Genomic DNA, 57671 nt, shown 5'->3' with positions numbered 1-57671 from the left:
CTGAAATTTGGCCCGGATTTGCAGGAGGATATTGATAAATGGGTGCAGTGGGTGGGGGATGAAGCCGAGAAAAGATTAACTGAATTTTTCCCATCTTTACCGGGGGAAACTGTGCAGAATTATTTGTGGGCGCATACGGTGGTTTGTCCGAGTTGTCAGTCGGTTGTGCCTTTGAGCCCGAATTGGTGGTTAGATAGATCGCCTGGTGGTGCAAAAAAAGGTCAATGGTGTGCGGTGAAACCCATTCCCAATCGAGAACAGAAACGGGTTGATTTTGAGTTGGTGAAGGGGAAGAAAGGCAAGGATACGACGATTCAAACCGATGCGGGTGAGTACGATCCTAGTGATACAGCAACAATGGGTAGAGGTGTAGCTAAATGCCCCAATTGCGATCATGTTATTGACAATGAATTTACTTATGAGCAAAGTCGAACTATTGGAATGGGGCATCAAATCTATGCGGTTGCTTATCGACGTGGCGAAGGTAGCTTAGAGTTTAGATTACCTCAAGCAATAGATTTGAATATTTTGGAAAAAGTTCAAGACTTTTTAGATAAAAATTTAACTCATTGGGAAGATTTGGGAATTTTTCCCAATGTAAATATTCCTTACGGTCATCAGTTTGCAGAAAGAAGCTCTTTTCTGCGTCAAGGTATAGATAGATGGGATAAAGTTTTCAACCCTCGACAGCTTTTAACGCTTGTCACTTATGTAGAAATTATCAACGAAGCTAAGGCGCTGCTACAGGCTGAGTATGAATTGGAGAAAGTAGAGGCTATCGCAACTTATTTAGGATTAGTATTAGATAGATGCGTTGATAAACATTGTCGTTTAGCAAGATGGCATTCAAGCCGAACTAATGTTGAAGGCTGTTCCAGTCAACACGCCTTAAACTTAATGTGGAATTATCCAGAAACAACAGGAACATCACAACTATGGAAATGGTGTGCTGAAACGGCTGCATCGGATTATTCAGAACTTTGTAAATTATTCGGCACAAAACCCCACTCAACAGGCCTCCCAGGAATCGAACAATACGACCCTAAAACCATCAAAATTTATGCCGCATCCGCCGATAGCCTCTACCACATTCCCGACAAATCTGTCAATGCAATTATCACCGACCCGCCCTACTATGCCACCATCCAATATGCCGAACTTTCCGACTTTTTCTATGTCTGGATGAAGCGCACGTTAGGCGATATATTCCCCGATTTATTCTACTCAGAACTCACCGACAAAGATAGAGAAGCCGTGGCGAATCCGTCGCGCTTCCGCAACATGGGCGCATCCCCCGACGAACTCGCCAAACAAGATTACGAAGCAAAAATGGCCCTAGCTTTTAGCGAATATTACCGAGTTTTGCGCGATGACGGCGCGATGACAGTCCAATTCAACCACAAAGAATCCGGCGCGTGGGACGTACTCACAAAATCCCTTATCGATGCCGGTTTCGAGATTACCGCATCCTGGGCCGTCAGTACCGAAAACCCCCAAAACCTCCACCAAGCCAAGAAAAACTCAGTTTCCAGTACAGTCCTTTTAGTTTGCCGCAAGCGCGACACCAACGCCGCCCAAGCTTGGTGGGACGATTTGCGCCCGGAAGTCGCCAATCTCGTCGAACAGCGCGCCCCGGAATTTGAAGCCAACGACATCAAAGGAATCGACCTTTATTTAAGCGCCTTTGGCCCGGCTTTAAACGTGTTCAGCCGTTCCTATCCCATCCTCAACAGCAGCGGCGAAGAAGTGCGCCCGGAAGTTGCATTTGCTGAAGCCAGAAAAGCCATTGCAAACTATCGCTTCCGCAAACTCGTACAAACCGATACAGCGGGTTTTGACGCGCTGACTCAGTGGTATTTCCTGGCCTGGGATGCCTTCCGCGCCGTCGAATTCCCCTTCGATGAAGCGCGACAACTCGCCCTCGCCGTGGGCGGTTTCGATGTCGTTGATTTAGCCAAAAAATACAAATTGATTGACTCGGTTAGCGGCACTTGCAAGCTTTTGACTCCGAAACAGCGGCTGAAAAAAGGTGCTTTTTCGGTGAATCCGCAAGATTTTTCGCTGACATATTTAGTGGATGGATTGCACGCAATTATTGCGCTGTATCAGGAGGATGGAAATATTCAAATTGTGCGCGAGTTTATGAAGAAAGCTAATTTGACGGATAATGATAATTTCATGCGGGCGATTGAGGTGGCGCTGAAAGTTATTCCCCGGATTGGGGATGAGAAGAAGCGGATACCGGAGGAGAAGGCTTTGTTGGATTTGTGGTTGGTGATGGATGAGATTAAGGCGAAGGTTGTTTATCAACAATTGGATATTCCGTTTGAGGGACAATTGAGTTTGTTTTAAGAGGATTTACGCGCGGGTGGTCAGTTTTTTTGAGGACACGGCAGTTTTTTTGAGGACACGGCAGTTTTTTTGAGGACACGGCAGTTTTTTTGAGGACACGGCAGTTTTTTTGAGGACACGGCAGTGCCGTGTCCCTACAATTAATCGGGCGATTATTACGTTTATAATCGAGGAAGATTGATTTTTTTGCGGTAGGGAAACGGCACTGCCGTGTCCTCCGTTGCCGTGTTATAAATGGTTTTGAGGTAGGGAAACGGCACTGCCGTGTCCTCCGTTGCCGTGTTATAAATGGTTATAACAAATAACCAATAACAAATTACTAATAACAATTATGCCGGATGTTTATGTTATCGGAGGTTGCAACGGTTCGGGAAAGACAACTGCGGCGATGCAGTTGTTGCCGCATTTTCTCAATGTGTTTGAGTATGTCAATGCTGATGAAATAGCTGTTGGGCTTTCACCTTTCAATCCCGAATCTGTGGCGATGCAAGCGGGGCGATTGATGCTGCAACGGTTGGACTCGCTATCAAATGCCGGTGCTGATTTTGCTTTTTAGACAACTCTCGCTTCTCGCAATTATGTCCGGTTTTTGCGGAAGTGTAAACTAAAAGGTTATACTGTTAATTTAATTTATTTTTGGTTGCAAAGCCCGGAATTAGCGGTTTATCGGGTGCGGCGGCGGGTAGAAAGTGGGGGGCATAATATTCCTGAAGATGTGATTCGCCGCCGCTATGAAAGAGGGAGGAAAAATTTATTAGAATTGTATTTACCTTTAAGTGATATGTGGGTTAGTTACGATAATTCTAATCCGATTCCTGAATTGATTGCAGAATGCCCTTTAAATTCTAATCCGATAATTTATCAGTCCCAGATTTGGAATACAATTACTCAGGAGGATTAATCCGATGACTCAACAAAATCAAAAATTGTCCGATCGCATCGATGCTGGTGTTAAAAAGGCGATCGCACAGGCGATCGAGAAACACCGCAGACTCGGACAATCAATTAGTATTTGGCAAGATGGAAAAGTCGTGACACTTTCTGCTGAGGAGATTCCGCCACAACAAATACCAGAATAAGTTTCGAGAAAGAGATCCCCCCTAACCCCCCGGATAGTCGGGGGGGACAAGAGTTTAATTCCATTCAAAGTCCCCCGATCTAAGGGGGATTTAGGGGGATCGAATCTTGTGGCAAATAACAAATAACAAATAACCAATAACAAATAACCAATAACAAATAACCAATAACAAATAACCAATAACCAATAACCAATAACTAATAACATGAATTTAACAGATTATCCCTGGCGGATTAGCTATTCTAGCAACGAAAATAACCCGATCGCCGATTTCTACATTCCCGCCCTAGAATGTGCCCTACAGTACGATCGCAAATCCGGCTTTTTCAACAGCGCCATCCTCAGTAAAGTCGCGCAGGGATTGGGCGCAATGCTGCACAATTGCGGGCGGATGCGGTTAATCATGGGCTGTCAGTTTAGCCCGCAGGATTTGCAAGCTATCCAACAAGGTTACGCCCTCCGAGATGCTGTTACCATCCGCCTCGATACCGATTTGCAGCCGCCCAAAACCTTCGCGCAACTCAAACATTTTGAAATCCTCAGTTGGCTGATTCAAAACAGTTATCTCGATATTAAAATTGCCGTTCCCCTCAAGTCTGACGGTTTACCAGTAGATACTGAAAGTTTACTCGATCGCCAGCATATGTTTCACGAAAAAGTTGGCATTTTTACCGACAGCAAGGGCGCACAATTAGCTTTTAGCGGTTCCAATAACGAATCTCTCAGCGGTTGGGAAAGTAATGTTGAATCTTTCCACGTTTATTGTGCCTGGGAAGGCGGCAGAGATGCCGAACGAGTTTCTGAAGAGATTTTTCGGTTTGAACAGTTGTGGAACAATTTATCGCCAAACGTGCGCGTTTTTGAAGTGCCGGAAGCGGTGAAAAATAAGTTGCTAAGCTACGCGCCTAGTAGTAAGCCTGTGTGGAGTCGGGAAGAAAGTTCGGCAACGGATTTTGTAACGGATGTAGCGGATGAGGAGGGTTCGGCAGCGGATTTTGTAGCGGATTTAGCGGATGTAACGGATGTTGGGAGTCGGGATTTAGGGGGAGTTATTGGGGATTTTGAGTTATCTCAAGATTATGCTAAGTTTGAACCGCTTTTCAATTTGTATGCTTCACCAACTTGTCTCGATTATTGTTTGAAATCTATTCCGATTAAACCTTGGCCGCATCAGATTAAGATATTGCGTAGAGTTGCGGCAAATTTCCCGAAAAGTTTCTTAATTGCGGATGAAGTTGGTTTGGGAAAAACTATCGAAACTGGGTTGATTCTCCGTTACTTGCTGGTTAGCCAAAAAGTCAAACGTGTGTTAATTTTAGCACCCGCTAGCATTCAACCGCAATGGCATGAAGAGTTGCGGGAAAAATTTAATTTGCACTTTTGGAGTTATACGAAAGGTGAATTTATCCCCGCAGGTAATTCCCCAATAACCAATAACCAACAACCAATAACAAATCCTTGGAATTCCCAAAATCTGATTTTAGCATCATCTCATTTAGTCCGTCGGAGCGATCGGGCAAAACAACTGCTAGAGGCGCAACCGTGGGATTTAGTTGTACTCGACGAAGCGCATCACGCCCGCCGTCAAAGTCCGCAAAACCGCAAGGAAACGCCGAACCGGCTGTTACAGTTAATGCAGCAGTTAAAGGAAAAAAGCCGATCGCTTTTATTATTATCCGCCACGCCGATGCAGATTGATGCGATCGAGGTTTTCGATTTATTGCACCTTCTCGGCTTGCGCGGACATTGGTCTTATGGTGAGAATTTCTGCAATTATTTTAGCACATTGTCCGCAAAGCCCGATGGCGTCCCGCCCCGCAAGCTACGCCAAACCTTGAATTTTTGGCAGCAGATGTCTGTCGGTTACTTCCAGCAAGGGGGTTCGCCCTGTTTGCGATTGCAGGAATATTTACAGAAGGGCGATAAATTACTATATTATAAACTGAGAGATGTCTGGGAAAAAAATCAGCGAATCAACCTGAAACAAGTTATTGAAGACCAAGATTTCCTCGCCACTTCCCGTCAATATTTGACAGTGAATACTCCCCTGAAAGATTTGATGTTCCGCCACACCCGCGACACCTTGCGCCAATACTATCAGCGGGGATTGTTGGATCGGGATATTCCCCGCCGCGCCGTCAGAGACAATGCAATAACTTTAGAAAATAACCGCGAAGTGCCGCTTTATCTCGCCGTCAGCAATTACGTCCGCCATTTTTACAATTTAGCGCAAAAAGACAACCGCAAAGCGTTAGGATTTTTGATGACTCTTTACCGCAAACGGCTGACAAGTTCGTTTTATGCGATTCGCGAATCCTTACAGCGCCGCCTCGAAGGAATCAGCATTACTGAGGATGATTTCAGCGATTTAGATGATGCGGATGATGTAATTTTGGAAGGGATGGAATCTTATTTTGAACCGGCAGATCCTGAAGAGATTAAATATTTAGAAGATTTACTGTATCAATTTGAGAATACTGGCGAAGATAGCAAGCTTTCGCATTTTATCACAATCTTGCGTCAGGAATTGACTGAGAGGGAAAGTGCGATCGTCTTTACGCAATATACTGACACAATGGACTATCTCCGCAGCGCTTTACAACAATTATATGGTGCTCAGATTGCTTGCTATTCCGGGCGCGGCGGAGAATTGTATCAAAACGGTGAATGGCGAACTTTTCCCAAGGAACAAATCAAAGCCAAATTCCGAGAAGGAATTATCAAAATTTTACTTTGTACCGAGTCGGCTTCCGAAGGGCTAAACTTGCAAACCTGCGGTGTTTTAATCAACTACGATATGCCTTGGAATCCGATGCGCGTCGAACAGCGGATCGGCAGGCTCGATCGCATCGGGCAGATTTATGATACTGTCAGAATACACAATTTTTACTATGACGGGACGGTAGAGGCGAAGGTTTACAAGAAATTGCGCGATCGCATCGATGCTTTTCAAACCGTTGTCGGTAATTTGCAACCGATTCTCGCAACAGTTCCCACTTTCATCGAACAGGCTGTGATGAGTGCAGATCCCGAAGAAGAGGGTGTTTTGTTGGGAGAGTTCGATCGCATTTTAGACGCGCCGCCTCCCGGTCCCGCCCTCGATGAAATGGTCGCGATGGATGTAGAATCAGACTTGCAGGAAATCCGTCAACCTCTGCCGCCGACTTCTCTGTTTCCTGAAACCATCGAAAATTTGTTTGTCAATTCTGCGATTTTAAAGCAGATGGGCGCGACTTTTGCAGCAACTTTTGGAGAAACGGGCGATCGAACTTTTAAACTAACTTATAAAAATCGTATTTATGACATCGCATTTCACCCGGATGTGTTTGCCGAAAATCCGGCGTTTGAGTTAATGAGTTTTGGGAATCCGCTGTTTGAAGAATTGGTCGATCTAGCCCGACAATTTTAGGTTTGTTGTTGGGTTCTGACGCGCCAGAACCCAACGACAAACTTTAATTTTTGGATCGCAAAGGAGTCATGCAATTTGAGATTTTACAGCGTATTCCAGGTTGGTAGGGACACGGCAATGCCGTGTCCCTACCGAGGATATATATCTGGGGTGTGTTTCATAAACCGGGAATCTGCTGTAGGTTTGTATTTGAGCCTCTTAGCGCGAAGATTGCAACTGCAAACAAATTTCAACCTGTCGGGAAATCAACCAAAACGGCCGCTGACATAATCCAAAGTAGACTCTTCCTTCGGACTTTGGAAAATCACCTCAGTTTTGTCACACTCCACAAGATAGCCAAACCGCTTCCCATCGTCAGAAAGTTTAGCATTGAAAAAAGCAGTAAGGTCAGAAACCCGAGAAGCCTGCTGCATATTGTGAGTCACAATTACGATGGTATACTTCTCCTTGAGTTCCCGCATCAACTCCTCAACCTTAATCGTCGAAATCGGGTCAAGAGAAGCGCAAGGTTCATCCATCAATACTACATCAGGATTAATTGCGATCGCCCTAGCAATACACAAACGCTGCTGCTGACCGCCCGAAAGAGAAAAACCGCTTTGCTTTAACTTATCCTTAACCTCATCCCACAAATAAGCTTGTTGGAGCGACTTTTCCACCAGCTCATCCATATCTCCCTTATAATTATTCACCCTCGCACCGTAAGCAATATTGTCATAAATTGACTTCGGGAAAGGATTCGGCTTTTGAAACACCATCCCAATCTTGCGGCGCACCTCCACAGCATCAATATCAGGATCGTAAAGATTTTGACCTTGGTAATGAATTCTACCCTCTAAACGAAAACCGTTAACTAAATCGTTGAGGCGGTTAAAACATCGGAGAATTGTACTTTTGCCGCAGCCAGAAGGCCCGATCAAAGCAGTAATCCGATTTTTAGGAATTTCTAGCGAAACATTTTTCACCGCGTGAAAACCGCCGTAAAAAATATTGATATTTTCAGTCCGTAAAACAGTTTCCGTCTGCTTGTCCAAATCCATCATCATACAAATAACTATCCTCTTAATTTTTTCAGAACCAGCGAATCTTGTCAGTTGTTAGTTGTCAGTTGTTAGTTGTTAGTTGTTAGTTGTTAGTTGTTAGTTGTTAGTTGTCAGTTGTCAGTTGTCAGTTGTCAGTTGTTAGTTGTTAGTTGTCAGTTGTTATTAGCTAATACTTTCATACCAACTGCCAACTGCCAATGACTAATGACCAATGACTAATGACCAATGACTAATGACTAATAAACCTTTTGGCGAGTAGCCCAGCGAGACAGAATACTCGTCAGCAAAACCATCAACACCAAAATTAAAGATGCAGCCCAAGCCAACTCTTTCTGTGCCTTAAACGGAACCGTTGCAAAGTTATAAACCAAAACCGCAAGACTCGGAGTTGGCTTATCAAATCCTGTCGGCCAAAAAGGCGAATTCAGCGCCGTGAAAATCAAAGGAGCAGTTTCTCCAGCAGCGCGGGCAATTGCCAGCGTCACACCAGTTAAAATAGCCGGAATTGCCGCAGGCAAAACTACCTGCAACACTGTTTGATAATTAGAAGCACCCACACCCACCGACGCCCATCTAATATCTTGCGGGACGATTTGTAGGGCTTCGTCAGTAGTTCGCACAATTGTCGGTAACATCAACACAGCCAGCGCCGCGCCCCCTGCAATTGCCGAAAAACCTCCCATATTTACCACGAACAAACCGTAGGCAAATACCCCGGCAATAATCGAAGGAACGCCGCTGAGGACATTAGTAGCAAAGCGCACCCAGCGAGTGATTTTGCCGCTGCTGAACTCCGACAAATAAACGGCGGCCAACACGCCAAAAGGAACAGCAATTAGAGAAGCAATTCCTACGGTCATTAATGTACCGAGAATGGCATTGGCGATACCGCCTCCCGACAGTCCCGGTGCGGGCGGCAGCTTCGTAAACAAGTCTAAATTTAGGCGATTAAAACCTTGTACGGCTACGTAGGAAAGCACTGCAAACAAAGGCAGCAGAGTGACAGCCAGACAAGCTCCAGCCAGTACAGTCATCGCCATACCAAACAGCGCTTGCGGGCTGTTTTTAACCTTCTTCAAACTGCCTGTTTTCGATCCAAAAGGATTCTCATCGGAGACGCTCTTTGACATAAACTAAAACTATGTAGGAAATTGTGCCAAACTTCTAGTTGTACTTCGCTCTTACTTGAGAAACAATCCACTCTGCCAAAATATTGACAATCAGTGTCATAATAAACAGAATTAGCCCCGCGTACATCAGAGCGGCCACTTGCAATCCAGAAGCTTCGGCAAATTGATTTGCCATCAGAGAAGCAATAGTATTTGCAGGAGCTAGCACAGAAGCACTTAACTGATTGGAATTTCCAATTAACAGCGTTGCGGCCATCGTTTCTCCCATCGCCCTGCCGAGGCCTAGCATAATTCCGCCGACAATGCCGGAAAAAGCTGCTGGTACGAGGACTCTAAAGATTGTTGTCCAGCGAGTTGCTCCCAAACCCAGAGATGCTTGTCGCAATTCGGGGGGGAGGCTTGCTAAACAGTCGCGCGAGATAGCAGTAATAATGGGCAAAGTCATAATCCCCAAAATTACTCCGGCGGGTAACATTCCCGGCCCCACTGGCGCTGTGCTAAAAATTGGCAGCCATCCGAAGTTACCGTTGAGAAACTTTCCGATGTTGGTAATAATGGGGATCAATACAGCAATGCCCCACAAACCATAGACTACGCTGGGAATGGCGGCTAAAAGTTCTACTAAAAAAACTAAAGCTGTACGCACTGGCAGCGGCAAAAAGTCTTCGCTCAAAAAGATGGCAGTCCCTACTCCTAATGGTACTGCAATTAGGAGCGCGATCGCAGAACTGGCGATCGTCCCGTAAATCATCGGCAGCGCACCGTACTCTTCTTTAACCGGATTCCAATCACTGCTAAACAGAAAGCCCAAACCGTACTGTTGAATCGCTGGTAAAGCTCTGAAAGCAACGGTTAGCGCGATGACCAGCAAAATTACGCCAACTCCGATTCCCAAAATCCGAGTCAGCCAGATAAAGCCTTGGTCTAAGGATTTTTCTATCCGAGAGCGGGAACGCTTCTCTGATTGAGCGATGTTACTATCTGAAACCATATACAAAAATCCAAAAAAATAGTAAGGAAAAATTGCATTTTTGCCAAAAAACTAGAACCAACTGGAGAAATGCACAGGCGCTAGAAGGAATCAAAATACAGAGGCGGGACACCTGTTCCACAAGGAGGAAGAGAAGAGAAGAGAGGATGTTGATAAGTGATGCACTGATTATTATCTAAAAGAAGGGCCGGTTGATTAATTTCCTGACTTGTCCAAAAATATTTCCGCTCCAACCCACCTCTAGAGAAATATCTCTTTTCCTTCTTCCTTCTTCCCTCTTCCGTCTTCCTTCTTTTCACCCTGAGCGAAGCCGTTATAGCCTTCTTCCTTCTTCCTTCTTCCGACGGACTTACATCCGTTACATCCGTTACATCCGTTACATCCCGTACATTGCTCGTTGCCGAACTTCCGACTTCACGCTTGACTTCTTCCTTCAATAACTATTTACCAATCTCAATCTTGTAGTCGGGGCTGATGCCGTCGGCTGCCAAAGCAACTTTTTCTCTGACGTTTTGGGGTAGAGGAACGTAACCCAATTCTGCACTAACTTTTTGACCTTCGGTTAAGCCGTATTCCACCATTGCCTCGATAACTTTGGCTTTGTTGGGGTCTGCAACTTTTTTGGGAACGAGCATCCAAGTGTAGGTGACAATTGGATAGGATTGAGCACCTTCGGGGTCTTCGATAAATGCTCGCAGGTTTTCCGGCAGGGGCGCAGTTGCTAAAGCTTGAGAAGCTGAGTCGTCTGTAGGTACTACAAATGTGCCTGCTTTGTTTTGCAAAGATGCAAATTTGACGTTGTTGTTTTTGGCGTAGCCATATTCGATGTAGCCGATGCTGCCTGCTGTTTGCAGGAGTTGGCTGGTGACGCCTTCGTTGCCTTTTGCACCTACGCCTACGGGCCACTGTACTGTTTTGCCCTCGCCTACTGCTGTTTTCCAGTCGGGGCTGATGGCGCTGAGGTGTTTGGTGAAGATGGCGGTGGTGCCGCTACCGTCGGAACGGTGGACGACGGTGATGTTTTGGTCTGGCAATGTTACACCGGGATTGGCTGCTGCTATTTTGGGGTCGTTCCACTTGGTAATTTTACCGAGGAAGATTTCTGTGTAAACGTCTCTGGGCAGTTTGAGTTCGGTTACTTCTGGCAGGTTGTAGCCGATGACGATGCTGCCGGCTGTCATGGGTAGCAAAAGTACGCCTTTGTCTGCTGGAACTTTGGCGATTTCGTCGTCTTTCATGCCGGTGTCGCTGGCCCCAAAGTCTACTGTGCCTTTGGTAAATTGTTCGACTCCGGCGCCGCTGCCTACTGATTGATAGTTAATTTGTACTTTGGGGTGGATTTTGTTGAAGTCTTGAAACCAGCGCTGATATAGGGGGGCGGGGAAGGATGCGCCTGCTGCGGTTATGGCTACGTCTGAGGATAGGGTGAGTTTGTTGTTTGCGGCTGTGCCTGTGGCTGCAACGGGGGATGCTGCGGTGTCGCCGGGGCTGGGGCTGCTGCTGGTTGTGCTGCCGCCACAAGCTGCTAAGCTGAGGGCGATCGCCACAGCGGAAATTGCTGTTGTCGCACGATTTGGATTAATCAGGTTCAGACGAAAAATCATAGGTATACAAAATCTGCGATCGTTATACGGATGTCCGGCCATAGCATATCGCGCGAAAGTAAAGGTTAGGTTAAGAATCTTTACTTTCGATCGCAACTTAATATGAATTAACATTAATTTAATTCATTGATGAGCTTGGCAAGTGTAATTTTATAAGATGGGTGAAAGATCAATTGGTGGGGAAACAAGGGTGCGATCGCCCGATCGGGTTAGCAATCCCTGGTCTTGAGCTCAAAGCTTGCATTCGAGAGGATCGCGAAAAATTCCCACGATTAAAGTATCGCAACATCCAGGTTTGAGAACCAGAAAACCCTACAATGGTGGTTGTTTTGACAGTAGTGCTAGTATTGAGAACTTAAAAGTTGCGGGCACTCCAGCCTGCATCGGATCAATGCTGATGATATATAGCCGAGTCTCAAAAAGATGAGGTACTATCCGGCATCGGGTATTGGGCATAGGGCCTAAAAGCATAGGGCCTAAAAGCATAGGGCCTAAAAGCATCGGGCCTAAAAGCATCGGGCCTAAAAGCATACCTCACTTTTTAGAGAACCGATATAGCAACCGCCCTGACGGTTACGACGTTCTGGCATTGCACAAACATAAACAGTCGATTGTAACTTCCTCTTGACTTCTTCTTCCTTACCTTCCTTCTGCCGACGGACTTACATCCGTTACATCCGTTAAATCCGCTACAAAAGAAGCGGACGTACTTCCTTCTTCGTGATGACCAATGACCAATGACCAATGACCAATGACCAATGACCAATGACTAATGACTGATGACTAATGACTTCTTCCTTCAACATCTGCTATAATGCCTGCTCCTCTTGAATTAATCTGGGCTTTTATTGGTTTGCTCCTAACGATTGGAGGCAATTTTTTGCCTGCATCTGTGACAATGCCGATCGGGTTGTGGGACGATCGCGGACTGCAGGCGTACTCTTTAGGCGTGACTTATCAAATTGGAGCCGTGTTGCTAGTAGGCTGCATGGGCGGCAAAAATGCTGCTGCTCTCTCGCAAATTGCCTATTTGGTATTAGGATTAACTTTGTGGCCGATTTTCGACCGAGGCGGCGGCATCGGCTATCTTAAAGAAGCGAGTTTTGGGTATTTGCTGGGTTTTGTGCCTGGTGCTTGGGTGTGCGGCTGGGTCGCTTTTAAGGTGGCTTCGCGACTGGAATCTATGGCTTTTAGCTGTTTGTGCGGTTTATTTACAGTTCACGCGATCGGCTTAATTTATCTAATTTTTAGTTACTTGCTGATTCCTGGCAAAAAAGTACCTTTATTAAATGAAATTCTGACCTATTCGGTTTATCCCCTGCCGGGACAATTGGCGGTGGTTTGTGCGATCGCATTGCTATCATTTACTTTGCGCCGCTTGATGTTTTATTGATTAGTCATTAGTCATTAGTCATTAGTCATTAGTGATTGGATGTTATGGCCGAAAGTGGCCAGAGTACAAAGCCTCCCGATTTATCCGTGGTGTCAATTATTCAATCGATATTGGGTTATACTGTCATTGCACAACGGGAGAATCATCTCGCTGCGGCTGATAAATATCCGATGCCCTATATTTAATTCCCCAATCCATGCGTTTTAAAAGAAATCCCTTGTTCTGGGTTGCTGCTATTATCAGTTTAGTTTTAGACCACCTAAGCAAGTTTTGGGTAGTGCAAAATTTTGACTTGACAATTCCTCCGCAGACTCAGCCGCTGTTACCAGGGATATTTCACTTCACTTATGTTGTTAATACTGGTGCGGCTTTTAGTTTGTTTAGCAATGGCGGGGCGAGTTGGTTGCGCTGGCTGTCTTTGGGGGTGAGTGTGGGATTGATGGTGTTGGCTTGGTTCGGGCCGCGAATTAACCGCTGGGAACAAGCTGGCTACGGTTTGATTTTGGGGGGCGCGCTGGGTAACGGGATCGATCGATTTGTTTTGGGCCACGTTATAGATTTTCTGGATTTTCGGATAATTCGGTTCCCGGTGTTTAATCTGGCAGATGTGTTTATTAATGCTGGGATTATCTGTTTGCTGATTGCGACTTTTCACGGCCCACCGCCGCCGAAAAACCGAGACGCGAGTAATTCTATTTCAGAGTAACTTTGAAACACCAAGTTCGGAAACGGATTAGTAAAAGCGGATGTAACAGATGTAACTGCTAACTAATCCTAGGCTGCGCTGGTCGATTATTTTTTTTAAAATATTTATACTTTATCTGCATAAAATCTCGATCGGGCAACCGCTGAGTGAAGGCAGATGCAACGCAGATAATTTCCATTCAATAATTGAAATTGACTGAGTGCAATGCAAGTCTATTCAGAAATTATACACCATACAATAACTTTGAAAATAACTTAAAATAAGATAGTAACAAACCTATTGTTAAAGTTAAACTTGCCCATGACTCCTAACCCATTTGCCCAAGAACGGCTGCTGTTTGCCCCAGCAACCCCCGATGCTGATGCTATTCCGACTATTTTTGCATTTCCCAACGAGTACACCGTTGGCATCACCAGTCTCGGCTATCAGATAGTGTGGGCTACTTTGGCTGTGCGATCGGATATTGAAGTCAGCCGTTTATTTACTGATATCCGCGAACAACTTCCCCGAGATCCAGAATTACTGGGATTTTCGCTTTCTTGGGAACTTGACTATGTAAATATTCTCAATTTATTAGAATCTCTAGATATTCCGATTTGGGCATCTAAACGAACTGACAATCATCCGATAGTATTCGGTGGCGGCCCCGTTTTTACGGCGAATCCAGAACCTTTTGCAGATTTTTTTGATGTGATTTTGCTGGGAGATGGCGAACATCTCATTGACAATTTTATTGATGCTTGTAAAGAAGTCCGTACCGCCGACAGAAAAACTAAATTGCGCTATTTAGCCCAAGTTCCGGGAGTTTACGTCCCCAGTTTGTACGAAGTAACTTATCTGGATGCCACTGAGGGTATTAAATCGATTCAGCCTGTCGATTCGGGAATTCCCAGTATGGTTGAAAAACAGACGTACCGCGGCAATACTTTATCTGCTTCTACTGTGGTGACAGAAAAGGCTGCTTGGGAAAATATTTATATGGTGGAAGTGGTTCGGAGTTGTCCAGAAATGTGCCGTTTTTGTTTGGCAAGTTATCTGACTTTGCCGTTTAGAACTGCGAGTTTGGAGGATTCGTTAATTCCGGCGATCGATCGCGGTTTAGCTGTGACTAATCGTTTGGGTTTGTTGGGTGCTTCTGTGACTCAACACCCGGAATTTGAACAGTTGCTGGAACATTTGAATCATCCAAAATACGACGGCGTGCGGCTGAGTCTTTCTTCGGTACGCACGAATACGGTGACAGTTAGGTTGGCAGAAATCTTGACAAACAGAGATAGTAAATCTGTGACAATTGCGGTGGAAAGCGGGAGCGATCGCCTCCGCAAAATTGTTAATAAAAAACTCACTAACGATGAAATTATCCAAGCTGCAATCAATGCTAAAGCTGGCGGTTTAAAGGGTATTAAACTTTACGGTATGGCGGGAATTCCCGGCGAAGAAATGGAGGATTTGGAGGAGACGGTGGCGATGATGCGGGCGATTAAAAAAGCGGTTCCTGGTTTGCGGTTGACTTTTGGATGCAGCACTTTTGTCCCGAAATCTCACACTCCTTTTCAGTGGTTTGGAGTGAATAAAGATGCGGAGAAGAGGCTGAAGTTTTTAGATAAAGAATTGCGGAAGTTAGGTTTAGAATTTAGACCTGAAAGCTATAACTGGTCGGTGATTCAGGGTTTGTTGTCGAAGGGCGATCGGCGTTTGTCTAAGCTGTTAGAATTAGTGCGGCATTACGGCGATACTTTGGGCAGTTATCGGCGGGCTTTTAAGGAGTTGCGGGGACAGTTGCCGGAGATGGATTTTTATGTTTTTAAAGAGTGGGAATTGGACCAGGTTTTGCCTTGGAGTCATTTAAAAGGGCCGCTACCGGAGGCGACTTTGAAGAAGCATTTGGCTGAGGCGATGAGTCATTTTAGGACGAAGGATTTGCAGTTGACGAGTTAAGAAATAGCGGATGCGAAAGTGCGTTAGCGAAGCCCGCCCCTACGGGGGCTACGCCAACGAAGAGGATCGCATCTTTGCAAGTAAGTAGATTGAAAGCTAACTTAACAAGATAAAATAAGGAGCGACGTACTATAATACAATTATGCCAGAAGTCCAACCCAAGGAAATTCAGCGTTATGTCACCTCAGATGGCAGAGTACCTTTCGCTGAGTGGTTTGATTCCTTCAAAGATACAAACACTCAAGCCAAGATTCGATCTAGGCTAAATCGGGTTGTTACTGGTAATTTGGGAGACTATCGTTCAGTTGGAGAAGGAGTTTGCGAACTCAGAATAGAGTATGGCCCTGGTTTCCGAATCTATTTTGGGCAAGTTGGAACAACAATTGTGCTTCTCCTCTGCGGTGGAGATAAAAGCACTCAAAACCGAGATATCCTCCAAGCAAAAGAATACTGGACAGATTACAACAGGATTTAAAACAATGGCTAAAAGTATCCCAGATCATCCGTTTTTGATTGAATCTCTGAGACAAAACCCGGCATTGTCAGCCGCCTATATAACGGCGACTATAGAGGAAATCGACCCGGAACCTGAATTGCTGAAACTTGCTCTGGGCGATGTAGCAGAAGCTCTGGGTCAACCAAAAATGACTCCTGAACAATATGAATGGCACTTAAAAAGACTGGATGAATTGCTGTCGCAGCAAGGAAATGATGCGATTTATAATCTGGGAACTTGGCTGAATGCTTTGGGGTTGAAACTAACTGTTGCTGTTTGTACAGATACAGAGGATCATACTGCAAATGCTGAAATTAGATCCGAATTAACTGTTTAGCTCAATTCAACAAATGCCTAATTTTCGATATTCATCCCTAATTAATTCTGCCGTTGAAACTGTCTGGAACTTTCACGAAAGACCGGATATTCTGCAACTTTTGACTCCGCCTTGGCAACCGGTGAAAATTATTCGCCGCGAGGGGGGACTTGATGTGGGTGCGGTATCAGAATTTCGGCTGTTATTGGGGCCGATTCCGGTAAAATGGGTGGCGACTCACACTGAGTGCGAACAATATCGCTTATTTGTTGACGAACAAACTGAGGGGCCGATGGCGCGTTGGACTCACCGACACGAGTTTACCACAGAAAATGGCCAGACTCGATTGACAGATGCGATCGCATTTTCGATTCCGGGCGGCCCGATTGTCGATTTGCTGTTAGGTTGGTGGGTGGAAATGCGGTTAACAGATATGTTTCGCTACCGCCACGAAGTCACAAAAAGAGAGTGCGAAAAAAATGCAAACAACGGCTGAATATTACTGTGCTTTCTGCGGCGAACCGAGTACAACTTTTGTTGATATCAGCGCTGGTAGGGAGCAATCTTATATCGAAGATTGTCAGGTTTGCTGTCGCCCGAATGTTCTGTATGTCAGAATAGATGAAGATACCCTGGATATTGAAATTGATACTGACTATCAAGAATAAGTGACTATCAAAATGTATGAATTGCATTTGATACAGACTTGGTGGAATTCATGAATTTTGAAGCGGCTGCTTCTACGAATGCCTTAAAAATTCCAGAGTTTACCGAACATTTTGGCGACATTTCTGGATGCCACTGAATTGCTATCATCCAAGGGTGATAGCAGTGTTCCATTGCTTCTACCAAAGTGTCAGGTGCATCGGCTACAATTCGCCAATCTGATGTTACCTTCCGCACTGCTTGATGATGCCAGGAAACAACGGTTGTTGAAGTTTTTCCCATAATTTTTGCGAGGCGACTGTTGGGTTCAATTTCAATGGTATGCTCGATCGCACGTGGGGGAATTCCGGTGCCGTGACGAACCTCCTCTCCGTAAGCATCCGGTACATGAATCACCAAACTGCCGCCGCTGGCTACGTTCAGCATTTGCATTCCGCGACAAATCCCCAACACAGGTATGTCAGACTTCAAAGCTAGCTTAGCTAAGTTTAATTCAAAATTGTCGCGTTCTGCGTTAACTGAGTAAACTGTGCGATCGCACAAACCGCCATAAATTTCGGGGTTAATATCTCCGCCCCCCGAAAAAATCAAACCGTCTACTGCATCAAAAATACTAGCTGCATCTAATTGATTGGGTGGCAACAAAATCGGAATGCCGCCAGCCGCTTGCACTGCATCAATATACGATCCATTTAAGCAATATTCTCCTGCTAGGCTGCGGTTGTAAGTTGTGATACCAACGATCGGATGTTTCTTCATTTGCTAGAGAGTTAGAGATAATTAATTAGATTGATACTCAGATTTTGCACTATTTGTAATCAGTCTTTCACGGGCTGGTTAGAAGTTCATCCCACAAAAACGTACTTATTGTGAAACAGGCATCTTGCCTGTTTCTTGTCTGATTTATTGTGATTGATTTCTAGATTACACTAAAAATCCCCTGTACTGCTGTCTAATTTGTAACAGTTTCCGCACCATTTTCTGGCAACGACTTGCGCGTACACAGATAAGCCAGGGGTCCGAATAGCGGCACTAATGTTACTGCCCAAAATGCTGTAGAGTTCTGCATTCCTCGGCGCGCCATGTCGTCGGCTAATAAGGCAGGAAATAGCAGGGAAAGCATACAAAAATCTAAACTCATTACATGGATAAAGCGGCTGGTTTGCCAATGTTGAAAAAAATCAGACCAATCGCCTTTTGTCAAGCCAAAGGCAACTAACGCAGCAGCGCCTAATGTTAGGAAAATTCCAGTCAAACGGGAATCTAATACTTTTAAAAATATATTTTTAGTGCCTGTAAATTCTGGATTAGGTTCGCGCAGGGCTAAATAAGGCAGCAAGGCAAATGCGCCGACTCCAAAGGATAAAGTAGCAAACAACCATGCAGGTATTTTCTGCCCCCTGCCGTCAGCAAATAAGACGCAACTGTAGATGAGCGGCCAGACTCCCATGATGTTGAACAAGGCTACAATTAAAGGGTTGATGCCTGCTATTTGGCCTGTGGCAAGATTTGTAATTAGTGCGATCGTTTCTGGGCTATCCGGCGGTGCGAATACAAAGGCGTAGGTGCTGAATGCAATCCACAGCAGCCAAAATCCAATTTTTCTGAACATAGTTAGTTTTTCTTGCTTCCGATCTTACTATAGCAAGCTTAAGGGTTTTTGAATAAGACTTTTTTTGTTTACCGCAGAGGGCGCAGAGGGCGCTGAGAAAGATGGGAGAATAGCTGAATGTATTGCTATTTGGTGTTGCGGGTTTTGGGCAGATTGCTGAATTTTTGCATAAATTGGCGATCGATCCAATCTTTCCAGTACCACAATAACGGTGATTCCCACATGAACGATCCGCGAGAGGCGATCGCCCTTTTATTCCCTGTACCAATTAAGGCTAAATATTGTGACTGCGGTGCAAACGGTTTCAGCGGTTTTTGTGATAAAAAATGCTGCAAGTTTTCAAACAGCGGTTTGCCCTGACGCACGGCAAACACGCCTGCTTTGGGACGGGGATAATTCACCATCGCGCAGATGTCTCCAGCCCCAAATACGTTGGGGTGAGAGACTGATTGGAGGCAATCGTTGACTTGCATAAAGCCTTTTGAGTCGGTGGCCAAACCGGATTCTTTTATCCAATTGGCTGCCGATGCTTGTGTCACCCAAAAAATGATCTCGCACTCAACTTTCAAACCCGATTCACAACAGATGGCATTGGGCATTGGGCACTGGGAATTGGGAATTGGGCATGGGGCATTGGATGCTATTTCAATCATTTCTTGGTTTTCTATAGCACGGACTTTTTCCATTAAATGTACTTTAATGCCACGACTAATCAGAATTTCTTTGAGGCGATGACGTACTCTATAGTTATGTCCCTGCATCAATTCAGCCCCGCTGTGAAACAAGTGAATTTCTAATCCCTCTTCCTGCTTAAACTTTCCTGTTGTGTTGTTAAAAATCCATCCGTTAAATCCGTTACAAAATCCGCTGCCGAACCCTTCTCCCTTCGCAAGATGAGATTGCATATTCAATGCTAATTCTACGCCACCGGCACCGCCGCCGACAATGGCGATCCGCAGCGGTTTTTGGGGATGGTTTTGTCTTTCGGAAATTAACTGATTCCAGCTAGCTAAAAACTCCGGTACCGGTTTAGCTGGAATGGCATATTCTGCGGCACCAGGCACCGATAGAGTCGCGGGAGTGCTGCCGATATCTACAGAAAGCACGTCAAAATTAACTGGAGGGCGAGTTTGACAAATAACTAAATTTTTGCTAAAGTCGATGGCGATCGCCCGATCGACCAATATTTGACATTTGGCAAATTCCGCGAGCGATCGCAAATCGATGTGACATTCATCATAATCGTAAAACCCAGCAACGTGCCCCGGCAGCATCCCCGAATAAGGCGCGTACAAGACATCGCTAATCAAAGTCAAACGCACTCCTGGCAGCGGTTTGATGCCGAACATTTTTAATACAATAGCATGACTGTGGCCGCCACCAATTAAGACTAAATGTTTCACAAATTAGATATGTTCGATCGAGATTTTTCACCACAAATATTGTACAGCACTCGCACTCCCGCAGACCGCACTGTCCGGTCAGGAGAATTTGCAGCGCGTAACTAATTCTAGCCCAGCACTTTGACAAAATGCTCTGACTTACCCTCTGGATCGCAGATTATATTTGACCGGCGCGGCGATCGTACATTCAGCACAAATTGCTGTAGACTGTAGAACGAGCAAACTTCATCACCAAATTATGCCGGGGTGTGTTTTATAGCTAATTAACCATTCACAACTATGACATTACGCATCATTCCTCGCAGTTGGCAGCGATCGATTAAAACAATTTTCCCGCTGCTATTTGCGATATCATTCATTATAGTATTGCTGGTTAATAACTTAACTCCGGCGATCGCCCAACAACCCCGCCAAGAAATTCGCGGAGTTTGGATGACGACAAACGACAAAGACATCCTCAGAGATAGCCACAAACTAGGAGATGCGATCGCTAAATTAAAGCGGTTAAATTTCAACACAATATATCCCGTAGCCTGGAACTCTGGCTATGCAATGTATCCCAGCCCAGTCGCCCAGCAAAGAGACATTCAACCATTTGTTTACAGAGGGTTAGACGGACAGGATATGCTCGCAGATTTAATTGCCCAAGCCCACCGCCAAGGCCTGCTAGTAATTCCTTGGTTTGAGTTTGGTTTTATGACACCTCCCACCTCAGAATTAGCATTAAACAATCCCGATTGGCTGACACAAAAACAAGACGGCAGCCAAACATCAAACAGCGCAGGTGGCGAAGTAGTTTGGCTTAATCCATTTCATCCAGAAGTGCAGGAATTCATTACCGAACTCGTACTAGAAATCACCACCCAATATAACGCCGACGGCATTCAATTTGACGACCACATGAGTTTGCCATCAGAATTTGGCTACGATGAATACACCATTGCTTTGTATACCAAAGAAACCAAAAAAGCACCGCCCAAAGATTTTGAAGATCCAGCATGGGTGAAATGGCGAGCCAATAAAATCACCGCTTTTATGTCGCAGCTAAATCAAGCAGTAAAAGCAGTAAAACCCAACGCTATATTCTCAATTTCTCCCAATTACTACGAATTTGCTTACAAGCATCACCTGCAAGATTGGCTGAATTGGGTGCGTTTCGATATTGCCGACGAACTAATCGTGCAAGTTTACAGTCCAAATCTACAATCATTTGTGGACAAGATTAGCCGTCCAGAAATGCAAGAAGCACACCAAAAGATTCCCACCGGAGTTGGGATTATGACAGGTTTGAGAAATCGCCCAGTAGCGATTCAGCAAATTCAATCCCAGGTGCGCGCCGTCCAACAATACGGCTTAGGTGCGGCTTTCTTCTACTACGAAAGCTTGTGGGAAGATGCACCGGAACCAATTGGCGATAGATTTTCTCAATTTAGTGAATTCTTCCCATTTGCTGCATTCCGAACAGCGCTACAAATACCCAGACGCGCCGCAACTTTCCCACCGCCGCCGCCACCCAAACCAGACCCGAAAGCTAAGCCCCAGCAACCTATAAAAGACTCCGCACCTTCGCCCTCACCAACCACATCACAAAAGTAAAGAGTCATTAGTCATTAGTCATTAGTCATTAGTCATTGGTTGTTGGTTATTGGTTATTGGTTATTGGTTGTTGGTTATTGGTTATTGGTTATTGGTTATTGGTTACTGGCTACGAATTCCCAATCCCTCCGCTTCGCTCCGCCCAATTCTCACTTCCCAATAACAACTAACAAATAACAACTAACAGCTAACAGCTAACAGTCAACAGTCAACAGTCAACAGTCATTGGTCATTGGTCATTAGTCATTAGTTGTTGGGAATTGGTTATTGGTTATTAGTTATTGGTTATTGGTTATTGGTTATTGGTTATTGGTTATTGGTTACTGGCTACGAATTCCCAATCCCTCCGCTTCGCTCCGCCCAATTCTCAATCCCCAATAACAACTAACAAATAACCACTAACAACTAACAGCTAACAGCTAACAGTCAACAGTCAACAGTCAACAGTCATTGGTCATTGGTCATTAGTCATTAGTTGTTGGGAATTTGTTATTAGTTATTAGTTATTGGTTATTGGTTATTGGTTACTGGCTACGAATTCCCAATCCCTCCGCTTCGCTCCGCCCAATTCTCAATCCCCAATAACAACTAACAAATAACAACTAACAGCTAACAGCTAACAACTAACAGTCATTGGTCATTGGTCATTAGTCATTGGTCATTAGTTAAAGGCCCACAATAAAATTCACTCTTTGACAGAAGTGCAAGATTTCAGAGCAGAGTTAATATAACAACCATCAATAAGAATGCAAACTAACCAAAAAATTTTACTGCCAAAAATGGGCTGCGGCACTTGGGCCTGGGGTAATAGATTACTCTGGGGTTACGATGAAAGTATGGACGAGGAATTGCAAGCTGCATTCAATCTTTGCGTCAGCAGCGGTGTCACCTTGTTCGATACCGGCGATTCTTACGGAACAGGAAAATTAAACGGACGCAGCGAACAGCTTTTGGGGCAGTTTTCTCAACAATATCAAGGTGCAAATAAAGACAATATTTGTATTGCGACAAAACTAGCAGCTTATCCTTGGAGGCTGACGCGACAATCCATGATATCCGCTGGTAAAGCCTCGGCTTCGCGGCTCGGAAAAAATGTAGATTTGGTGCAAATGCACTGGTCTACAGCTAACTACGCTCCTTGGCAAGAGGGGGCTCTTTTGGATGGTTTAGGCGACCTTTACGAGCAAGGATTGGTCAAGGGTGTAGGTTTGTCTAATTACGGGCCGAAACGGCTGAAATGGGTGCATCAAAGATTTAGCTCCCGCCAAATTCCAATTGTTACTTTACAAGTGCAATATTCGCTACTTTCTACCTATCCGGTGACAGAACTCGGATTGAAAGATGTTTGCGATGAATTGGGGATAAAATTAATTGCTTACAGTCCTTTAGCCTTGGGGTTGCTGACGGGTAAATACTCGAAAAATGGCTCTCTTCCGAAAGGTATTCGAGGTTTGGCGTGCAAGCAGCTACTTCCGGGAATGCGATCGCTTTTGGGATGTTTGCGAGAAATAGCGGCATTCAGAAACAAGACTGTTTCGCAGGTAGCAATCAACTGGTGCATCTGCAAAGAAACTATTCCCATTCCCGGCGCTAAATCTGCCGCACAGGCGAGGGATAATATTGGTGCTTTGGGCTGGGAATTAGACTCCGGCGAGATTGCAGAATTGGACAAGGCGGCGGCGAGTGTGGATAAAAAAATGGTGCAGAATATCTTTCAAACGAGATAACCCGGTTCGTAGTGAGGAATGCGAGTCCGCATTAATCAGAGGACTAACATCCTGACTACGAACCTATGAAAAAAGCTAATTGCAAAACTTTTCTACGCACCTCACAAACATTTCTACACCCATCCCCAAGGCAGTTTCATCAAAATCAAAGCGCGGGTGATGGTGCGGGTAAGCCAAGTTTTTTTCGGGATTTGCCGCGCCCAAAAAGAAATAGCAACCGGGGACTTCTTGCAAAAAGAATGACATATCCTCGCCGCCCATTGTTTGACATTCCGGCACTATTCCTGCAGGAGTTTCTACAACTGATTCGGCGGCGCTGCGTACCAATTGAGTCATGCTCGCATCGTTGATAACTGGCGGGTAAAGCGGGCAATAATCGAGTTGGTAATTTGCGCCGTGACTCTGACAAATTCCGGCAATTATTTGCTCGATTCGTTGAGCAAAATAACCTTGATATGTGGGATTGAAATAGCGCACTGTACCGCCGATTTGGGCGGTGTCGGCGATGACGTTGTGGGTGTCACCTGCGTGGAATTTGCCGACTGTTACTACGGCTGAGTCGATCGGGTCAATGTTCCGCGCGACAATTGCCTGTAAGGCGCTGACAATTTGGGCTGTAACTACGATCGCATCTACTGTCTGATGCGGCATTCCCCCGTGCCCACCCTTGCCAAAAATCCTGCAGTCAAAAACTTCGACAGCAGCCATCAGCGCCCCGCTGCGAACGCCTACAGTGCCTAATGGTAGATTGTTCCACAAATGCAAGCCGACGATCGCATCAACATCAGGATTTTGCAAAACTCCCGCTTCAATCATCGGTTTTGCGCCCCCCGGGCCTTCTTCGGCGGGCTGAAAGATAAATTTTACTTGACCCGAAAAGCTGTGTTTGTGCTTGGCGAGATAACAAACTGTACCGAGGGCGATCGCAATATGACCGTCGTGGCCGCAAGCGTGCATAATACCATCATGCTGCGATCGATAATCCACCTCATTTTCCTCTTGAATCGGCAAAGCATCCATATCAGCCCGAATTGCCAAAACCCGCCCCGGTTTGCCGCTGTCGATAGTGGCGACAACGCCAGTGTTAGCAATATTAGTTTGATGCTCAATTCCCCATTCCTGCAACTTTTGCGAGACAAACTGGGCCGTTAAATTTTCATCAAAACTCAACTCCGGCTTTTCGTGCAAACGCCGCCGCCATTCGACTAACTGAGGCTGCAAGTTTCTAATCTCCAGCCGCAATTGAGATAAATCGACATCAGTTAAATTCGGTAAAGTAGAAACCATTTTTCATTCTCCTTATAGCAATTTGTGAACCTCATTCTTCTCTTACTCTGTGCTCTCTGCGCTCTCTGCGGTTAAAATAAAATCTTAATTTTTCACCGCAGAGGCCGCAGAGTACGCAGAGAAAGAGAGGTGTTTTGAATAGGGTTATTTAGAAGTCTGAGGAACTAAATTAACCCCCGGAAGTAATCGCTCTAAATCTAATTCTGAAGCTGCTCTCGCTAATTTTGTCAGGTCATTATCAGTTAAATTCGGTAAAGTAGAAACCATTTTTCATTCTCCTTATAGCAATTTGTGAACCTCATTCTTCTCTTACTCTGTGCTCTCTGCGCTCTCTGCGGTTAAAATAAAATCTTAATTTTTCACCGCAGAGGCCGCAGAGTACGCAGAGAAAGAGAGGTGTTTTGAATAGGGTTATTTAGAAGTCTGAGGAACTAAATTAACCCCCGGAAGTAATCGCTCTAAATCTAATTCTGAAGCTGCTCTCGCTAATTTTGTCAGGTCATTTGGGTCATCTAAATGAGGCAAAATACCCAGCACGGGCATTTGAGTCAGCGACTGGATCAAATCTATTGGTGTCAAGTCGGCAATTTCTTGTGCAGAACAAGCTTTAACGCAATTAAGCACAATTCCTCTGAGCTTAAAACCCGCGTGTCTGGCGAGAGCAACATTTGCCACAGCTTGCCCGATCGCCCCCAGCCTCACAGGTACCACCAAAACTCCCCTCAGCCGCCAATCCCTGGCAATATCGGCCACCGTCAGTTCCCGCGTTACAGGCGAACCCAGCCCTCCCAAAGCTTCCACCAACACAAAATCCTTGCGCTCAGAGAGGCTTTGCAGCGCCGTCCAGACTTTTTCGAGTTCGATCGGTCTCCCTTCCCGTTCTGCAGCCACCGGCGGTGCTAGAGGTGCATCAAAGTGCAGCGGATTGAGTTCTTCGGGGGATTGGTCGAGGCGAAACAAACGGGTGTAGAGTTCGCGATCGCCCGTACCCGTTTGCAGCAGCTTCATAATTCCCAAACTGCGCTGCGGGAAATACATTTGCCAATAAGCAGCCAGAGCGCTGGTCAAAACAGTTTTGCCCGCGTCGGTATCAGTTCCAGCAATCAGCAACGAGTTCATTGGCAAATAGCTAACAAGTAATTGGCCTCAACTTCACTCTACATTGTCTTGCCAAAAGTTTAGAGTTCCGGCGAGGGGGCAGGAGTTGGTGCGGGTTCCGGCGACGGTGCGGGAGTTGGTGCGGGAGTGGGTGCGGGTTCCGGCGACGGCGCGGGAGTGGGTGCGGGTTCCGGCGACGGCGCGGGAGTGGGTGCGGGTTCCGGCGACGGCGCGGGAGTTGGTACGGGTGTCGGGGCTGGTGTCGGTTTTGGTGTCGGAGTCGGTTTGGGTGACGGGGCTGGTGTCGGTTTGGGTGTCGGAGTTGGTTTGGGTGTCGGAGTCGGTGCTGGTGTCGGTTTGGGTGTCGGAGTCGGCGCGGGGCTTGGTTCTGGTAAAGGTTCCGGGCTTGGTTCCGGTAAAGGTTCCGGGCTCGGTTCCGGTAAAGGTTCTGGGCTCGGTTCCGGTAAAGGTTCTGGACTCGGTTCTGGTAAAGGTTCTGGGCTTGGGGTTGGTAAAGGTTCCGGGCTTGGGGTTGGTAAAGGTTTTGGGGTTGGGGTTGGTAACGGTTCTGGGCTTGGTATCGGATTTAGGATCGGTGTCGGAGTTATGACTTGTGGTGGTGTCGGAGTGGGTTTGGGTGTCGGTTTTTTGAGAAATGAGCCTACTAAGGCCCAGGAACCGAAGCCTGTCAAGATTACTAAGCCTGCTAGCAATCCGATCGCAGCAACGGGATTGTCCCAAACAGAGCCGCCAGCGGGCTGAATTAGGGGGTCAGGTTGGTTTTGCGGGTAAGAACTAGGGGCGATCGGATCGGGATCGGGCGGCCGGCCCACGGCCACCGTGGCGATTAGCGAAGCGTTTGACGGGACTACAGCAGGCGCTGGCGGTAAAGTTTGCTGGTTAGGCTGAGGGTTGGTTTTTCCGTCGAGTGCTTTGGCTACTTCGCTGACAGATTGATATCGATCGCCCGGAGAGCGATTTAACATCCGATTCAGTACCGCCGCCAAGCCCGCGCTCACCTGCACTTGCTGCTGCCAATTCCACTGCAGGGTTCTTTGATCGAGCAATTCCTGCGGTTCTTTGCCCGTCAGCAGGACGATCGCCGTTACAGCTAAAGCATACAGGTCGCTGCTGGCAGTTGCGCGCCCGCTTTGCAACTGTTCCATCGGCGCGTAGCCGATTTTACCGACTGTTGTCGCGTGGGCTGTTCCTTCAGGAGACTGGACTTTGGTGGCGAGTTCTTTCACCACTCCAAAGTCAATCAGCACCGGCAACTGGTCGTTTTCCCGGCGGATGATATTTTCAGGGGAGATGTCGCGGTGGATGATGCCGCGGGCGTGGATGTGAGCCAGTACCGGTAGCATTTGCCGGATAAATATCAAGACTTCGGCTTCGCTGAATCTGCCGCCTGCAGAAGTGCGATCGAGCAACAGTTCGCGGTAAGTCATCCCTTCCACGTAATCCTGCACTAAAAACAAACGTTGATTCTCTTCAAATATTGCCCGAAACTGGGGAATTTGCGGGTGCGAAATTTGGTAAAGTATTGCCGCCTCTCTTTGAAACAATTCCTTCGATTTTTCCAAAACGTAAGGCCCGCTTTGCACCGGAATCAATTCCTTTAGGGCGCAGCGTTCTTTAAACCGCCCCTCGTCTTCTACTAAATAAGTGCGGCCAAATCCCCCTTGACCTAAAATACTCACCAAGCGGTAGCGGTTTTGTAGGAGAGTTCCAATAGCAATAGGTGGCTGCATAAGTTTAAGTAGAAATTGTTAAAAAATAGGCGATCGCTCGCAGACCTAGTAATGCTAGGTCTTTAATGCTCTCGAACATACTTCACTGTCTGTAGTTCCCAGTCCCGACCAAAGTTAGCATTTTACATTTTTTTACGCAACTTTGAGAAACCAGCAAATTTAAGTAGGGGCGATTCCCTAGGGGATAGCTTCGCTTAACGCAGCGGGATAATCCCCTACATTCTTCGTTCTGACTGCTGACTGCTGAACTAAGGATCGAAAACTTAATAACTTAAACACCTCTTACAGTCCTCTCTCTTGTAAGTTGCCAGATCAAAGGAGGCTCTTCCTCGCCCCAGAAGCATTACCAGGCAGAGCGAAAGTAACGAGCAAAGAGGGCGGGCACGCACCATCCACCCCCCCTACCAACTGACTAAGGACTACTGACTACTGACTACTGACTACTGACTACTGACTACTGACTACTGACTACTGCCAACTGCCAACTGCCAACTGACTACTGACTAAGCTTTGCTTTCACCATGTCTTGAATTCTGTTACCGTCTGCTTTGCCTTTAAGCTGCTGCATTGCCTTGCCCATCACCTTGCCCATCTCTTTTGCAGAAGTAGCGCCCACCGAGGCAATCACTTCGTCAACCACTTGACTCACCTCTTCGTCTGACATCTGCGGCGGCAAATACTCTTCCACAATTACCAACTCCGCCTCTTCTTGTGCCGCTAAGTCTTCGCGGCCGCCTTTGCGGTATTGTTCGATCGAATCCCGGCGCTGTTTGGCTATTTGCATCAAAATTTCCAATTCTTGAGCTTCTGTCAGCGTCTCTTGCCCGGAAGGACGCAAGCTGACTTCTTTTTCGAGAATAAATTTTTTGATGCCGCGCACTGTTTCCAAGCGAACTTTGTCCTTGGACTTCATGGCTGCTTTGATTTCTGCGTCAATCCGTTCTCTTAAGCTCATCGATTTCTACCTTGCTTTGCCCAATATCAAAAATCAGGAGTATGCTTCCGATTCTTAACTTTTTTTACAGTATTTTTCAAGTTTATTGTCTGTCGGTCGCATTTTTATCACTTTGAAGCCGGATGCTTTCGGCCTTTGACCGAATTTTGGGCGATCGCAACTTTCAGTCAGGGCCCAGACATTGACTGTCGCCAGAATTTTGAGACGCAGGGGGCCGGCGGGCGATCGCACTTCTGGGACTTCTGGCACTACAGAACTTGGTAGAAACGCGGTTTCTCGGACGTAATTCTGCAACTCCTATTCAGTTCGTCTAAATTAACACTTGCGATCGCTCCGAAAGTTGAATCTATCAAAATAATGACTTAATATTTCGAGTTTAAGATGGTAAGATAGCGGTGGAATAAACGTCCTGCAAGAGGCCTGCTGTGATCCGTTCTGCTACTTTACCACTTCCGCTTCCCGAGTCGCCGATTTCTGGCAACGACCGTCTGCGGCTGTTTTCCGGTTCCGCTAATATTCCCCTCGCCCAAGAAGTGGCTCGCTATCTGGGGATCGATTTGGGGCCGATGGTTCGCAAGCGGTTCGCGGATGGCGAACTCTACGTTCAAATTCAAGAATCGATTCGGGGTTGCGATGTTTACTTGATTCAGCCAACTTGCTGTCCGGTAAACGATCGCCTCATGGAATTATTAATCATGATCGATGCTTGTCACCGCGCTTCTGCAAGACAAGTTACTGCTGTGATTCCCTACTACGGCTATGCTAGGGCAGACCGCAAAACAGCCGGCAGAGAGTCGATTACTGCAAAATTAGTGGCTAATTTGATTACTGAAGCAGGGGCTGGTCGCATTTTGGCAATGGATTTGCACTCGGCTCAGATTCAAGGTTATTTTGACATTCCTTTCGATCACGTTTACGGTTCGCCCGTGCTTTTGGATTATCTGGCGAGGAAACAGTTGTCGGATATTGTTGTGGTTTCGCCGGATGTTGGCGGAGTCGCCAGAGCCAGAGCCTTTGCTAAAAAGCTTGGCGATGCTCCCCTGGCAATTATTGACAAGCGCCGACAAGCTCACAATGTGGCAGAAGTGATGAACCTGATCGGTGATGTCAGTGGCAAAACTGCTGTGTTGGTGGACGACATGATCGATACTGCCGGCACGATTTGTGAGGGTGCCAGATTGTTGCGCCGCGAGGGTGCGAGGCAGGTTTATGCTTGTGCTACTCATGCAGTATTTTCGCATCCGGCGATCGAGCGTTTGTCTAGCGGAGTCTTGGAAGAGGTAATTGTTACGAATACAATTCCTGTACCTGAAGAACACCGTTTTGAACAGTTAACCGTACTTTCGGTAGCGAATTTGCTGGGCGAAACTATTTGGCGGATTCACGAAGATAGTTCTGTTAGCAGTATGTTCCGGTAGGCATAAAAGGCCTTTATTTAATATTTATTTTAAGGTGCGTTAACCAGCGTGTAACGCACCTTTTTTGTATAGGATATCCCCTCATATCAATTCCGGTTGCACTCCTACATGATGTTAACTGTTAACTGTTAACGCCTGAATTTACTATTCCGATGAAGAGAGGATTTGACATCACATCCTCTAAAAAAGGCTGACGAAATAAAATACTCTTCTCCCCCCATAGTTGGGAGGCTAGGTTGGCTCAGATTTAATTTGCACGGTATTGAATTTTATTATATTTCTCCGACTCACGGCGCATCAACGGAACAACAGATGGTAAAATTCTATCTTGTTGTCAGAAGACCGCGACCTTTTAATCTTCTAGGTATGTCTCATCAACACAAGGAGTAAAGAGGGAAAAACTATGAAACATTTACTGCTACGAACAGCAGCCGCACTGGCAGGTTCAGCAATTTTAACACTAGGCGCGATCGCCCCAGTCAAAGCATTTACTTTTGACGAAACCGAAATCAACCAAGAGCGAGTAGTTGCGATCGCCCAACCCCGCCCCTTCGGTGGCTATCAATTGCTAATTGTAGAACAAGTAACAGACAAACGGCAATGCTGGAGCGAAAACGGCTCTAATCCCGTCAGAATCGATCCCTTATTAGTTAATTTTGATTTCACCGGCATTTGCGGCCGCGCCACAGACAGCAACGGCTTTTCTATTCGCATGGGCGGCACCGATTTAGCATTAAAATACAGCCTAAGTTTGGAAAGCATTGACGGCAATGTTGTACTCATGGGAACTTCCCTAGATCCCAACGTTAAACCGATAATTATCGGCCGGACAAACGGTGATGTTAACGGCTTTATGAAAATCACTCTCGATCCGGGCTGGCGATTTAGTAAAAGAGCTTATCAAGGCAAAGTATTAGGTCATTTTTATTTCACAACCAGTCAAAACGCGCCGGGAGAAACTGGCAATACCGGAGGAAATAACGGCGGAAATACTGGTGGAAATACTGGCGGAAATACCGGAGGAAATACCGGAGGAAACACTGGCGGAAATACTGGCGGAAATACTGGCGGAAATACTGGATCTTCTACATTCGGAGATATTGCAACTGATATCTACGCTTCCGAAATTAAAGAAGCTGTCGCGCTGGGATTTGTAGCGGGCTTTGCTCAAGATAATACCTTTCGGCCCCAACTTGCTGTCACCAGAGAGCAATTAGTATCTTTAGTATTGGAATCCTTGAAAGGAATACAAGGTGCTAATATCGCATTTCCCAGCATAGTTGCTTCCCGTCCCTACAGCGATGTTGATAACTCACGCTGGAGTGCGGGAAAAATTCAATTTGCGCGAGACAATAAGATAGTCAGCGGTTACACAGATGGAACTTTTAAACCTACGCAGCCTGTGACTCGCGCTGAATTGATGGCGGTGATGCGAAGATCTGCAGAATTTGGTTTGTTGGCGCGGGGAATGCAGCCGAATTTATTGGCTAAACAGCAGCCTAAAACTTTTTCAGATACTCAGAATCATTGGGCTGCTGCGATTATCAATCAAATGTCTGGTTATTGTGGTGTAGCTTCTCCTCTTAACGAAATTGGGAATCGGTTTGCTCCCGATGATTCTGCAAAGCGGAATTACGGGGCGGCGGCTACTTTGCGGATGCTGAAATGCGTTAAGGCTCAGTAGAAATATCGTAGGGTGCGTCAGTTTAGCAATCTTAAGACTGATATCAAATCCTCTCTTTATCGGAATAGTAAATTCACTGTTGACTGTTAACTGTTGACTGTTGACTGTTGACATCATGAGGAGTGAACCGGAATTGATATGACGCACCTACAGGATAGAAAATACTGAAATTTAGGAATTAGTTAAATCGTGTTCGGTAGATTACTATAACAAAAACGGATTGCGCGTGTAGAATGCGAGTCCGCTCTTTTCTTGGGGACTCGCAACTTTTAGGGTTTCTTCTTTCTTCCTGCGGCTGTAGATGACTTTTTGCGAGTTTTTTTAACCGGGATCGTTTCTGACTCAGGCTGTGCAATTTCTTCCGTTGATTTGCACAATTCATTCAGCAATTTCTGCTGAGATTCGAGTTGGTTGAGAAAGTTTGATGCTGTTTCTAATATTTGCTTTCCCTGTCGGGCTTGAATGGTAGTTTTATTTTCTATTCCATCCAGCAACACAAAAATTGATACTGTTTGTAAAATATCTAAATCGTCGCCGATGACATCGCACTTAGAGACAATTTTGCCGTTTTCGGGGATGTGAATTCCTAAACCGGATGCTTCGATTAACGGCTGGATTTCTGCTATGCTTAAATCGGCAAAGTCGGTAATTTGATGTTCCAGCGATACTAATTCTGCTAAATCTGGTAAATCGCTGGATTCTGCGGCTACAGCATCGAATTTGAAGGTGAGAGTTTGATTTAAAGGATCGGAAATCGCGTAAATTGATTGAACGTGCGATCGACTAACCGTACCTTTTTCGCAAAAATCTTGACCTTGCGGGGCGATCCTCTTCGAGGGCTTCGCTAACGCAATTTTACCATTATCCGCCACCTCCAAAACCTCCAAACCAACCAAATTCGCCGCCGCAGTCTTCACAAAAACCAAATCCAACCCCAACAAATCCGCCAATTCCTGCAAAGTCGGCGCAGGATCGAACTCAACACCAGCCCGCAAAATAAACTCCTCCAACACGTTAAACTCGCGCGGTTCGCTAACAGTCACCTCCAGCGGAGTTTGGCGGATAGCAAACCTCAATTGACGCGCCGCCAACACCGACAAACCAGGATTTTGTTGCTCGATTTGTGCAGCTAGCGAACTTAAATTCGAGTCAATTGATTTAGCTGAGGACGCTAGAAACATCTACAAAACCTCCCCAGTGACGCACCGTTTTTGAAACTTCCTGATACATTTTTCCCACAGTACCTGTTTGTTGGGTAAATAAATCGTGACAGCCGACAACTACCAGCAATTCCTGGGCGCGGGAAAATGCCACATTCACCCGTTCCGGTTCCTTAGCAAATCCAATATCGCCCCTAACATTATTGCACACCGTGCTGACAATAATTACAGGTCTTTCCATGCCTTGAAATATGTCAACCGTACCAGTGCGGATGCTCAAAGAAGGAAACTTTTCGGCTTCTATTCTATCTTTAATGGCGTTCAATTGTGCGCCGTAAAAAGTAATGATTCCGATTTCCTTCGGCGGTTCACCCTCTAATATTTTAGGCCGCCAAGCGGTTTCCATCTGTTCGCACAAAAGCTCGATCGCATCAATCTCCTTGACATTCAGCCGCGAAGTACCCTGTTTTTCCTCCTCAAACCCTTGTCCCACAGGCGTTTTCACCCACAGGAGGTGATGGTTTTCTTGAATAATTTTACCTGCGAGATTGTGCGCGCGTCTCGTATCGGCTTCCAAAATCCCGCAGTTAAGTTTTTGTTGGTAAAACTGATTGATTGCGCCCATGATTTGCGGGTGCATTCGGTATTGAGTTGTCAGCATTTTCTTGATCCCGTCGCTGGCATTTTCAAACAATACTTTAAACAGCGATTCTTTGATAAAGCTAAGTTCATCTCCAGTGCAACCGATATCTTCGGCGATATCATCGATCGTACTTCGATCGAACATCGGCGGCAATTGCCTGTGATCGCCCACCAATACTAATTTTCTACCCTTCAAAGCTGGGATTAATAACTCTGGCGGAGTGCATTTGCTAACTTCGTCAACTATGACTGCATCAAAGCTGGGAAAGTTTTTGCTAAAATCAAAACTCGCAGCTTGCACACAGGTAATGCCGATGACATTAGCATTGTCAATATAAATTTGCTTTAAATCGTTGCGGTCTTTTTCCGATGGATGGCGAAGTTTTTCGATCCAATCTGTAACAAAAATTTGAGAACGATTTAATGCTGTTTCTTCTCGTTCTAATTCCCTCTGAAAATTATTGAAAATACGCTTAATTTTGCGTAAAAAATCCACGGCAAATAATTCGACATTGGGAATTTCTGGTTTGTATTTTTCCGGGAAACTTTGCCATGCTGACTCCCACCAATTTCTCTCAATTATTAATTCGGCTGTTGGTTGCTGCTGTTGCAGTTTAGCCGTAATGTCGTTTAATTCTGCTTGAAGTTGTGCGAGTTGCTGCTGCAAACCGGCGCTGGTTGTTTGCAGCGGTAATAATTGCTCGTCAAGACGGCTTTTAATATTTTCCAAAATCCCGAAAGGATCTAAGTCAGCAATGGATTTTTCAAGCTGGATCGCGCTCAACTTCCAAGCATCAATTTGCTTGACAAAATGCTGCGGTTGCTCCCAAATATTAGACTTTTGCGCGAGATATTGTTCGGCTAAACTCCGCAATCTTTCAGGTACATTTGGCTGGGCGACAATTGCTTGCAACAAATTAGTAACTTCGCTAATTTTTAAATTCGCATCTTGCTGCGCTATTTCTACCTGATTTTGGGCGGCAGATATTTGCTGCTGATTCAATGTTTGACCGATTTTATCTAATAATTGTTGCTGTTTGATCAGTTGTTGTTCGGTTTCGGTTTTGAGGGGAATTATGCACTGGCGGGCGTTGGCGAGGATGCTGTGTAGCAATTCTTTGACTAGGCGATCGCAAGTTGTCTGGATTTGATTGGGCTGAAAGGATTCACTGTAAAGTTGTTGAATTTTACTGAATAAATTATTCGCTTTTTCTACGATAAATTTGCGCTGGCTGGGGCTGATTTGGGCGTAGCTGGCGAAGTCTTTGGCTAGTTGCTGCCATTGCGCCCGATCGCCCGCAGCGAGCACGAGCGGCGTTTGACTCAAATTTAGGTGCAAAAACTCGCTAAACCGGAATTGCTGCCCCTGAATGTCCTTAAAACCCGCGCTGGCTTCATGGGAAATTGCGTTTTGCAGTCTTTCCAAATCGGGTAAATTCACTTTACTCTTAGGAGGGACGATCGGCAATTTGAGCGATCGCGCAATTTTCAGCAATCCCGCAGGCAATTCTACCATTTCATCAGTCAGCATCGCATTAGTTTCGCAGCAAGATTGCACAACCTTATAAAGTGTTGCATCTGCTGTCTCAATCCACTCTGCAACGCTGACGACAACGGCGGAAATTTCCGTTTTTCGCAGTTCCAAATTCTTGATTTTCTGTTCGAGATTGTGGCGGTGCGTCTGATTTTGCTTGTCGCCCAACTGTAGCTGATTCACCGCCTCCGACAACTGCCGCGACACCCGCAAAGACTCCGCAACCGCTGACATAGCGTGACAAACCTCATCAGCGCGATCGCCCGCCGCCTTAAATTCCGACATTTGCGCTGCTACAGTTTCCCGCAACCAAACCGCAATCCCAAACGCGCCGCACATAGGGCGATCCAAGCCAATTTGAATAGCATGATTAACACAAATTCGCACATTTGCCATAAAATTTTCTACTAAAACATTACCTTCAGAATAAGGTTTTAGTTTCGGCATAAACTCGGCAACTTCCGAAGATTCCCAGTTTATATCCGGTGTAGATAGCAGATTTGCTAAGCCATTAACCAAAAATTCAAGCTCGCTTTTAGCCGTTAAACTTAGTTCATAGGCTGCTGATTGCGCGGTCAATTTTTCCTCAATATCTGCCTTGCCGTCGTGAAGGTGCTTTAATTGCTTAAAAAAATCTTTTTCCGTGGCAAAGTAGGCATTAAATCGGTCATAATCTGCCAGCAACTGCCGCAAAAATGTGATATTCGTCTGGCGCTGCAAGAGCTTTTGTTCGCAATCAATCGCCGTATTTTGCAGCCAAGTGCCGATCGCATTTTCCTCCAAAAACGGCTGGCCTTCTTCCTGCACCTTATGAGCTTTTCCCTTCCGCAAAGCCCGAATCGCCGGATTGTGCACCAACCGACTCAAAGCATTATCAACGGCTAAATTTGCCTGGGAAGCAATTAACGTTTTCCCGCCCTGACGAGCAATTTGATAGCAAATTTCCGCAATCACCGTCGTTTTTCCAGTTCCCGGCGGCCCTTGAATCAAAATTAAATCCCGCGCCGAAAGCACCATTTCAACGGCGGCGAGTTGGTCGTCGTTAGCATTGCGATTTAATAAATCTTCCCGATCCAATTTAATTAGTTTATCGGGAATTCTCGCCTGGGAAGAGTCGAATAAAAATTCGCTCAAATACGGATTTTGAGCGCGGCCGTCAGTCAGCATTTTTAAAGCTTTTTTCTTGCGATCGATCTGACTGATATCGCCTGCAGCTTCAAAATACAAAAATCCTTGTTTGGGCAGTTGATATCTGCCACCTGCCATGCGATCGCCCAAATCAAAATCTAACTTAATCCGCAATTTACCGCGTTCAAACTCAATTTCAGCAATGCTACCCAAAGTTTCGCCATCGCGCGAACTTCTGCTTCCGGGCGGCGAATCAAATAAGATAATATCTTCATTTCTGGCTTGTTTTAGCCTTTCGCGAAAGTCGCCGATTTGTAAGGGATTTTCATCGTAGCCGTCAAGAGTTGCAGAATTGCGATCGATTTCAAAAGTTACGGTTTTTAAGCCAGAACCGTAGTTGTGGGCGCGGAAAGGTACGCAAAATTGACGCGCTTCGGCGATGCGTTTTTCTACATTTAAGAAAGTGTGCCAAACTTTTAATTGTTCGGTAGTCGGTATGTGTCTGTCGTCCCAAAATGGTATTTGTTGAATGCGGGCGATCGACTTTGCAGGAATTGGCGAGCGAGTTTGCGGCAAAAGTCGCAACTGCACCGGCAAAACATAGCCATCTTTTCTGCCTCTGGGAACCGCCACCAAACCAGCATCTAGCAATTTCAAGCCGCCGATTCCGTCTTCTGTGCGTACTGTTGCTAACAATCGCAAAGTGCGATCGGCTTTTTGCAACAATTCTGGCAATTCAAAATTATCTCCATCCGTAGCAAGAATCAATTCCCAAATTTCTTCTTCAGAAAATCTCTCATTTATCTTTTGGCGGCGCACGTAGAAAAGACTGTGGGATGTGCCGGCTATTTCCGACATCAAAAGTTGGGCGCGTTCTCTGCATTCCCAATCGTAATATTTCGCTAAAGCGGCTTCTCCTTCTATATCCCGAATAAATTTATTAATTGTGCGATCGCCACTAAATTTATATCCCCAATCTTCTGCTACTAAAGATCGCATATTTTGATTTTAAATTATAGATTGTAGATTTTAGATTGGATTTAAGATTAGCACATCGGTTTGTAGGATTTAACTCGTTACCAGGTTCTGCCTGGTAACGCAGATGCTTTGGCTCTGCCTCGCATTTAGATTGGATTTAAGATTAGCACATAGGTTTGTAGAAAACCGGGCGGTTAGAAACCGCGTCTATACAAACGAAACCCGCCTGTGCGGGTTGAAGACCGGGAAACGAAAATCACGTTATCTTCTTGAGTCCGCTTGGCACGGAAATCGTTTGTATAGATGGGGTTTCAACCGCCATCTGAGCTAAGCACCCAACGGGCGATCGCACCTGTACAATAGAATCAAAAGGGCGAATGATGGGAATTGAACCCACGAATGGTGGTACCACAAACCACTGCCTTAACCACTTGGCTACACTCGCCATAACTTTTCTAACTATAGCACTATCTTCCCGAAAAAGTCTAGAGGTCAAGCAAAAAAATTTTGATTTTTTTTTCAGCGTCCCCGAACCGATCGGATCAATTGTGCCTCAAATGCCTTGCACAGCAAGAGTTTAGCACAATTTCTCGTTTGGGCGATCGGCAAATATCCCGCTTCCTTAGCGCATTAAAATAGACACACATCCCGAACTGCATCAGTTGTCAACCCTCCCTCTTCCCTCTTCCCTCTTCCCTCTTCCTTTGCGCCCTTTGCGTCTTCGCGGTTCCTTAAAAAAAGTCTTCTGTGCAACCTAAAATCTAAAATCTAAAATCAATATGACTTACTCTCTCAATCCAGAATGTCAACAACCCGAAAATCCAACACCGCAAAACTTTGCTTAAACTGCGGCTCTAGCCTGTTGCTGAGACAGCGATATCGCCCGATTCAAATTTGAGGGAAAGGTGGATTTGGCAAAACTTTAGTCAACAGTCAACAGTCAACAGTCAACAGTCAACAGTCAACAGTGAATTTACAATTCCGATGAAGAGAGGATTTGAGATCGGCCCAAAATCAACCGAGTGCGACAATAATCATGCTGCTAAATAGTAATTTTCATGGCTGCTAAGTAATGAAATTTTTTAATTTAAACTCTACCTGAAAGTAGAGAAATTTGTTCCGCTATATGTATCCAGCGACCGAGGTTGGGGGCGATCGCTTATCGCACAATGGATTCTGAGGATGAACACACCCAAAGTCGGCAATTTGACGACTTTAACAACAGAAACAAACCGAGGTACCGATCCATGTTTTTTCACAAAAAACAACTAATGTCTGCCGTAAAAGTAGACGAAGCAAACCCCCGCTTTGCTCAATTGCTCCTAGAACAGTTTGGCGGAGCCACCGGAGAATTGACAGCAGCTTTGCAATACTGGGTGCAGTCTTTTCACTGTGAAGATGCAGGGATTAAGGATATGCTTCAAGATATTGCAATCGAAGAATTTAGCCACTTAGAAATGGTTGGCAAAATGATAGAAATGCACACTAAAAATGTTGACCAAACAGAAGCTTACAAAAGCACTTTGTTTGCCGTGCGCGGTGTAGGCCCGCACTTGTTGGACAGCCAAGGTCAAGCTTGGAGTGGTGCTTATGTCAACGAAGGTGGCGATGTCGTGCGCGACTTGCGCGCTAATATCGGTGCGGAAGCCGGAGCGCGTCAAACCTACGAAGCATTGATTAAACTCGCGCCGGATGCGGGATCGAAACAAACGCTGCAGTTTCTGCTGACTCGCGAAATTTCTCACACTCAAATGTTCATGAAAGCTCTCGAATCGTTGGGCAAACTCACCGATCCGTTTTTCGGTAATATTGAGCCAGATTCCACTGTGGATCTATACTTTAATTTGTCTACAAATGGCAAGGACGAACGCGGTAATTGGAACTCTGAACCTACTTTTAAGTACATCGCAGATCCAGCTCCCAAAGGTTAATTTGAGAGTTGTGTAGGGTGCGCGCCGCGCACCTAGAGCGCTAAAAAGTGCGCGTCAAAGCATTGTTTTACCTTATTGGTGTATGTAGGGTGCGCGATTTGAGAGATGCCGACGAAATGTCGAGCAATTTTGAAGTCGTGCACCCTACGGTGTTATAATTATTATAAATTTTCTGTCGAACATTCACATCAAATCCCTATTGAAATTGCGATCGACCTATTTATTAGTTTCTCACGGCAGCCGTGACCCCAGACCCCAACGGGCTTTGGAAAACCTCGGTCAACTGCTTTCTCAAAAATTAGCCAACTCGTTCCCCGCAGTAGCAACCGCCACCTTAGAATTCGGGCCCGCACCGCTGCACGAACAAATTTGCAGTTTTGGCGAACGTACCCTGTCGCTGGGGCTGACACAATTGCAAATCCTGCCCGCATTTTTATTACCGGGAGTTCACGTCGCCGAAGACATACCCGCAGAGGTAGAAACTGCCCAAAAAACTTTGGGTTCCCAACTAAAAATTGCATTGCGCCCGCATTTAGGTTCCCAGGAAGCTGGCTTAACACGCTTGCTAAAAAATCAGATGCAAGATGTGGCTTTTCTCCCCAATTTGCTATTGCCAAAATGGATTTTACTATCTCACGGCAGCCGCCGCCCCGCAGGTAACTCGACGGTGGAGAAAATTGCCAGGGAACTCGGTGCCGAGACAGCTTATTGGTCGGTACAGCCGAGTTTGGAAGCACAAATTGATAATTTGGTTCGTGGTGGACAGCAGCAAATAGGAATTGTGCCATACTTCTTATTTAATGGAGGAATTACAGATGCGATCGCCAAAAATGTCGCACAGCTAAAGCAGCAATTTCCGGCGGCGGAACTTCATCTGGCAAACCCTCTAGGCGCAAGTGCAGAATTAGCAGATTTAATTGGGAATTTAATTCAAAAATGAACGGCAGAGGCACGGAAGAGGTAAAGGAAGACAGAAAAATGTCTTTAGGTAAAGTGTATTTAGTAGGTGCCGGGCCAGGAGATCCGGGTTTGATGACCTTGAAGGGAAAGGCTTTGTTAGAGTGTGCGGATGTGGTGATTTACGACGCTTTAGTCAGCCCTCAAATTTTGGCAGCCATCAATCCCGAAGCAGTACGAATTGATGCTGGAAAACGCAAAGGCCGCCACTCGTTAATGCAGGACGAAACAACTGATCTATTGATAGAAAAAGCTCAAAATAATGCGATCGTAGTTCGTCTTAAAGGTGGCGATCCTTTTATTTTCGGGCGCGGCGGCGAAGAAATGGAAGATTTGGTAAAAGCTGGAGTTGCGGTTGAAGTTGTACCAGGTGTAACTTCCGGGATTGCGGCTGCGGCTTATGCGGGAATTCCTCTGACACACCGATCGTACAGTTCGTCAGTCACCTTTGTCACCGGCCACGAATCAGCGGGAAAATATCGGCCGGAGGTAAATTGGCAGGCGATCGCCCGCGGCTCCGAAACCATTGTAGTATACATGGGAATCCACAATTTGCCTTACATTATCGACCAGTTAACAGCAGCCGAATTGAGCGCAGAAACGCCCGTAGCATTAGTGCGCTGGGGAACGCGGCCGGAACAAGAAGAATTGATCGGAACTTTGGGTACAATTGTAGAGCAAGTTGAGGCGACTGGATTTTCAGCACCTGCGATCGCCGTCATCGGAAATGTAGTTAATTTGCACTCTATTTTGTCTGGATGTCGCCCTGTTTATCAAACTCAGGACTTGAGCATCGAGGGCTAGAAACCCGGTTTCTAGGAAATATTTGCTGTCCCCTCACGAGAAATCTAGGAATCAACCCAGTTTCTGAGATTGCAAGTGCGTCTAGGAGGTATTTGATGAGTTCCGAATTAGTTCCGCAAACAAAGCCCCAACCTCGATCGAATTCAGCCTTCAAGCAATTGTGGTCAATGCACGCGGTGATGGCAACCTGTTATCTGCTGCTGCTGGCTGGGGGACTTTTGATGGTAAAAATGCCAGACAATACACCATTGCAAGGCAACGCTTACAGCTTGCACAAATCGATTGGGGCGCTGACAATGGCATTGCTAACTTGGCGTATTTTCATTTTGCAGCGGGTTTGGTGGCGCAAGTATACGCGCCGCCTTCCCAAGTTTACAGGTGAGTGGATTCGCACGTTTCTACTGCACGCAGCAATTTATTTGTTTATGGTAGCGGTTCCTCTGAGCGGATTTTTCCTCTCTAATTCTTACAAAAGCGGGAATGTGCCTTTTTTCTGGGTTGCAACGTTGCCCGATATTTTTCCTCAAAATGCAGCGGTTGTAGATTTGGCAAGAAATATCCATTTCTGGATGGTTTATACTTTCCTGGCCTTTATTGTACTGCACGCGATCGACCAACGAAAATATGTGCGATCGATCTGGAGGCGAACCACCCAAGCCCTAAAAAAAGCATCCCTGAGTTAATACAATGTTCAAAACTTTTGCAACAATTGGTTCGTAGTACGGACTTTAGTCCGCTTAGGAGCGAAAACTTAATAAGTTAAACACCTCCTACAGTCCTCTCTCCTGTAAGTTGCCAGATAAAAGGAGGCTCTTCCTCGCCCCAGAAGCATTACCAGGCAGAGCGAAAGTAACGAGCAATCGCTTAAGTTATTAAATTTTCATTCCTTAGATTCTCCAACTCCAAGCGTATGCAAGTCCGCACTACGAACCGTTTTTGTTATGGTAATCCACCCGATTTGGTATCAGGTGCGCCACCGAAATGACCAATGACTACTAACTAATGACTAATGACTAATGACTAATGACCAATGACTAATGACTTAACGCGCCACTTGCCGCATATATTCCCCCCACAACTGAGCAGCATTTGCACTACCTCCGGCAGTCGGAGAATTATCATCATTCCCCAACCAAACTCCCGTCACCATTTGCTGGCTTGGAATATAACCGACAAACCACAAATCTTTATTATCATTAGTCGTGCCTGTTTTTCCAGCTTCTCCCAACCCCAAAGCAGCACTGCTCCCCGTACCTCCCCGCACCACACCTTGCAGCATATCAGTCATGGTATCCGCTACAGCTTCAGAAACTAACTGCCGGTTGGCAACGCTATCTTTTTGATAGTCATAAATCACCCGACAACTGTTAAAATCATTTCGATCTTTGCAATCGCTGCTGTCAATAATTCGCTTAATTACGTGGGGGCGGTTTCCCAAACCACGGTTCGCCAAAACCCCGAATGCACCCGTTAATTGCAATACGTTAACTTCACTTTCACCTAATACCAAACCGGGGGAAGAACGCAGTGGAGATGTAATGCCCAAACGTCTGGCCATTCCCACTACATTGTCTAAACCGACATCTTGTGCTACTCTCAAAGCAATTACATTTTCCGACTGTGCTATGCCCCGATACATATCAGCACTGCCGCTGGTTCTTTCGCAGCCGCTGTAAGTTTGTCCGCCCCAGGAAAGCGGCTCGCAAGAATAGGTTTTGGTGGGGGGAATTCCGCGTTCTAGGGCTGCTGTATAGGCAAAAATCTTAAATGTAGAACCGGGCTGTCTCAATGCTTGGGTAGCTCGATTAAACTGACTTTGCAAGTAACTTACGCCCCCAACTAATGCTAAGACTTCTCCGGTGGCAGTATTGAGAGTTACTACGGCTCCTTGAGAAAAACCTGCACTGGCTCCGGCATTTTCTACGGCATTCTTGAGGGAAGATTCGGCTACTTTTTGCAGGCCGGGATTCAAGCCTGTTTCTACTATAAAATTACCTTCTCTGGCTAACTGCTCCCCCAGCAAAAACTCCAATTCGTCAAATACATAACTGTAGAAATAAGGAGCGATCGTACTTTGCAGATATTGGCGGGCTTTGGGATTGATGTCGATTCGCGATCGCCTCGCGCGATCGGCTTCTTCCTGAGAAATTGTCCCCAGTGCCCGCATCCGTTCGATCACCCGATCGCGATACTGCACAGCCAACTGATAATTTTGAATCGGATTGAAACTATTTGGTGCGGGCAAAATACCCGCCAAAGTCGCCGCCTCCGACAAACTTAAATCCTTCGCCGACTTGCCAAAATAAAACCGAGACGCATCCTCAAAACCGTACAGGTCAATTCCCAAAAACACGCGATTCAAATAAGTCAGCAACAATTCGTCTTTGCTGTAATAATTCTCCAGTTTCAACGCAACTACGGCTTCCCGCAATTTGCGTCCGGCAGAATCTTGAGTTCCCACATAATCTCGAAACAAACTCCTCGCTAACTGCTGCGTCACTGTGCTGCCGCCTTCGCGAATTCCTCCGCCGCGCACGTTGGTCAACAGTGCGCGCAAAACCCCGATCGGATCTACGCCCAAATGCCAATAGTAGCGGCTGTCTTCGGAAGCAAGTACCGCCTTGGACAAATAAGGCGAAAAATCCTGCAATTCCTTTAATTCTACGTGAGCGTTATTCTGAGGAGGGCGCAGGGGAGTTTGTCCGTCGCGGGCGTAAACAATCACGGGGCCGTTGATGCTTCTCGGCAGAGGCCGCACTTGAAACTTGGTCGATTCAACACCTACCAACACCGCAATCAAAGCGGTGATGCCGCTGACTCCGTAAAAGCTGTAGCGCACAAGTTCCAAATACCAAGGCGGGGGATCTACGTACTGAACTCTGACGGCGGCGGCGAGTTCCGGCGGGCCCAAGGTGAACACGTCTCCGTGACGCAGGGACATACTTTTAACTCGCCTTTTGCCGGAGTAAATGCCGTTGGTTGAGTCTTCGTCTTTGATGACAAAAGGAGTCCGCCGCCGAGTATCCCGCGACAGGGATAGGTGGACGTGACTGACAACGGGATTGCGAACTACAATATCTGATGATTTGGACGATCGACCTAACAAATATCGATCGCCCAATAGCGGATAAACCTCAGCTTTAGCTGCACCCGCATCTTGTACCCACAGTTCGGGTACTTTGGCATTCGGTTTCAGGGCTAGCTGGTTAAAATTAACCTTGGCAATAGTCTGGACTGCTTGGGTGATCGCACCCAAGACGGTTTGAGGTTTGCGGGGCGGCTGCGGTGGGGTCATATTTCGCTATGGACTACGATCGAGCGATCGGCTCTTGCACTATTCTACTCGCAACTTTTGGCTAATTCCCAAAGCAAGCCCGATGAGATAAAAATCCAGTTTTTATGGATCTATCTCGAAATCAACCGGATTTCGGGCGAGATTGCCCCAGGAGTTCAGAAACCTGGTTTCTGCGAAAATCTCGGTTTGCTGGCGAAATCTCTCGAAGGAAACCCGGTTTCGGGCGAGATTTTCTCGTGGGTTCGTAGTGTGGATCTGATATGAGAGCGTGATTGGTTAACCCGTCCCTACAGGTTTATTGACCAAAAGCAGTTGAAGATCATAAACTTGCCAAATAATCAACAGTTTTTCTAATATTTATCCCGGATTGACCAACCAAATTCGCATAATTAAACCCCCCTTTTTTTAGGGGGGTTTGAGGCGTAAAATACGCGAGATTCTCCTTACATCGAAGAACCCAAACCGGCATAAGCGCCGTAGAAGAAAAGGCTCACAATGCTCAGAACACCTAGGCCTGCGACAGTAGCTACCAGCCACAAAGGAATTCTGCCACTTTCACTAAACATAGCCATCACCTCATTAATTCACAGCAAAACAAATTCATCGAACTGCAGACATCAAACTAGCGTCACCAGTTAGTTAAAGAAATAACTGGAGAACAAAATACCCAGACAAAAAATCATCAACAGACCCAAATAAAGGGAAGTCCGATTTAACTCGACGGGTTGTTCGTTGGGATTAGGAATGCGTTCAGGCATCGTAAACTCCTATGGTTGAATAAATTGCATTGCTGCGATCGCGCCCAAAAAGAAAATTGTTGGGACACCTAAAGTATGAACTGCCAACCAGCGTACCGTAAAAATCGGATACGAAATCGGCTCATTGTTTGGCGTTCTGCTAGTCATTTTTCCAACTCCTTGTTAAATTACTTGGCAATGAACTGATCTACTTGTTGTTTAGCTTCAAAGCGATCCGAGACAATCGGGATTTCTTGGCGCTGCTCTGTGAAATACTGGTTGGGGCGAGGAGTGCCAAAAGCATCGTAAGCCAAACCGGTTTGCACAAACAACCATCCAGCAATAAACAAAGCCGGAATGGTGATGCTGTGAATTACCCAATAACGGATACTTGTAATAATGTCCCCAAACGGACGCTCTCCAGTTGTACCTGACATTTAGAATCCTCCTTTCAACAACAAATCGACAGACAATCTCTATTACTATTCTACTATCAAGCAGCTTGTGCTGAACCTTGATATTTCAGTAGAGTGCCCTTAGCGCCGAGCACAAATCCGCGATCGGGCCCCATGAAGACAATTTTGTAAAAATTAGCGGGAACATCCTCAACTTCGCGGTCTTTTTGCCAAGTTTTCCCGCCATCTAAGCTGCACAGCAAATTGCCGCCGCCGCCGGCTACCCAAACTTCATTATCAGTCCGGTAAGCCAGGTCTAGCAAACCCCAACTTGCCTTGCGATCGGGAAAAAACGGTTTTGCCCAACCTTCGGCACTTTCTGGATCGCTAAATTGAATTTGACCGCCGCGGGCGAGCATCCACAAACGCCCGTCCTTGGTAAAGCCCATATTTTGCAAGCGGCGAGAACTATTGCGGTTGTGAGGTTCCCAAGCTTCTTGTCCGGGTTTCCACACGGAATAGAAATTGCCCTTGGAGGAAACTGCCACATATTGCCCGTCTTCAAAACGGTTGATGTTGCGAACTACCCCAAAGGAATCCTGAACGACAGCTTTCCAATTTTTGCCACCGTCAGAAGTCCGGTAAATTGCCCCCACATCCGTCGTCATCTCGGCGGCCTTCGGGCCCAAGGCGGCGATCGTACTTGGAGAACCCGGTAACTGAGAACTCAAAGCAATCCGCGTCCAAGAGTTGCCTTCATCGGTAGTGTGGAGCAAAACCGAAGGCTGGCCGACAATCCAGCCTTCGGAACCGGAAAAGCTCACCGACGAAAAACGCGACCTCGGCTCGTCAATATCCAGACCGATCTGCTTCCAGTTCGTGCCGCCGTCAGTCGTTTCAAACAGAGTTGCCTCCGAACCGACAACCCAGCCGCGATCGGGATTGCTGCCGGTAAAGGCAACATCCTGCAAATTAGCTTCCGTCGGCAAGGATATCACCTGCCAGGGGTTGTAACTCACAGAACCGATCGTGCTGCAACTCGTACAAATGAGCGCAGCCGCCAATAACATTACAATTCGTTGCCAAAATCTCACAATCGTCCTACTGCAAACCATACATACTAAGTAAAAACAAGAAACCAACGACCAAGCCGCCAAAAATCAGCAAACTTTTCTGACCTTCGGTCATACCGTTGACACCGACACCGTAGCGCTGATTTGCCTTAAATCCCGATACCCCTTCCTGCTGACCGAGGTTTTGAAACATCGGTTTGCGCGCCGCACAGACAGGACACACCCAAGTCATAGGCAAATCTTCAAAAGCCGTGCCAGGGGCAATATCAATTTTAGGATCGCCCTTTTTCGGGTTGTAGACGTAGCCGCAGGCGCGGCACTCGTGCCGATCGAGGGTTTTAGTCTCAGTGGCTGGATCGCTCATAGCTCCAAAAAAAGGGTACGTAAGCTAATCGTGAAGTACCTCAGCCAAACTTCGCGATAGTTGGGGCTTCCAACTAAAACTCAGATTAGGACGGTCTTATTCGTCTTCGAGATTTCCCGTTTCAACCGCCGATGCCACGTTGCGACACCACAAGGATGTTCGACATTTAAGTCGATCGTGGTCTTACTTAGCGTCCACAGGCAGCCGCCCGTCTTCCACAGGCAGTTAAAAAATTGTTGGCTTAGCCTGGATATTCCGGTTTTATTAAAAATATACATTAATAATTATTGCAGAAGATGGACGATTAATCTCAACTAATTCGTAATTCTAGCTACGCAGAATCCATATAATGTAAAGATAGAGTTACAAACCCTTTCACAGAGGCAGTAATTATTCACCGTGTTTGCACTCAGCGGCTACGAGTATTTTTTAGGCTTCCTGCTAATTTCGAGCCTAGTGCCTATCCTCGCCCTCACGGCGTCTAAGGTACTACGCCCCAAAAGTCGTCCCTACGACCGACGCACTACCTACGAATCTGGCGTCGAGCCCATCGGCGGAGCCTGGATTCAGTTCAACATCCGATATTATATGTTCGCCCTGGTCTTCGTCATCTTCGACGTAGAAACTGTCTTCCTATATCCTTGGGCGGTAGCTTTCAACCAGCTAGGACTCTTGGCTTTCATCGAAGCCTTGTTTTTTATCACGATCCTCGTTATTGCTCTTGTATATGCATGGCGCAAAGGAGCCTTAGAATGGTCTTAAGTTCAGACACATCACAAAAATCGCTAATTGTCAATCCGGCAGAGCGCCCGCAAGTCACATCCGAATTATCAGAGAACGTCATCCTAACCACGGTTGACGACATCTACAACTGGGCGAGACTTTCTAGCCTCTGGCCGCTGCTTTACGGTACGGCTTGCTGCTTCATCGAGTTTGCAGCTTTGATCGGTTCGCGCTTCGACTTCGACAGATTCGGCTTAGTACCGCGATCGAGCCCGCGGCAAGCCGACTTGTTAATCACCGCCGGTACAATTACCATGAAGTACGCCCCCATTTTGGTGCGGCTGTACGAACAAATGCCCGAACCCAAATATGTCATCGCGATGGGCGCTTGCACCATCACGGGCGGAATGTTCAGCGTAGACTCCCCCACAGCAGTCAGAGGCGTTGACAAACTGATTCCCGTAGATGTGTACATACCCGGCTGTCCTCCCCGTCCAGAAGCGATTATTGACGCAATTATCAAACTGCGGAAAAAAATCGCCAACGATTCGATGCAGGAACGCGGCAACTTGCTGCCCACCCACCGCTACTACACCAGACCCCACAAAATGAAAGTAGTAGATGACATCTTGGATGGCAAATATTTGTCAGTTCCCGGCCGGATGGCCCCACCGAAGGAATTGACGGAAGCAATGGGAATGCCAGTACCGCCCGCCCTGCTTGCAGGACAAAAACAGGAGGTACAACGTGGCTGAGACAGAAACCTCGATTGTTGAAGCTGGGAAGGTTTCTCAGTGGCTGACTCAAAATGGCTTTGAACACGAAGCTTTAGCGGCCGATAATTTGGGCGTGGAGATATTAAAGGTCGATCGCGAATTCCTAATTCCGATGTCAACAGCACTGTATGCCTACGGCTTCAATTATATGCAGTGCCAGTGCGCCTACGACCAAGGGCCTGGAGAAGATTTAGTCAGCGTCTATCACTTAGCCAAGCTGACAGATAATGCTTCCCATCCCGAAGAAGTCCGCGTCAAAGTATTTATCCCCCGCGAAGATCCGAGAGTACCATCAGTGTACTGGATTTGGAAAGCGGCAGATTTCCAAGAGCGGGAATCCTACGATATGTACGGCATTGTCTACGAAGGACATCCGAATCTGAAACGGATTTTGATGAACGAAGATTGGGTAGGCTGGCCGCTGCGGAAAGATTACATTTCCCCCGATTTCTACGAATTGCAAGACGCTTATTAAGTGAGTTTTGCGAGGGCGGGTTTAGAGCATAAAATTTGACTTTTGCCGTCAATTTTTATGTGATACTCGCCCTCTATTTTTTAATTAACTGGTTCCCCGGATCGGTCTGGGAACCGATGTCTAGAGGCTCTGCCTCGTTGGGAAAAATTGGAAGAGCACGACGGATTTTGACACCGATACACGGATGGGTTGAGCGATCGCGCTGATGATAGTCGATCGCACAGATTTAGCAATATACATGAATTACAACGGGAGTGAGTAATTATAGAACACCTCATCTTTGACATACCCACGAGATTCGTAAAGTGATTGTGCACTTTGATTGGTTATCTGCGTAGATAATGCAATTTCCACGGCACCCGTTTGACGTGCAAAGCTTTCCGCCGCTTGCATTAATTGTGCTCCAACACCTTGCCGGCGAGCCGTTTCTTCAACAAACAAATCATTCAAAATCCAAAGTCGTTTCATTAAAGCTGACGAAAAACTCGGATAAAGCTGAGTAAAACCCACACCCCGAAGTTCATCCAACGCAATGAATATTGTTGAGTCACCCTGTTGGAAACGCATTTGGATAAACTGACGGGCTGCATCAATATCCGAAACCTGAGCGTAAAACATTCGATAGCGATCGAACAACCGCGTCACCTCATCCAAATCATCCATGTGCGCCAACCGAACTTCCATCCCAAACCTCGCTCGCAATTAACCCGATTATATCGGAGTGGCTGGATTATTGAGCATGATTCGGAGATTCCGAGATTAACAACCTGCTATCCTCGCTTCGTGCGTGGAGGTAATAAGAGTGGCAAAGAATACAATTAAATTACTAGATGTCGTTGCATTGACAGTTGACCTTCCTGAATACAACCTGTGGCGCGGACAAGTAGGGACTGTGGTTGAACTGTTGGCTGATGGTGCAGCGTTTGAGGTTGAATTTAGCGATCGCAACGGACGCACTTATGAGTCTGTCGGGCTGCATCCAGAGCAAATCATGGTGTTGTACTTTGAGCCAGCATCACCCGATATCAAACCCGAAATGGTTACAGCATAAGTGGGAGAATAACTTGCGGGCTTGATAAAAAATCAGAGTTCAGGTTGATAAGTGAAATAGCTAATAAACCTGCGATCTTTAATGATACCGTTTAATGGGTCAGTAAATTAAATAATCTGGTGGTTCATCAAAATAACGATTCTGACCGTAGAAATTCTTTGTTCTGAGGCAGCAATATTTTCAGCCGCCGAGTCTCAACATCCAGAACCTCTGCTTTACGGAGTCACAGACGGAAAGGCTATTGGGACATATTTAGAACAAAAGTTCAAACTGTATCTCAAGCTGCGATATGAATTTTTAGAAGGAAATTCAGCAAGCGGCATCGATTTTCCCGGGCTACTTGTGGATGTCAAGGTAACAAGCGTTAGACAACCACAATCCTCATGCCCTTTTAAATCTGCAAGACAAAAGATTTTTGGGCTGGGATATTCACTGATTATCTTTGTTTACGAAAAGACAGACAACAGTACAAATCGAACTGCAACGCTGAATATTTTGCATACAATTTACGTAAGTGCCGAAAGAACAGCAGATTTTCAAATGACCCGTGGAATTCGCAATATTTTAGACAACGAAGGCAACAAAGATGATTTGCTGGCTTTTCTGCTTGACAAAAATCTACCAGTTGACGAAATAGAGGCAGATAAAATTGTAGGCGAAATCATGATAAATCCGCCACTACAGGGTTTTTTAACCATTTCTAATGCGTTACAATGGCGACTTCAGTATGGCAGAGTAATTGAGCGTGCCGGACAACAAGACGGCGTTATCGCAGTTTATAGATTTAACTCATGATTTCCACAGTTCGCAAAACAAAACTAGAATATGGGGATTTTCAGACACCGCTGGAATTAGCCGAGATGGTGTGTCGGAAATTGATAGAACTTGATATTAACCCCAAAATCATCATTGAGCCAACTTGCGGCATAGGTAATTTCATTCAAGCTGCTGCAAATTCCTTTCCATCCGCCAGCAAGATTATCGGCGTTGAAATAAATCAAATTTACTTAACAGAATTACGAACCAAACATCAATTGTTACAGGATGAAAGATGTGAGGTTAAGCAGGGAGATTTTTTTGAGTTTGACTGGACATCATTAATCAAGCAATTTAATCATCAGGTGTTGGTACTTGGTAACTTTCCTTGGGTGACAAACTCACACCAAGGAACTATTGGTAGTGAAAATTTGCCTAAAAAAAGTAATTTTCAAAAGCACGCTGGCTTAGATGCACTCACAGGTAAAAGTAATTTTGATATCTCAGAATGGATGCTAATTAAAGCAATTCATTGGTTGCAAAATCGTGACGCAACTCTGGCAATGCTTTGCAAGACTTCCGTTGCTCGAAAGTTATTGAACTACATTCATTCAGAAAAACTTAATCTCGCTAGCTGTGCAACTTACAAAATAGATGCTAAAAAGTATTTTGATGCAAATGTGGATGCCTGTTTGTTAGTCTGCCAGTTTGACTCAAGCTCGCAGAACTACTTCTGCGATGTATTTAGCAGTTTAGAAAGTTCAGATTACCACCGCATAGGATATCAAAATAATCTTCTAATTAAAGATATAGATTCTTTCAACAAGTTGAGTAATTTATATATTGTAAAGTCAGGCACGAAATGGCGATCGGGGGTAAAGCATGACTGCTCGAATGTAATGGAGTTTCGGAAAATTGATAATCTTTTTGTCAATGGCTTTGGGGAAGCTGTCGAACTTGAGGAAACTTATCTATTTCCGCTACTTAAAGGCTCGGATGTTGCTCAAAATCGAATTAATGCCACAAATCGCTATATTTTAGTAACTCAAAAATTCATTGGCGAGTCAACCGAATCTATCAGACAAATAGCTCCTAAAACCTGGCGTTATCTCGAAGATAACGCACCATATCTAGACAATCGCAAAAGCAAGATTTATCAACAGAATCCTCGCTTTTCTGTTTTTGGAGTTGGCGATTATAGTTTTAAATTGTGGAAGATTGCAATTTGCGGACTTTATAAAAAATTGAATTTCAGATTAATTGGTGCAATTGCTAATAAACCTGTAATATTTGATGATACTGTTTATTTTGTCAGCTTTGAAGACGAGGGAATCGCACGTAAAACTTTTGAGCTTTTGAATTCACCTGCTGCAATTAGCTTTTATTCATCGATGGTATTTTGGGATGAAAAGCGCCCGATTAAATCTAGCATCTTAAATTGTCTCAATCTAACATTGCTGGCAGATTTGGAATCTTTAACCGCAGATGCACGCAGATAAACGCGGATGAGTCAGTTCAATCATTGCGTAAAGCTGCGATCGGATCTAAGCGAGCGGCATTCCTGGCCGGCAATACTCCTGCTAGTAGCCCGACGGTAAAAGATAGCCCAAAACCTGCTGATATCGACCATACAGACACTACAAACGGAAATTTGAACGCTGTCGCGGCCCCAAAGGCGATCGCAATTCCCAACCCAATACCCGCCGTTCCCCCCACGGTGGACACTAAAATAGATTCCGCCATAAATTGAATCAGAATTGCTGCATTAGTAGCGCCAACCGCTTTGCGAATCCCGATTTCCTTAGTCCGCTCCACAACAGACACCAACATAATATTAGCAATACCGATGCCGCCAACAACCAAAGAAATTCCGGCGATCGATCCCACCATAACTGTAAATAAACCTATCACATTGCTGAAAGTATTAACAATCTCAGTTTGATTGACAACTCGAAAATCATCCGCTTGCGGCGGGTAAATATTGTGGCGCAAACGCAGGATATTTTCAACTTGGAATTGAGCATCCGCTAAATCCGCTTCGCCGGCAGTTTCCAACCAAAAACCAGAGATGGCAATCCCGGCCAAAGAATTTCTCCCCACAATCCGCGAAGACATATTTTTGAGGGGAATATACACTCGATCGTCCTGATCGGTTCCCCCTACAGACCCCTTGGTTTCCATCACTCCAATCACCTTGTAGCGGTTTCCCTGAATACGAATATCGGATGATAACGCATTAACTCCGGCTCCAAAAAGTTCGTCCCGCACCTTAGAACCGAGGACGACTACTGGCTCAGCAGCATTCAATTCATCCTCAGTAAAAAACCGTCCTTGTTGGGGTTGAATGTTCTTCACATCTGGATAGTTTAAATCTGTTCCCAAGATAGCAGTAAATGAATTTTGTCCGCCGTAAACGATTTGCACTTGGCGCTGCAAATAAGCGGTAATTGCTTTGACTGCGGGAGCTTGTTTGCCGATCGCCTTTGCGTCATCCCAAGTCAGCGTAGTAGCAGAACCGCTTCCCTGACTGACACCGCCCGATCGCGAAGCACCGGATAACACCAACAACACATTTGTACCCAAAGATTTTAACTGTTCTTCTGTTGATTTTTGGACTCCTTGTCCTACCGAAGTAATGGCAATTACTGAAGATATCCCAATAATTACACCCAGCATGGTTAAACTGGTACGCAATTTGTTATTCCACAGCGCTTCTGTCGCCATGAAGGCGATTTGAACGTTGGATATTTTTTTGATAGGTGGGCGAGTTTTTAATTTCATTAGGTGGTTGGGAATTGGTAATTAGTTAGATTAATTCCGGTTGTACGTCAGGTGATTGTTAACTGTTAACTGTTGACTGTTGACTGTTGACTGTTGACTCGATTATATTATTCCGATGCAAGCGCAAACGATATTATTGAGAGATTGAAGGAAGAAGGAAGAAGCAGCGGGGAATAAAAAAGCAGGAAGAGGCGGGAAAAAACAGCTATTTCTATATCCGTGATTTTTTTGACGTGTTGGTGATCGGTAATTGGTAATTGGTAATTGGTAATCGGTAATTGGCAATCGATAATTGTTAACCACTAACCACTAACTAATGACTAATGACTAATGACTAATGACTAATGACTAATGACTAATGACTAATGACTAATGACTAATGACTAATGACTAATGACTAATGACTAATGACTACTGACTACTGACTACTGACTATTAACGCAATCGCGTTCTACCACCTGGTTGCAAACCCGGAATTCCGCCCGACGATGGATTTTGGGATCTAGGCCGCAATCCGGAGGGTAAACTAAGCAGCACTTTTTCATCTCCTTTCAAACCCGATCGCACTTCCGTCTTGTCATCCACCGTCATACCAGTTTTAATCGGCATAAAAGCAGGTTTGCCATCTTTTCCACCGGGAACAAATACCCCGGTTGCCCTTTGTTGGCGGACAATTGCCGCAGTGGGGACTACCAAAACATTTTTGAGCTCGCCTGCTTTAAACTCTACGTTGACATTCATCCCAGAACGCAGCATTTGTTTGTCATCAATAATTGCGGCTCTTACCTCAAAACTCGTCACATTTTGCTGGACGATCGACTGAGGCGAAATTTGAGTGATTTTACCGGCAAAAGTCTTTCCCGCAAAAGCATCAGCTTGAATAGACGCTGCTTGGCCGATCTGAATCTGAGCAATATTAGTTTCTGCTACGTTTGCGATTAATTGATTTTTTGAAGCTAAGGACAAAATCGAAGAAGAAGTTGCCGAAGAAACCGCACTTCCCGCCGTTGTGGGAGTCACGAAAGCGCCCGGATCTGCGTACTTGCGGGTGACAGTGCCGCTAAAAGGAGCCCGCAACACAGTGTCATCGATCAGGGCTTGAACGCTTTGCAGGCTGCCTCTAGCGGAGAGAACTTGGGCGCGGGCTTGGTCGATTTCTTCGGGGCGAGAACCGGCTTCTAGCAGCGCTAAAGCTTGCTGTTTTTGCTCGACGGCGGCGCGGGCTTGGGCGATTTCTTCGGGGCGCGCGCCCGATCGCACCAAGGCCAAAGCTTGCCGTTTTTGCTCCACAGCAGCCCGCCCTCCAGCGATATCTTCGGGGCGTGCTCCCGATCGCGCTAGGGCCAAAGCTTGCCGTTTCTGCTCCACTGCAGCCCTAGCTGCTGCGATTTCTTGGGGGCGAGCACCCGCTTTCAGCAAAGCTACAGCTTGTTCGGCTTGTCTGACTTGCGTGCCGGCTCGATCGCGCGCGGTGCGGGAATTGTTGACAACTTGCAAAGCAATCGCCCCAGCAGTATAAAGTTCTTGATTTCTCTGAAACTCTTCCTCTGCTTGATTTTTAGCGTATTCGGCATCTTTGAGTTTGGCACTTGCTTGGGCGATATCTTCAGGCCGATTTCCCTCAAGCAATTTTTGTAAATTTGCCTGTTGTTCAGCTAATTGTGCCTCGGCGACGACAATCTCCTGAGTTCGATTGCCATTGAGCAATTTTTGTAAATTTGCCTGTTGTTCAGCCAATTGCGCCTCAGCGACAGCAACATCTTGGCTGCGATTACCGTTGAGCAATTTTTCCAGACTTGCCTGTTGTTCTGATAAAACTGCCTTAGCCGCAGCAATATCTTGGCTTCGATTACCGTTGAGCAATTTTTGCAAGTTTGCTTCGGCGGCTGCGAGTTGTCCGCGAGTTTGGGTAAGTTGGCCTTGGAGGTTGGAGTCGTCCATGTAGGCGAGAATCTGCCCTTTTTCAACGCTATCTCCTTCGTTGACAAGCAAACTTTTGAGCATTCCTGAAGTTTTGGGGCTGACGTTGACGGAACGTTCCGGCACAATCGTGCCGTTTGCCGAAATTGTAATCGGCAGGTTCACCCTTTCTACAGCAACGGTTTTTTCCTTGCGCCCGGTTTCGCTACGCTGTTGGACTGCGAATTGGCTGTAAGCTGTGTAGCCTGCTCCTGCCAGCAATCCGGTGGCGAGAAGCCCGCCCAGCCAGGGAGTCAGCTCTTTTTTAATGTGAAAGTTTTTTACAAGGTACATATTCTAAAAAAGTACATATAGATTAGACCTCATGGGCCTGTATGTGATTTAGACCGATCGCGCACACTAAAGGTTCAATGGCAGCGTGCTGATTTTTTTGTGGCTTTTAATGCTTGCGGGCGATCGTCCCAGAAATCAGTAGAGTTCATCAGTTTATAATTTTGGGCGATCGGCAAATCACCCAATCTGACGCAGCCGAATCAACTTAAAAAGTTAAATACACAACTTGGGAGAATGTAACTACTCTAATCCAGATTGCTGCAACGCTTGTGCTAGCAAATCTACAACCTTTAGACATTCCCCCCATTCGTTTAAATAATTAAAATTTAGCCGATCGCCCTGTACCTTCACAACACCCAATACATCTTTCCACTGCCTTTTAAAAACAGCCCCATTCTGTTTATAGAAACAGAGTTTTTGCAGAATGATATCTTCGGCTGAATAAATATAAATTCCTCGCTCCGATCCAGCACTCGTAACGTGCAACTGGCGGCGGTTCATCACAGAAACCGAAAAAGGATCGTCATTACTCATTACAAAAAAATGAGCCTTTTCAATGGCAGGCAAATAAATCACATTAAAAGACGATTTGCGAGGTAAACTTTTAGATCTAAAAACTGCTTCAAATACCGCCGATTCGCTAATATAAAAATCGTCGGACATGGCGCAGATTAGTTGTGCCGCTTGCTGTGGCAAAATATTAATTATCAAATCTAAATTTTTTGTAGCTCTGTTTTCTCCCAGCAAAGAACTTGCCACAGAGCCACCAACTAAATAGGAAATGCCTAACGGTTCCAGAATATTGGCTATTTTTTCCGCCAACCAAATTGGATTTTGAATCACGAAATCACCCAATTATAAGTATAAAATAAAGTCTTTATCCCATCATAACCCAAAGGCATTTTAATAAATTCCTGCCTTTTCAATACAGGAATTTCACCCTTGTACTGGCTTTCTATTCCCGATATTGCTAGCCTTCGCACGGCTCGATTAAAGTCGATGGCGGGAGTTACTTTTTCTTGGGGAGTCAGCCGCTGCAACCGTTGAAACATCAGCAATTCGGCTTCTATGCTGGTGTCAAATGATTGGGGCTTGCATCCAGATTTGACTTGAATTACTGGAATTAAAATCATTTTTTTTTGTGCAGTAAACTTAGATCGCGTGCGAGCGATTACCATAATAAAAACGGTTTGTAGGGCGGACTTTATTCCGCTTTCCAGCACAGAACAATATTCCGCACGCGGGATCATTTTGAATGCGGTTCATCCATATAATATGACATTATTACATGAATTATTGGATGGTATAAAAACGCAGATAAACGCAGATATTTTTGATATAAACTAATTCCCAGATTCTGGTTGAGAATTTATTTTATTTTTGAAAAGCTTTGCTGGTTGGGAAGTTGAATATTGGAATATTGGATCGAATATTCAATAGAACGATCGCCTCCGGATCTGCGTTACCAGGCTCTGCCTGGTAACGAGTAATACCATTTTTCTAAAGATGTGCTGATGAAGTCTTAGCCCCCCCGATGCTTTGGGGAGTTGGGGGGTAATATCTAGCGCTACTTTATGAAATTGGTATAAACTCACAAATTTTTCAACAAACAGCCATCACACCCAATTCCTGGATCGCCGCCTCCGGGCCAACCAGAGAAATATACGGTTCGATGAAGTATTTCTTAGCAGCTTCCTGAGCTTGGGCTGTCGTAACTGCCGCAATTTCTGCTTGAAATTGCTCGTCAAATTTAATTCCCAATCCCAAAATTTCGTACCAGCCTAAAACTTGGGCAATTTGCGAATTAGTTTGTTTTCCTAAAGCATATTGACCGAGCATTTTATTCTTGCAATCTTGCAATTCTTCTTCGCTTAGTTGGGTGTTGGCTAGCCGATCGACCTCAGTACGCAATCCTTCAAAAGCTGTCACCGTATTTTCCGGTGCTGTACCGATGTAGGCGACAAACTGAGCCGCGTCTAGGCGTGTCGCGTAGAGGGCGGAAACGTCGTAAGCTAAGCCCCGTTTTTCCCGCAATTCCACAAACAACCGGCTCGACAAACCGTTACCCAAATAGGTATTGAGCAACTTAATTGCTGCGTAGTCGGGATTTTTTACCGAGGGTGCAAGGTAGCCGAGCAAAATCACTGATTGCTGGGTATCTTGCGCTTTAGCTACGGTTTGAGGGGAGGGGGTGAGGGCTGTCTC

At 45.8% G+C, this 57671-nt stretch carries 56 protein-coding genes, 1 tRNA gene and 1 pseudogene (1 of these 58 running past the window's edge); 28 read left to right on the top strand and 30 right to left on the bottom strand.

Annotated features, from left to right (window positions below; all coding sequences use genetic code 11):
• The 6 genes and pseudogenes from IQ263_RS08500 to IQ263_RS28350 all read left to right on the top strand — a co-directional run.
• Positions 1-2352: the 3' portion of a DUF1156 domain-containing protein gene (locus tag IQ263_RS08500; protein WP_228049892.1), read on the top strand. The gene continues 435 nt to the left of window position 1, outside the view; only the last 2352 of its 2787 coding nucleotides appear in the window; its start codon lies beyond the left edge, outside the window; its stop codon occupies positions 2350-2352.
• A 331-nt stretch (positions 2353-2683) separates the two neighbouring features.
• Positions 2684-2908 carry a hypothetical protein gene (locus IQ263_RS28360; RefSeq protein ID WP_228049891.1) on the top strand — a complete coding sequence of 75 codons (225 nt, stop codon included), beginning with the start codon at positions 2684-2686 and terminating at the stop codon, positions 2906-2908.
• A 12-nt stretch (positions 2909-2920) separates the two neighbouring features.
• Positions 2921-3253: pseudogene (locus IQ263_RS28355) on the top strand (ATPase); the annotation flags it as partial.
• Between the two features lie 4 nt (positions 3254-3257).
• Complete coding sequence (locus IQ263_RS08490) at positions 3258-3431, top strand: hypothetical protein (protein ID WP_194067042.1); 174 nt, start codon at positions 3258-3260, stop codon at positions 3429-3431.
• A gap of 204 nt (positions 3432-3635) precedes the next feature.
• Positions 3636-6839: a DEAD/DEAH box helicase gene (locus tag IQ263_RS08485; protein ID WP_194067041.1), complete on the top strand. Its 3204-nt coding sequence runs from the start codon at positions 3636-3638 to the stop codon at positions 6837-6839.
• A gap of 117 nt (positions 6840-6956) precedes the next feature.
• Entirely contained in the window at positions 6957-7109 is a 153-nt protein-coding gene (locus IQ263_RS28350; protein WP_228049889.1) for a hypothetical protein, read from the top strand.
• Here the strand turns inward: IQ263_RS28350 and pstB are convergent.
• The 5 genes from pstB to pstS all read right to left on the bottom strand — a co-directional run bounded on the left by pstB (position 7085) and on the right by pstS (position 11607).
• A complete protein-coding gene (gene pstB / locus IQ263_RS08480; protein WP_194067040.1) occupies positions 7085-7885 on the bottom strand; it encodes a phosphate ABC transporter ATP-binding protein PstB in 801 nt (266 codons plus the stop codon). The genes IQ263_RS28350 and pstB overlap by 25 nt on opposite strands.
• Positions 7886-8118: 233 nt before the next feature.
• Complete coding sequence (pstA, locus tag IQ263_RS08475; RefSeq protein WP_194067039.1) at positions 8119-9012, bottom strand: phosphate ABC transporter permease PstA; 894 nt, start codon at positions 9010-9012, stop codon at positions 8119-8121.
• A gap of 34 nt (positions 9013-9046) precedes the next feature.
• Positions 9047-10003: a phosphate ABC transporter permease subunit PstC gene (gene pstC, locus IQ263_RS08470; protein ID WP_194067038.1), complete on the bottom strand. Its 957-nt coding sequence runs from the start codon at positions 10001-10003 to the stop codon at positions 9047-9049.
• Between the two features lie 80 nt (positions 10004-10083).
• Positions 10084-10440: a hypothetical protein gene (locus tag IQ263_RS08465; RefSeq protein WP_194067037.1), complete on the bottom strand. Its 357-nt coding sequence runs from the start codon at positions 10438-10440 to the stop codon at positions 10084-10086.
• Between the two features lie 3 nt (positions 10441-10443).
• Positions 10444-11607 carry a phosphate ABC transporter substrate-binding protein PstS gene (gene pstS, locus IQ263_RS08460; protein WP_194067048.1) on the bottom strand — a complete coding sequence of 388 codons (1164 nt, stop codon included), beginning with the start codon at positions 11605-11607 and terminating at the stop codon, positions 10444-10446.
• 814 nt (positions 11608-12421) lie between these two features.
• Between pstS and IQ263_RS08455 the strand changes: the two genes are divergently transcribed.
• The 7 genes from IQ263_RS08455 to IQ263_RS08425 all read left to right on the top strand — a co-directional run bounded on the left by IQ263_RS08455 (position 12422) and on the right by IQ263_RS08425 (position 17124).
• On the top strand, positions 12422-13000 hold the full coding sequence (locus IQ263_RS08455) for a biotin transporter BioY (RefSeq protein ID WP_194067036.1): 579 nt from the start codon (positions 12422-12424) through the stop codon (positions 12998-13000).
• Positions 13001-13196: 196 nt separating this feature from the next.
• Positions 13197-13706, top strand: coding sequence for a signal peptidase II (gene lspA / locus IQ263_RS08450; protein WP_194008963.1), 510 nt, complete (start codon positions 13197-13199; stop codon positions 13704-13706).
• A 300-nt stretch (positions 13707-14006) separates the two neighbouring features.
• Positions 14007-15644 (top strand): B12-binding domain-containing radical SAM protein, encoded by a 1638-nt coding sequence (locus IQ263_RS08445; protein WP_194067035.1) that lies wholly within the window; start codon positions 14007-14009, stop codon positions 15642-15644.
• A gap of 142 nt (positions 15645-15786) precedes the next feature.
• Positions 15787-16119, top strand: a complete 333-nt coding sequence (locus IQ263_RS08440; protein ID WP_194067034.1) for a type II toxin-antitoxin system RelE/ParE family toxin — start codon at positions 15787-15789, stop codon at positions 16117-16119.
• 4 nt (positions 16120-16123) lie between these two features.
• Positions 16124-16477 (top strand): helix-turn-helix domain-containing transcriptional regulator, encoded by a 354-nt coding sequence (locus IQ263_RS08435; RefSeq protein ID WP_194067033.1) that lies wholly within the window; start codon positions 16124-16126, stop codon positions 16475-16477.
• Between the two features lie 13 nt (positions 16478-16490).
• Positions 16491-16952 carry an SRPBCC family protein gene (locus IQ263_RS08430; protein ID WP_194067032.1) on the top strand — a complete coding sequence of 154 codons (462 nt, stop codon included), beginning with the start codon at positions 16491-16493 and terminating at the stop codon, positions 16950-16952.
• Positions 16936-17124 carry a CPXCG motif-containing cysteine-rich protein gene (locus tag IQ263_RS08425; protein WP_194067031.1) on the top strand — a complete coding sequence of 63 codons (189 nt, stop codon included), beginning with the start codon at positions 16936-16938 and terminating at the stop codon, positions 17122-17124. Before IQ263_RS08430 ends, IQ263_RS08425 begins: the two co-directional genes overlap by 17 nt.
• Before the next feature lie 7 nt (positions 17125-17131).
• On the opposite strand, the gene IQ263_RS08420 is transcribed toward IQ263_RS08425, so the two are convergent.
• From IQ263_RS08420 to IQ263_RS08410, 3 genes are all read right to left on the bottom strand, one after another.
• Positions 17132-17881 carry a gamma-glutamyl-gamma-aminobutyrate hydrolase family protein gene (locus IQ263_RS08420; RefSeq protein ID WP_194067030.1) on the bottom strand — a complete coding sequence of 250 codons (750 nt, stop codon included), beginning with the start codon at positions 17879-17881 and terminating at the stop codon, positions 17132-17134.
• Between the two features lie 193 nt (positions 17882-18074).
• Entirely contained in the window at positions 18075-18734 is a 660-nt protein-coding gene (locus IQ263_RS08415) for a DUF2834 domain-containing protein (protein ID WP_194067029.1), read from the bottom strand.
• A 125-nt stretch (positions 18735-18859) separates the two neighbouring features.
• Positions 18860-20083 (bottom strand): FAD-dependent oxidoreductase, encoded by a 1224-nt coding sequence (locus tag IQ263_RS08410; RefSeq protein ID WP_228049895.1) that lies wholly within the window; start codon positions 20081-20083, stop codon positions 18860-18862.
• A 333-nt stretch (positions 20084-20416) separates the two neighbouring features.
• Here IQ263_RS08410 and IQ263_RS08405 point away from each other — a divergent pair, with 333 nt between their 5' ends.
• Positions 20417-21733 (top strand): glycoside hydrolase family 10-like protein, encoded by a 1317-nt coding sequence (locus tag IQ263_RS08405; RefSeq protein ID WP_194067027.1) that lies wholly within the window; start codon positions 20417-20419, stop codon positions 21731-21733.
• A gap of 746 nt (positions 21734-22479) precedes the next feature.
• Positions 22480-23460, top strand: coding sequence for an aldo/keto reductase (locus IQ263_RS08400; RefSeq protein WP_194067026.1), 981 nt, complete (start codon positions 22480-22482; stop codon positions 23458-23460).
• 75 nt (positions 23461-23535) lie between these two features.
• On the opposite strand, the gene IQ263_RS08395 is transcribed toward IQ263_RS08400, so the two are convergent.
• The 6 genes from IQ263_RS08395 to IQ263_RS08370 all read right to left on the bottom strand — a co-directional run bounded on the left by IQ263_RS08395 (position 23536) and on the right by IQ263_RS08370 (position 28845).
• The gene (locus IQ263_RS08395) at positions 23536-24747 is read right to left on the bottom strand and encodes a M20 family metallopeptidase (RefSeq protein ID WP_194067025.1); all 1212 of its coding nucleotides are present in this window, start codon (positions 24745-24747) and stop codon (positions 23536-23538) included.
• A 144-nt stretch (positions 24748-24891) separates the two neighbouring features.
• Entirely contained in the window at positions 24892-25014 is a 123-nt protein-coding gene (locus IQ263_RS29245; RefSeq protein WP_255515836.1) for a hypothetical protein, read from the bottom strand.
• 144 nt (positions 25015-25158) lie between these two features.
• Complete coding sequence (gene bioD, locus IQ263_RS08385; RefSeq protein WP_194067024.1) at positions 25159-25866, bottom strand: dethiobiotin synthase; 708 nt, start codon at positions 25864-25866, stop codon at positions 25159-25161.
• Between the two features lie 59 nt (positions 25867-25925).
• On the bottom strand, positions 25926-27596 hold the full coding sequence (locus IQ263_RS08380; protein ID WP_194067023.1) for a serine/threonine-protein kinase: 1671 nt from the start codon (positions 27594-27596) through the stop codon (positions 25926-25928).
• Positions 27597-28092: 496 nt separating this feature from the next.
• A complete protein-coding gene (locus IQ263_RS08375; RefSeq protein ID WP_194067022.1) occupies positions 28093-28551 on the bottom strand; it encodes a GatB/YqeY domain-containing protein in 459 nt (152 codons plus the stop codon).
• Positions 28552-28605: 54 nt separating this feature from the next.
• Positions 28606-28845, bottom strand: coding sequence for a hypothetical protein (locus IQ263_RS08370; RefSeq protein WP_194067021.1), 240 nt, complete (start codon positions 28843-28845; stop codon positions 28606-28608).
• A 131-nt stretch (positions 28846-28976) separates the two neighbouring features.
• Between IQ263_RS08370 and IQ263_RS08365 the strand changes: the two genes are divergently transcribed.
• Both IQ263_RS08365 and IQ263_RS08360 read left to right on the top strand, forming a co-directional pair.
• Positions 28977-29969: a ribose-phosphate pyrophosphokinase gene (locus IQ263_RS08365; RefSeq protein ID WP_194011432.1), complete on the top strand. Its 993-nt coding sequence runs from the start codon at positions 28977-28979 to the stop codon at positions 29967-29969.
• Between the two features lie 403 nt (positions 29970-30372).
• On the top strand, positions 30373-31653 hold the full coding sequence (locus IQ263_RS08360) for a DUF3747 domain-containing protein (protein WP_194067020.1): 1281 nt from the start codon (positions 30373-30375) through the stop codon (positions 31651-31653).
• A 269-nt stretch (positions 31654-31922) separates the two neighbouring features.
• Here IQ263_RS08360 and IQ263_RS08355 read toward each other — a convergent pair whose 3' ends face one another.
• From IQ263_RS08355 to IQ263_RS08345, 3 genes are all read right to left on the bottom strand, one after another.
• Positions 31923-32834, bottom strand: coding sequence for a hypothetical protein (locus IQ263_RS08355; RefSeq protein ID WP_194067019.1), 912 nt, complete (start codon positions 32832-32834; stop codon positions 31923-31925).
• On the bottom strand, positions 32812-37116 hold the full coding sequence (locus IQ263_RS08350) for an AAA domain-containing protein (protein ID WP_194067018.1): 4305 nt from the start codon (positions 37114-37116) through the stop codon (positions 32812-32814). Before IQ263_RS08350 ends, IQ263_RS08355 begins: the two co-directional genes overlap by 23 nt.
• Before the next feature lie 351 nt (positions 37117-37467).
• A tRNA-His gene (locus tag IQ263_RS08345) sits at positions 37468-37540 on the bottom strand.
• 802 nt (positions 37541-38342) lie between these two features.
• Here IQ263_RS08345 and IQ263_RS08340 point away from each other — a divergent pair.
• From IQ263_RS08340 to IQ263_RS08325, 4 genes are all read left to right on the top strand, one after another.
• Positions 38343-39026, top strand: coding sequence for a manganese catalase family protein (locus IQ263_RS08340; RefSeq protein WP_194011436.1), 684 nt, complete (start codon positions 38343-38345; stop codon positions 39024-39026).
• 199 nt (positions 39027-39225) lie between these two features.
• The gene (locus IQ263_RS08335; RefSeq protein WP_228049888.1) at positions 39226-39966 is read left to right on the top strand and encodes a sirohydrochlorin chelatase; all 741 of its coding nucleotides are present in this window, start codon (positions 39226-39228) and stop codon (positions 39964-39966) included.
• Complete coding sequence (gene cobA, locus IQ263_RS08330; RefSeq protein WP_194067017.1) at positions 39963-40787, top strand: uroporphyrinogen-III C-methyltransferase; 825 nt, start codon at positions 39963-39965, stop codon at positions 40785-40787. Before IQ263_RS08335 ends, cobA begins: the two co-directional genes overlap by 4 nt.
• 95 nt (positions 40788-40882) lie before the next feature.
• Positions 40883-41470 carry a cytochrome b gene (locus tag IQ263_RS08325; protein WP_194067016.1) on the top strand — a complete coding sequence of 196 codons (588 nt, stop codon included), beginning with the start codon at positions 40883-40885 and terminating at the stop codon, positions 41468-41470.
• A gap of 359 nt (positions 41471-41829) precedes the next feature.
• Here IQ263_RS08325 and IQ263_RS08320 read toward each other — a convergent pair whose 3' ends face one another.
• Positions 41830-44082: a transglycosylase domain-containing protein gene (locus tag IQ263_RS08320; RefSeq protein WP_194067015.1), complete on the bottom strand. Its 2253-nt coding sequence runs from the start codon at positions 44080-44082 to the stop codon at positions 41830-41832.
• Between the two features lie 57 nt (positions 44083-44139).
• Here IQ263_RS08320 and IQ263_RS08315 point away from each other — a divergent pair, with 57 nt between their 5' ends.
• Positions 44140-44346 (top strand): hypothetical protein, encoded by a 207-nt coding sequence (locus IQ263_RS08315; protein ID WP_194067014.1) that lies wholly within the window; start codon positions 44140-44142, stop codon positions 44344-44346.
• A 179-nt stretch (positions 44347-44525) separates the two neighbouring features.
• Here IQ263_RS08315 and IQ263_RS08310 read toward each other — a convergent pair whose 3' ends face one another.
• From IQ263_RS08310 to IQ263_RS08285, 6 genes are all read right to left on the bottom strand, one after another.
• Positions 44526-44648 (bottom strand): photosystem II reaction center protein J, encoded by a 123-nt coding sequence (locus IQ263_RS08310; protein WP_006635506.1) that lies wholly within the window; start codon positions 44646-44648, stop codon positions 44526-44528.
• A 69-nt stretch (positions 44649-44717) separates the two neighbouring features.
• Positions 44718-44840 (bottom strand): photosystem II reaction center protein PsbL, encoded by a 123-nt coding sequence (gene psbL, locus IQ263_RS08305; RefSeq protein ID WP_194009017.1) that lies wholly within the window; start codon positions 44838-44840, stop codon positions 44718-44720.
• Between the two features lie 9 nt (positions 44841-44849).
• Positions 44850-44987, bottom strand: coding sequence for a cytochrome b559 subunit beta (psbF, locus tag IQ263_RS08300; RefSeq protein WP_194009016.1), 138 nt, complete (start codon positions 44985-44987; stop codon positions 44850-44852).
• Between the two features lie 20 nt (positions 44988-45007).
• The gene (psbE, locus tag IQ263_RS08295; protein WP_194009015.1) at positions 45008-45256 is read right to left on the bottom strand and encodes a cytochrome b559 subunit alpha; all 249 of its coding nucleotides are present in this window, start codon (positions 45254-45256) and stop codon (positions 45008-45010) included.
• A 56-nt stretch (positions 45257-45312) separates the two neighbouring features.
• On the bottom strand, positions 45313-46329 hold the full coding sequence (locus tag IQ263_RS08290) for a photosynthesis system II assembly factor Ycf48 (protein ID WP_194067013.1): 1017 nt from the start codon (positions 46327-46329) through the stop codon (positions 45313-45315).
• Complete coding sequence (locus IQ263_RS08285) at positions 46316-46651, bottom strand: rubredoxin (protein WP_194067012.1); 336 nt, start codon at positions 46649-46651, stop codon at positions 46316-46318. The genes IQ263_RS08290 and IQ263_RS08285 overlap by 14 nt, the downstream gene beginning before the upstream one ends.
• Before the next feature lie 399 nt (positions 46652-47050).
• On the opposite strand from IQ263_RS08285, the gene ndhC reads away from it, so the two are divergent.
• The 3 genes from ndhC to IQ263_RS08270 are packed head-to-tail and all read left to right on the top strand — an operon-like array spanning position 47051 to position 48625.
• On the top strand, positions 47051-47413 hold the full coding sequence (ndhC, locus tag IQ263_RS08280) for a photosynthetic/respiratory NAD(P)H-quinone oxidoreductase subunit C (RefSeq protein WP_006635500.1): 363 nt from the start codon (positions 47051-47053) through the stop codon (positions 47411-47413).
• Positions 47404-48129: a photosynthetic/respiratory NAD(P)H-quinone oxidoreductase subunit K gene (gene ndhK / locus IQ263_RS08275; protein WP_194067011.1), complete on the top strand. Its 726-nt coding sequence runs from the start codon at positions 47404-47406 to the stop codon at positions 48127-48129. Before ndhC ends, ndhK begins: the two co-directional genes overlap by 10 nt.
• Positions 48122-48625 (top strand): NAD(P)H-quinone oxidoreductase subunit J, encoded by a 504-nt coding sequence (locus IQ263_RS08270; RefSeq protein WP_194067010.1) that lies wholly within the window; start codon positions 48122-48124, stop codon positions 48623-48625. The genes ndhK and IQ263_RS08270 overlap by 8 nt, the downstream gene beginning before the upstream one ends.
• A gap of 243 nt (positions 48626-48868) precedes the next feature.
• On the opposite strand, the gene IQ263_RS08265 is transcribed toward IQ263_RS08270, so the two are convergent.
• Entirely contained in the window at positions 48869-49309 is a 441-nt protein-coding gene (locus IQ263_RS08265) for a GNAT family N-acetyltransferase (protein WP_194067009.1), read from the bottom strand.
• Between the two features lie 118 nt (positions 49310-49427).
• Between IQ263_RS08265 and IQ263_RS08260 the strand changes: the two genes are divergently transcribed.
• The 3 genes from IQ263_RS08260 to IQ263_RS08250 all read left to right on the top strand — a co-directional run bounded on the left by IQ263_RS08260 (position 49428) and on the right by IQ263_RS08250 (position 51931).
• Complete coding sequence (locus IQ263_RS08260; protein WP_194067008.1) at positions 49428-49676, top strand: DUF4926 domain-containing protein; 249 nt, start codon at positions 49428-49430, stop codon at positions 49674-49676.
• A 132-nt stretch (positions 49677-49808) separates the two neighbouring features.
• A complete protein-coding gene (locus IQ263_RS28345) occupies positions 49809-50471 on the top strand; it encodes a type II restriction-modification system restriction endonuclease (protein WP_194067046.1) in 663 nt (220 codons plus the stop codon).
• 80 nt (positions 50472-50551) lie between these two features.
• Positions 50552-51931, top strand: coding sequence for a class I SAM-dependent methyltransferase (locus tag IQ263_RS08250; RefSeq protein ID WP_228049886.1), 1380 nt, complete (start codon positions 50552-50554; stop codon positions 51929-51931).
• 16 nt (positions 51932-51947) lie between these two features.
• Here IQ263_RS08250 and IQ263_RS08245 read toward each other — a convergent pair whose 3' ends face one another.
• From IQ263_RS08245 to IQ263_RS08225, 5 genes are all read right to left on the bottom strand, one after another.
• Positions 51948-53213 (bottom strand): ABC transporter permease, encoded by a 1266-nt coding sequence (locus tag IQ263_RS08245; protein WP_194067006.1) that lies wholly within the window; start codon positions 53211-53213, stop codon positions 51948-51950.
• A gap of 435 nt (positions 53214-53648) precedes the next feature.
• Positions 53649-55466: an efflux RND transporter periplasmic adaptor subunit gene (locus IQ263_RS08240; protein ID WP_194067005.1), complete on the bottom strand. Its 1818-nt coding sequence runs from the start codon at positions 55464-55466 to the stop codon at positions 53649-53651.
• 240 nt (positions 55467-55706) lie between these two features.
• Entirely contained in the window at positions 55707-56309 is a 603-nt protein-coding gene (locus IQ263_RS08235) for a hypothetical protein (RefSeq protein ID WP_194067004.1), read from the bottom strand.
• Entirely contained in the window at positions 56306-56599 is a 294-nt protein-coding gene (locus tag IQ263_RS08230) for a hypothetical protein (protein ID WP_194067003.1), read from the bottom strand. Before IQ263_RS08230 ends, IQ263_RS08235 begins: the two co-directional genes overlap by 4 nt.
• Before the next feature lie 469 nt (positions 56600-57068).
• Positions 57069-57671 (bottom strand): M16 family metallopeptidase (locus IQ263_RS08225; RefSeq protein ID WP_194067002.1); only part of this gene is annotated, 603 nt, incomplete at its 5' end.

Origin of the sequence: Tychonema sp. LEGE 06208 (assembly GCF_015207505.1) — a bacterium.
GTDB lineage: Bacteria > Cyanobacteriota > Cyanobacteriia > Cyanobacteriales > Microcoleaceae > Microcoleus.
Note: the sequence above shows the minus strand (reverse complement) of the source record. Positions and strands in the feature narration are given on the sequence as shown.

What these genes read in the sequence shown, in the direction of transcription:
- pstS (WP_194067048.1), bottom strand. Translation starts at nt 11,607, where the DNA reads ATGATTTTTCGTCTGAACCTGATTAATCCAAATCGTGCGACAACAGCA.
- ndhK (WP_194067011.1), top strand. Translation starts at nt 47,404, where the DNA reads ATGGTCTTAAGTTCAGACACATCACAAAAATCGCTAATTGTCAATCCG.
- IQ263_RS08230 (WP_194067003.1), bottom strand. Translation starts at nt 56,599, where the DNA reads ATGATTTTAATTCCAGTAATTCAAGTCAAATCTGGATGCAAGCCCCAA.
- lspA (WP_194008963.1), top strand. Translation starts at nt 13,197, where the DNA reads ATGCGTTTTAAAAGAAATCCCTTGTTCTGGGTTGCTGCTATTATCAGT.
- IQ263_RS29245 (WP_255515836.1), bottom strand. Translation starts at nt 25,014, where the DNA reads ATGGTTTCTACTTTACCGAATTTAACTGATAATGACCTGACAAAATTA.
- IQ263_RS08325 (WP_194067016.1), top strand. Translation starts at nt 40,883, where the DNA reads ATGAGTTCCGAATTAGTTCCGCAAACAAAGCCCCAACCTCGATCGAAT.
- IQ263_RS08320 (WP_194067015.1), bottom strand. Translation starts at nt 44,082, where the DNA reads ATGACCCCACCGCAGCCGCCCCGCAAACCTCAAACCGTCTTGGGTGCG.
- cobA (WP_194067017.1), top strand. Translation starts at nt 39,963, where the DNA reads ATGAACGGCAGAGGCACGGAAGAGGTAAAGGAAGACAGAAAAATGTCT.
- psbL (WP_194009017.1), bottom strand. Translation starts at nt 44,840, where the DNA reads ATGCCTGAACGCATTCCTAATCCCAACGAACAACCCGTCGAGTTAAAT.
- IQ263_RS08405 (WP_194067027.1), top strand. Translation starts at nt 20,417, where the DNA reads ATGACATTACGCATCATTCCTCGCAGTTGGCAGCGATCGATTAAAACA.
- IQ263_RS08355 (WP_194067019.1), bottom strand. Translation starts at nt 32,834, where the DNA reads ATGTTTCTAGCGTCCTCAGCTAAATCAATTGACTCGAATTTAAGTTCG.
- IQ263_RS08445 (WP_194067035.1), top strand. Translation starts at nt 14,007, where the DNA reads ATGACTCCTAACCCATTTGCCCAAGAACGGCTGCTGTTTGCCCCAGCA.
- IQ263_RS08360 (WP_194067020.1), top strand. Translation starts at nt 30,373, where the DNA reads ATGAAACATTTACTGCTACGAACAGCAGCCGCACTGGCAGGTTCAGCA.
- IQ263_RS08310 (WP_006635506.1), bottom strand. Translation starts at nt 44,648, where the DNA reads ATGTTTAGTGAAAGTGGCAGAATTCCTTTGTGGCTGGTAGCTACTGTC.
- IQ263_RS28360 (WP_228049891.1), top strand. Translation starts at nt 2,684, where the DNA reads ATGCCGGATGTTTATGTTATCGGAGGTTGCAACGGTTCGGGAAAGACA.
- IQ263_RS08410 (WP_228049895.1), bottom strand. Translation starts at nt 20,083, where the DNA reads ATGTTCGGCATCAAACCGCTGCCAGGAGTGCGTTTGACTTTGATTAGC.
- IQ263_RS08375 (WP_194067022.1), bottom strand. Translation starts at nt 28,551, where the DNA reads ATGAGCTTAAGAGAACGGATTGACGCAGAAATCAAAGCAGCCATGAAG.
- psbF (WP_194009016.1), bottom strand. Translation starts at nt 44,987, where the DNA reads ATGACTAGCAGAACGCCAAACAATGAGCCGATTTCGTATCCGATTTTT.
- IQ263_RS08420 (WP_194067030.1), bottom strand. Translation starts at nt 17,881, where the DNA reads ATGAAGAAACATCCGATCGTTGGTATCACAACTTACAACCGCAGCCTA.
- IQ263_RS08395 (WP_194067025.1), bottom strand. Translation starts at nt 24,747, where the DNA reads ATGGTTTCTACTTTACCGAATTTAACTGATGTCGATTTATCTCAATTG.
- IQ263_RS08440 (WP_194067034.1), top strand. Translation starts at nt 15,787, where the DNA reads ATGCCAGAAGTCCAACCCAAGGAAATTCAGCGTTATGTCACCTCAGAT.
- pstC (WP_194067038.1), bottom strand. Translation starts at nt 10,003, where the DNA reads ATGGTTTCAGATAGTAACATCGCTCAATCAGAGAAGCGTTCCCGCTCT.
- IQ263_RS08490 (WP_194067042.1), top strand. Translation starts at nt 3,258, where the DNA reads ATGACTCAACAAAATCAAAAATTGTCCGATCGCATCGATGCTGGTGTT.
- IQ263_RS08430 (WP_194067032.1), top strand. Translation starts at nt 16,491, where the DNA reads ATGCCTAATTTTCGATATTCATCCCTAATTAATTCTGCCGTTGAAACT.
- bioD (WP_194067024.1), bottom strand. Translation starts at nt 25,866, where the DNA reads ATGAACTCGTTGCTGATTGCTGGAACTGATACCGACGCGGGCAAAACT.
- IQ263_RS08485 (WP_194067041.1), top strand. Translation starts at nt 3,636, where the DNA reads ATGAATTTAACAGATTATCCCTGGCGGATTAGCTATTCTAGCAACGAA.
- IQ263_RS08265 (WP_194067009.1), bottom strand. Translation starts at nt 49,309, where the DNA reads ATGGAAGTTCGGTTGGCGCACATGGATGATTTGGATGAGGTGACGCGG.
- IQ263_RS28350 (WP_228049889.1), top strand. Translation starts at nt 6,957, where the DNA reads ATGCCGTGTCCCTACCGAGGATATATATCTGGGGTGTGTTTCATAAAC.
- psbE (WP_194009015.1), bottom strand. Translation starts at nt 45,256, where the DNA reads ATGTCAGGTACAACTGGAGAGCGTCCGTTTGGGGACATTATTACAAGT.
- IQ263_RS08350 (WP_194067018.1), bottom strand. Translation starts at nt 37,116, where the DNA reads ATGCGATCTTTAGTAGCAGAAGATTGGGGATATAAATTTAGTGGCGAT.
- IQ263_RS08435 (WP_194067033.1), top strand. Translation starts at nt 16,124, where the DNA reads ATGGCTAAAAGTATCCCAGATCATCCGTTTTTGATTGAATCTCTGAGA.
- IQ263_RS08380 (WP_194067023.1), bottom strand. Translation starts at nt 27,596, where the DNA reads ATGCAGCCACCTATTGCTATTGGAACTCTCCTACAAAACCGCTACCGC.
- IQ263_RS08455 (WP_194067036.1), top strand. Translation starts at nt 12,422, where the DNA reads ATGCCTGCTCCTCTTGAATTAATCTGGGCTTTTATTGGTTTGCTCCTA.
- IQ263_RS08340 (WP_194011436.1), top strand. Translation starts at nt 38,343, where the DNA reads ATGTTTTTTCACAAAAAACAACTAATGTCTGCCGTAAAAGTAGACGAA.
- IQ263_RS08400 (WP_194067026.1), top strand. Translation starts at nt 22,480, where the DNA reads ATGCAAACTAACCAAAAAATTTTACTGCCAAAAATGGGCTGCGGCACT.
- IQ263_RS08415 (WP_194067029.1), bottom strand. Translation starts at nt 18,734, where the DNA reads ATGTTCAGAAAAATTGGATTTTGGCTGCTGTGGATTGCATTCAGCACC.
- IQ263_RS08425 (WP_194067031.1), top strand. Translation starts at nt 16,936, where the DNA reads ATGCAAACAACGGCTGAATATTACTGTGCTTTCTGCGGCGAACCGAGT.
- IQ263_RS08290 (WP_194067013.1), bottom strand. Translation starts at nt 46,329, where the DNA reads ATGGTTTGCAGTAGGACGATTGTGAGATTTTGGCAACGAATTGTAATG.
- IQ263_RS08285 (WP_194067012.1), bottom strand. Translation starts at nt 46,651, where the DNA reads ATGAGCGATCCAGCCACTGAGACTAAAACCCTCGATCGGCACGAGTGC.
- pstB (WP_194067040.1), bottom strand. Translation starts at nt 7,885, where the DNA reads ATGATGATGGATTTGGACAAGCAGACGGAAACTGTTTTACGGACTGAA.
- IQ263_RS08240 (WP_194067005.1), bottom strand. Translation starts at nt 55,466, where the DNA reads ATGTACCTTGTAAAAAACTTTCACATTAAAAAAGAGCTGACTCCCTGG.
- IQ263_RS08245 (WP_194067006.1), bottom strand. Translation starts at nt 53,213, where the DNA reads ATGAAATTAAAAACTCGCCCACCTATCAAAAAAATATCCAACGTTCAA.
- pstA (WP_194067039.1), bottom strand. Translation starts at nt 9,012, where the DNA reads ATGTCAAAGAGCGTCTCCGATGAGAATCCTTTTGGATCGAAAACAGGC.